This is a genomic window from Planktotalea sp. (assembly GCF_018607995.1).
Classification (GTDB): domain Bacteria; phylum Pseudomonadota; class Alphaproteobacteria; order Rhodobacterales; family Rhodobacteraceae; genus Planktotalea.
In genome coordinates this window covers 353166-395288 of the sequence record NZ_JABBAL010000015.1, presented here as the reverse complement: position 1 = coordinate 395288, position 42123 = coordinate 353166, and the positions used below count along the sequence as shown (strand labels likewise).

The following is a 42123-nucleotide window of genomic DNA, read 5'->3' as shown; positions in this document are numbered from 1 at the left end:
ATCTAGCTCTAGGCACAACCTGCAAGGATACTACACCTCCTGTTGTGGACATTGGGACAGTTCGCGGCATCTGCTAATTTGGGCTCTTTGCCGACCTCGGGTACGTTGCAGCATCCTGTAATATGATTGCTTGGTCAACGTCGGATTGTCGATGTGGTAGGGATTAAAGGATTGTAGAGCCAGTCATGAAAACACCAAACTTACCCGCCATTCGCGCGCTTCACCCAGCCTGGAACAAGGGGCGTATCGTCGGTCAGAAGCGCCCACAGAAACCCAAGCACGTGTGGGCAATCAGGGTCAGACTTGAGCTTGCCGAGAACCATCGCGATCTGACGCTATTCAACCTTGCCATAGACGGCAAGCTGTGAAGCTGCGATTTAATCAAACATCGAAACGACACATCCAGCAGATGATCAATCTCGCGTTCCTTGCGCCGGACATCGTTCGCGATGTCCTCGAAGGCACGCAGCCGTTTGGGTTTACATCTGATTGGTGCAAGCATCACAGCCTGCCAGTAAGCTGGACAGAGCAACCCACGCTTATCGCGGCTCTGTAAATCGCAATCAACACAACCTCTTACCGCAAAAACAGCCACCTCAGACTGATGGTATATCTGTGCTCCATTCCGAACCACGTACCAGTCTACAATACAAATCCAACGGCGTAACCCACGGATAAGTCGACACGATCTCGCGTAACACTCGCATCGGGCAATTAGAGGGAAGGTACTGGCTGGGGTGGTAGGATTCGAACCTACGGTACACGCTACCAAAAAGCGTTGCCTTACCGCTTGGCTACACCCCATCAGTGCTGCGCTATTTACGCGGGAGGGAAGCGGCGATCAAGGGCATATTTGCAAAAAATGCACTTATTCCTCGGGGGCTTCTCGACGCAGCAAATCACCGTCTTCTGTCGCTTTACGTTCGGCATCGACAATTTGCTCAAGCGCCGCATCAGCGGCGGCGTCAACATCCATAGCCACTTGGCTTTCTTCGCGAATATCTGCGTCTCGCGCGAGCTCTTTATACATGCCATTCGTCGCGCTTTCTTCGGCAGACGCAAGTTTGGACAATGAGGGCGAAAACACGCGATAAGTCGGCTCTGGCATCTGCACATCGGCCTATTCCAACGCAAGTTTTACCAGACGAATCGATTCCCCCCGCGCCGCAGCAAGAGATGATTTGTGCTGTTCGATCCATCCCGTCAGAGTGATCGAGATCGTGCTATCTCCGATTTCATCGATCCAAACAGCGGGGGAGGAAATGCCCAAAACAAATGGCAACTCTTGCAATTTTTCCAGAGCGATGCGCTGCGTGTCTACGAAATTAGTCTCTGGTGCGAGACCAAGAAAAAACTTGAAGTGTCGCTCGTCATTATGCGAACAATTCACGATCCGGCTTTTGAAAACCGTCGCATTGGGGATGCGAATATGATTGCCATCAAAACTGAGCAGGATCGTTGCACGGGACGTCAGGCGGATCACTTTGCCTGTGTCGCCCCCAATCTCGATCGTGTAATTGGGCCTAAATGGCTGACGGATAGAGAGCATGAAAGACGCAATAAAGGTCTCAACCGTGTCCTTCACTGCGAAACCAATCGCGAGACCGATGATACCAGCAGCAACAAGGATTGTAGACAAAAGCGCCGTCGCCCCCATGATATCAAGCGCTACAACCAAGCCACCGACCATGAAGCCAAGTCGCAGGATTTGGCGATAAATGTCAGAAATAAAAGCGTTCGGTGCGAGCCTGTTCCAAGGTTGACGCATCTTGACGATGAAAAACCCGACAAACCCACTGATGATAAACGCCAGAAGCGCAACCGAAGCTAAGGGAAAAAATGCAATTACCTGCGCCATAAGAGCGCGAAAACGCTCGACCGCTGGATTAAGCTGTTTCACGACATCCGTCGTTTCGGTCACGCTATTCTCAATCGCAACAACGCCCTCAAAGCAGCTGGTGAGTTCCTCGAGACGCGCGATTTTTCACCATCAAGGGTCGTTCCGCACAGCGTCACAATGCCCGACGTGACCGTTACCGTGACATCAACATAGCCATCGAGTTCCGCAAGAATATCGCGAATGCGCGCGGCCATAGCCGCATCTTGCATCGCGCTGTCTTCCACGACGAAAGCGCCTTCGAGTTGGCTTTCAGATTGGGTGGAAAGCTGAAACGGGATGACAAGTACAAGGACAAAAGGAAATTGCGCATTATCAAAATCTCATTCAAAATAAACGTAGATCCAGAGTAATCTGCAAAGCCGCGGTTGGAAAATCCTCTATCGCGCCGACGCCCACCACGCTAAGAGAACGAAAACAAACTATCATCCAGGAAAGCTGCCCCATGTCCTTTGATCGCTCTGTTAAAATTGCACCCTCCATCCTTTCTGCAGACTTCGCAAATTTCGGCGCTGAGATCGAAGCTGTCGAGGCGCAAGGCGCGGATTGGATCCATGTTGATGTGATGGACGGCCATTTCGTACCCAACCTCAGCTTTGGCGCGACCACCTGCGCAGCAATCCGCCCACATATCAAAACGGTGATGGACGTGCATTTGATGATCTCACCCGTGGATGCCTACATCGACGATTTTGCGGAAGCGGGCGCGGATTTCATTACTGCGCATGTTGAGTCGGGACCACACATTCACCGCACCTTGCAAGCGATCCGTAGCGCAGGCGCAATGGCAGGCGTTGCCTTGAACCCCGGCACCCCTGCAAGCGCGGTGGAGCATTTGCTCGATATTTGCGATTTAGTCTGTGTGATGACTGTGAACCCTGGATTTGGCGGACAAAAATTCATCCCGCTTGCGCCAAAGATTGCAGAATTGCGGGCGATGATCGGGAATCGCCCTGTGCATATCGAGATTGATGGCGGCGTGACTCCAGACACTGCAAAAAGCTGTGTCGATGCGGGTGCGGACGTGCTTGTTGCAGGTTCTGCCGTATTCAAAGGCGGCTCTGTGAGCAATCCCACATCTTATGGTGAAAACATCCGCGCGATCCGCGCGAGCGTGGCGTGATACGCCTCATCGCAGCTTTTGCGCTGCTTTTCGGGACGGCCTGCGTCGGGGATGAGAGCCTTGCCAAACATGGTGCTTCGGGAAAGGTGTGGGCGCTGAGCGAGATCGACGGCGCCGCATTCGGCGCGCCCGCGACTATGGAGTTCGACAAAGCCGGTTGGATCAAAGGACAAGCGCCCTGCAACCGCTTTTCGATCCAGCAGAAAGCTCCCTATCCTTGGTTTGAGGTAGGGCCCGCGATGGCGACGAAAATGGCTTGCCCTGATTTGGCCGCTGAGATTGCATTCTTCTCAGCGCTCTCTACGATGACACTTTCTGAGGTCGGGAACACTACCCTTATCCTGTCAAATAACGCAGGCCGCACCATGGTGTTTAAAGCCCAGTGATCCGACGCGAAAAGAGGTCTACGTAACGTCCGCGCGGTTCTGGCAAGCTGCGGTTCCCCAAACTCGGCGCGAGTTTTTCGTTCAAAAAGTATCCGGTAGTTCTAAGGGCTTGCTCTATTTCAACGTCACTCCCCATCCCCTGCCCAATGAGGATTGGTGGCAAAGGGAGCAGCTTGTTCACCCAAGGTCCTGCCACTTGCTCGCTCACCGCGCGACCCGTACGCGGCGAAATGTAGATGAGGTTTTCGTTGGTCCCGGTAACCGCACAGGCAGTCAAATCTAACCCCATGCCGCACGCCTCAAGCAGCGCCATCTCAAAGCGCAGATAGGCCAGCGGCCAAACCTCATGCTGACCCAGCAGGTCCAAAAGCTGCTCACTTTGTTTATAAAGCCGAGCATTCGCTTCGCGTTCGGGTAAGGCAAAGGCGAGCAAAGCCGTCACCGCATTCAACCCCGCCAGAGATAGACGGTCGCCAAGTGCGGCAGCCGCGCGAGAGCGCAAAGGCTCCACCGTGTAAGTCCCCAGATGATCCTCAAGACGCGCGCGCCAACTAACATCCAGCTGCGCACCGGGTTGCAAAATTGGGGCGATCTTACGCGATGTACCCCCGCGCACGATGCCCGCGTGACGCCCGTGCTCAACTGTCAACACATCAATGATCGCACTGGTTTCGCCGTGGCGGCGCACAGAGAGCAGAATTCCCTTATCGCGCCATTCCATCTATTGCAGCCCCGGCTCACCCAGCAATGTGCGCCCTTCGCAGTCTTCCACTTCGAGCACCCAAATATCACCGTCAAACTGACGCTGCTTCGCGATGGAGGCATCGACGTCTCGTTCATCACCTTCGCTCAAGATCGCCCAGACGCGAGTGTCTTCAAGGAGATCATAACTGCGTTGATAGAGCTTGGCCTGACCATCCAACGTCGCTGATTTCACCAGAACCGCGCCCGCCGTGTCATCCCCATGCGCCACAACGAAGGCGGCGATATCATTGACTCGCAAACGCATGAGGTAGGCGTCGACCCAGAACCGAGTGGTCAGCCGGATCATGAGTTCCCGTCTTTGAAGTTCAGGCCCATCTCGTCGTAGCGTTCGCTTTCTTCCAGCCAATTTGGGCGTACTTTGACCTGCAAAAAAAGATGCACTTTGCGACCCAAAAACTCGACCAAATCTTCGCGCGCGGCCTTGCCAACGGCTTTGATCGTCTCGCCCTTGTTGCCTAAAACGATACCTTTGTGGCCATCGCGCATGACGTAGATCAGTTGGTCAATCTTGCACGATCCATCCTTGCGCTCTTCCCACGCCTCTGTCTCAACCGTCAGTTGGTAGGGCAGTTCCTGATGCAAACGCAAAGTCAGTTTCTCACGCGTCATCTCAGCGGCGATCATGCGCAAGGGCAAATCAGCAATCTGATCTTCGGGATAGAGCCATGGCCCCTCGGGCACTTCACCCGCCAGCCATTCTTTCAAGGCATCGACACCGTGGCCACGTTCCGCAGAAATCATGAAGGTCGCAACAAAAGGATAGGCTTCGTTTATTTTTTCGGACAAGGCGAGCAAGGCTTCGGATTTGATCCGGTCAATCTTGTTTATCGCCAAAGCAATTTTTCGATGTTCGCCAAAGTCTTGCAGACCTTCCAAAATACGCTCGACACCCTCGGTTACACCCCGGTTCGCTTCGATCATTAGAACGACGACATCCGCATCCGCAGCACCCCCCCAAGCGGCCGCAACCATCGCGCGATCAAGGCGGCGCGTGGGTCTAAAAAGACCAGGCGTGTCGACGAAGACCAGTTGTGATGCGCCTTCTAGCGCGACGCCGCGAATGCGCGCGCGCGTGGTTTGCACCTTATGTGTTACGATGGAGACTTTCGCGCCAACCATTCTGTTAGTGAGCGTCGATTTACCCGCGTTCGGTTCGCCAATCAGGGCAACAAAGCCCGCGCGTGTTTGCATGTCAGTCATCTGCCATCATCCTTGTCAGCAAAGCCTTTGCCGCGGCTTGTTCCGCGAGCCGCTTTGAACCGGCTTCAGCGCTTGCGGTCTCGCCCGTGTCGAGACGCGCTTCGATTGTGAAATGGGGTGCGTGATCCGGTCCAGAGCGGGCCGTTTCGACATAGGCAGGCGGTGTCAATCCACGCGATTGCGCCCATTCTTGCAAGCTGGTTTTCGGATCGCGCGCATCCGCCTCTACGGAGGTAATCCGCGATCCCCAAAGCCTCAGGATCAGCACTTGCGCAGCGTCAAAGCCACCATCCACATAGACCGCCGCAATCAGCGCTTCCATGCCATCGCCAAGCAGTGCCAGTTTGCGCCGACCACCGCTTTTCATCTCGGAACGTCCAAGACGCAAAACATCACCAAGGCCAATGTCGCGAGCGACGTCTGCACAGGTTTCCTTGCGCACCAACGCATTATAACGCGGCGCGAGTTGACCCTCAGACGCTTTCACATCTGCACCCAACAACGCTTCGGCCATCACCAAGCCCAACACGCGATCCCCAAGAAACTCAAGGCGTTGATTGTCCCCACGCGAGGGCGAAGACATGGAGGAATGAGTCACCGCTTCTGTCAACAACTCACCTTGCTCAAAGCGATAATCGATCCGCTTTTGCAAGGCTTGAAGATCTGCTGACAGTTTCATCGGCTCAATCCACCGCCTTAAAAAAACGATCCGAGCGCCATGTCCAGAAGAACAGCATAGAGCGACCAGCGGACGAGAACATCACGCGATCCGCACGGCCAATCAGGTTTTCGTATGGCACAAAGCCAACGCCACCAGCAGCATTTGGCAGGCGGCTGTCAGAAGAATTATCGCGATTGTCGCCCATGAAGAAATAATTCCCCTCAGGTACAGTATATACTGGCGTGTCGTCAGAGCGCTGCCTGCCAATATTCAGGACCGCATGTTGCACACCATTGGGAAGCGTTTCCGTGAAAAGTTCTTTGTTGCACCTACCACCCTCACCCACAGGGCCATTGGCGCAGCGTGGCCGCAAACGATGCGGGCCTTGCGCGGCGGCGACTTCCTCAAAAATACCCGCAGGCTCTTGCGGTGCGGCTTCACCATTGATGAACACAACGCCACCTTTAACTTGAATCTTATCGCCCGGCATTCCAATCAAACGCTTTACAAAATCGCGACCAGACACAGGATGACGGAAGACAACGACATCTCCGCGCTCAGGCTCACCGCCCCACAGGCGCGTGTTATCGCCATCTGCAAATCCGCAGAATTTTTTCGCATCCAGATTGATCCCAAAACGAGGGATAATCACAGACGGGCAAGAGGCATAGGAGTACCCATACGCCATCTTGTTCACGAAAAGAAAATCGCCAATCAAAAGCGTGTTTTTCATAGAGCCCGAAGGGATCCAGAAAGGCTGGAAAAAGATCGTGCGAAAAATTCCAGCGATTAGGAGCGCGTAAACAACGGTTTTGATCGTTTCAATGACTGGATTGCCTTTTTTTTCGGCTTCGGCCATGTGCTCTTCTCCATTTCGCAAGTGCACGCTACATGAGGGTCGCTTGCCTCTATGTCAACCGCGCGGATGCGTGCTATTTGCCGCTGCGGGGCAGGGCTTCAATGACGACAAAGGCCTGCGCCCAAGGGTGATCATCCGTGAGTGTCACATGGATCACGGCGTCGTGCCCGTCGGGTGTCATCTCCAAAAGCCGTTTTGCGGCCCAGCCCGTCACCTGCATTACGGGTTGGCCGCTGCGCAAATTGCTCACCGACATATCCTTCCACGCGATGCCCATCGCGAGCCCTGTGCCCAAAGCTTTAGAGCACGCTTCCTTCGCGGCCCAGCGTTTGGCGTAAGTGCCTGCCACGTCCTTGCGGCGCTCTGCTTTGGCTTGCTCGATCTCTGTGAATACGCGGTTCTTAAAGCGATCGCCAAACCGCTCTAGCGTGCCTGCGATGCGCTCGATATTTGCAAGGTCGGTGCCGATGCCAAGGATCATGTCAAATAGCCTTGGTGGTGAGGATCTTCAGACTTGCTGCGCCAAACAGAACGCCAAACCCGATCTCAAAGCCACGTCGTGCGCGGCGAAACCGCTCGACAATCCACGGGTTAGAGAACAAAATGCCGTAACCAATGAACACAACGCTTGAAACGCAGATAAGCTGGGCGAACATGAGCAGCAACGCCGACGTCGAAGCTTCTTGTGGCAAGGCAATCGCGTAGATCACACCCCACCCAAAGATCGCTTTCGGATTGGTCAGGTGGATCGTCAGACTTTTAGCGAAGACGCGTTTCAAACTGCCATTCAGGGCCGCATGCTCTTTCGCGGCGTTGCCCTGCCATGCAGATCGAAATGACTTCAGCGCTAAGTAGCCCAGGTAAAGCGCACCAATATATTTCAACGCGATAGACAGCCATGCGTTCGTAAGCATCACAGCCGCCATCCCAAACGCAGATGCGCCATCCCAGAACGCAGAACCGCAGACAATGCCAAACCCAGGGACAACACCCGCTATACGCCCACGCGCCATGGCCGTGCCGCTAATCGTTAATGTTGCAGGCCCAGGTGAGCCGCCCCCGAGACCCCAAGCCAGCAAAAGCGCTGCAAGTTCCCAGCCGTTCATAGCCTTGCGAGCTCTAGTATGCGCCGCATCTCTTCTATCGCTGGACCAAGCCCGCGAAACACCGCTTCGCCGATGATGAAGTGACCGATATTTACCTCTTGCACCTGCGGGAGCTGAGCGACGAGTGTGACATCTTCATAGGTCAGACCATGCCCCGCATGAACCTCAAGACCAAGATCATGGGCATAAGCAGCCATTTCCGTCATCGCGGACAGTTCGCGGTCACGGGTTTCAAAATCACCCTCTGCAAACGCATCGCAATAAGCGCCTGTGTGCAACTCGATCACCTCAGCGCCAATGCGGTGCGCGCTATCGATTTGCTTTTTGTCTGCCGCAATAAAGATCGACACCCGCGATCCGGCCTCACGCAAGGGCGCAATGAAATGGGCCAGTTTCTTTTCGTCTTGCGCAACGTTCAGCCCGCCCTCGGTTGTGCGTTCTTCGCGTTTTTCGGGAACCAGACAAACGGCATGGGGCTTGTGACACAAAGCAATAGTTTGCATTTCGTCCGTAGCGGCCATCTCGAAGTTCAGCGGGATGCTAAGAGCGTCCATCAATGCGTCAATATCGGCGTCTCGAATGTGACGACGATCTTCGCGCAGATGCGCCGTGATCCCATCAGCACCCGCCTCTTGCGCGACAAGGGCGGCGCGCATGGGATCGGGCAAAGCGCCACCCCGTGCATTACGCAAAGTTGCCACATGATCGATGTTGACGCCTAGGCGCAAAGGAAGCGATTGAGCCATATCCAGACCCTCCAAATTAAGCGTTGTAATCAGGGTAAACCGATGCGCGGCAATGACCAGAGCGATCTAGCCTTTTTCCGGCGATTTCTTAGAGGTCTTTTCTGCCGCTCTCTCTTTCAAACGCGCAAGACGGGCCTTGAGCACGCCTTTGTTGCGGCGTTTTTGATAGGCGCGGATCACGGGAACAGACAGATAATAACAAATCAAACCAGCGATGATTCCAGGAATGAGGGAGCCTATCATATAAGGATAGAAAACATCGTTATAGAACTCTGCTAAGCCAGTCCACTCAGGCGTTTTATTGCTAAATAGCGCCATGAAGTTAAACCATAAATCATGGCTCGCACTAAGAAACATCTCACCCAAACCGTGACGCACACGATCTGCGTCGACGTTCATTCCTGTTAACCAATAACCAGTCTTCAGAGAGGCATATGCGATAGGCACGAATGTCAAAGGGTTTCCAAAAAACGTCGCAAGGATCGACGCAAATATGTTGCCGTTAATGATCCGCGCAAGAAGTGCTGCAACAACAAAGTGCAATCCGAAAAAGGGTGTGAAAGATGTGAAGACACCGACAAATATCCCACGCGCGATGCGTTCGGGCGAATCTGGCAAGCGGCGCACGCGGTGTTTTACATAATGGAACGCGCGCGTCCATCCACCCTTGGGGTAGATGGCTTCCCAGGTTGCTCTGAGCCAGTTTCGTTTATCGCGGCGCTTGAAGACCAAGTCGCGTTCCTATCTCGGAGACACTGATATTAGCGTCGTTTGGGTTCTGATGACGCGACACCTCTGCGACATCATCCTCTGCAGAGAGCACGGAAATGATGGAATGCAAATGCTCCACATCGCGCAAATCGACAATAATATGCAAACGGTAAAAATCCGGCTTTCGGTCGGTGAATGCTAGATCCGAGATATTGGCTCCTTGCTCGCCAATTAATGTGCAAATCCGGCCCATCACACCAGCGTCATTGCCTATCGTGACGTCAAGGTGCGCCGAATGGATCGGGGGATGGGTGCCCGCCTGCCAGTGCAGGTCTACCCAGCGGTGGGTTTGGTCCTCAAACTGGCTGAGCGCGGCGCAATCAATCGCGTGCACAACCACACCGCGTCCGCGCTGCGTGATTCCGATGATCCGTTCACCGGGAAGCGGCTGGCAGCACTGCGCGCGCTCGTGGGCTTGGTCTTGATCGAGACCGATAACCGCGCGATTGCTATCGATGTTATCGTCGGTTTTTTCAACAAGTTCAGGATAGACAGCGCGCACAACCTCATTGGCGGTGATCAGGCTGGCACCTAGCTCGGCGAGCACCGTGTCACGGTCATCCAAGCGCAGGGTCTTTGCAGCGGCCTGCAAGGCTTTGTCAGTCGCTTTACGCCCCACATTTTCGAAAGCTGAACGCGCAAGTTCACTACCAAGTTTGATAAAGCGTTCGCGATCCTGTTCTCGCAAGGATCGCCGGATCGCGCTTTTCGCTTTACCTGTGGCGGCGATATCAAGCCAGGTAAACTGCGGTTGTTGTCCTTGCGCAGTGACGATCTCAACCGATTGTCCATTCTTGAGGCGCGTCCAAAGAGGGACACGCAAACCATCGACCTTAGCGCCAACGCACGCGCTACCGATCCGAGTGTGAATGGCATAAGCAAAATCAAGCGGGGTCGCACCGCGCGGCAATTTCACCACTTCGCCCTTAGGCGTAAAACAGAAGACCTGATCTGAATACATCTCAAGCTTGACCGCTTCGAGGAAATCCTCATGGTCATCCTCGGGACCGAATTGTTCATTCAAGCTTGCGACCCATTTCACAGGGTCAACCGCAAAGGGGTTTTGCGAGCGAATTCCGTCGCGATAAGACCAATGCGCCGCAACACCCGCTTCGGCCACGTCATGCATTTGTCGGGTTCTGATCTGCACTTCGACACGCTTGCCATCGCGCCCAGACACGGTCGTGTGGATCGAGCGATATCCATTGGTTTTCGGCTGGCTGATGTAGTCTTTGAAACGACCAGGGACCGCAAACCAACGTCGGTGAATAACGCCCAGCACGCGGTAGCAATCTTCATCGCTCGCCGTGATTACCCGAAACCCGTAGATGTCCGAGAGTCGCGAGAACCCCTGCTCTTTCTCTTCCATCTTACGCCAAATCGAATAAGGCTTTTTCGCGCGGCCCACGATTGTTGCGTCGATATCATGCGCGGCCAGCTCTTTTTCCATGTCACCGGTAATTTTTTCGATAACATCGCCGGTTTCTCTTTGCAGACGGATAAAGCGGCGAATGATCGAAGCGCGACCATCAGGGTTGATGACGCGAAACGCCAGATCCTCAAGTTCTTCACGCATCCATTGCATTCCCATACGACCCGCAAGAGGTGCGTAGATATCCATGGTTTCGCGCGCTTTGATCAACTGTTTTTCAGGCCGCATCGCTTTTATCGTGCGCATGTTGTGCAGCCGATCCGCGAGTTTGACCAAGATGACTCGCACATCCTTCGCCATCGCCACGAAGAGCTTGCGAAAGTTCTCTGCCTGTTTGGTTTCGCTAGAACTGAGCTGTAGATTGGTCAGCTTGGTGACTCCATCCACGAGCTTGGCGATGTCTTCGCCAAACATCTGCGCAACTTCACCGTAGGTAGATTTCGTGTCCTCAATCGTGTCATGCAGCAGCGCTGTGATCAGCGTGGCATCGTCCAGTTTTTGTTCGGCAAGGATGCCTGCGACAGCGATCGGGTGGGTGAAATAGGGTTCGCCCGAATGGCGTTTTTGGCCCTCGTGCATACATTCACCGTATTCGAACGCAGTTCGAATAAGCGCTTCATTCGTCTTCGGGTTGTAAGTGCGGACTATGGCGAGCAGCGCATCGGGGGACATCAGATCGGCAAAAGCGTCATCCATCTAGGACTCAATCGACTTGAGCAGGGTTAGCCCTGCCCTTGCGCTTCCATCAATGCGCGAAGCAGTTTCTCTTCGGACATATCATCCTCAGCGGGCTTGTCTGCTTCCGCACCCATGAGAAGCGCCATTGCGTCTTCTTCAGGCTCGTCCACTTCGATCTGCGTTTGATTGCTTTCGATTAAGCGCTCGCGAAGGTCGTCTGCCAATTGCGTCTCGTCTGCAATTTCGCGCAAGGACACAACCGGGTTCTTGTCGTTGTCGCGGTCAACCGTGATCGCGCCACCTACTGCAATCTCGCGTGCGCGGTGCGCTGCGAGCATAACCAGATCAAAACGGTTGGGAACCTTGTCGACGCAATCTTCAACTGTAACGCGGGCCATGGTGTTCTCCGATTTGGGTGCGGTAGCGTAGAAGCCTGCCTTCTAGTCCCCAAAACTACCGTTGACAAGCAGATTTTCAAGGGTGGTGCAGCTCTAAATCGGCGTTGCGCTTGCTATATCATATGGTGGCAATCGTGACAGCATGGCAGAGACGCTTTGCCCCAAGACCGGGTGACGCCAATCAGGCGCAATATCCGCAAGCGGCGCAAGAACAAACGCGCGATCTTGAAGGCGTGGATGCGGCAAGATCAAACAATCAGGAGCAGCTTTCGCTTGCAAAGCAGGGTCCAACGCGTACCACGCGTCGAATACTGTGGCATCCGGCAGGATCATGTCTCCGACTGCAATCAGATCCAAATCAAGTGTACGTTGACCCCAGCGCTGTACGCGCTCACGGCCAAAATTTGCCTCAATCGCATGGAGATGCGCAAGGCTTTGGGCGGGATCCCATGGGCTACGCACCGCCAAAGCCGCGTTTACATAGTCAGGACCAGCACCGACAGGAAAGCACGGCGTTTGGAAAAAGCGGCTTACCGCACGAATCGAAAAACCAGTTCGCGCAATCGCTTGAACCGCCTCAACCAGCGTATGTTGCAATGTGGCACCGTTTGATGGCAAGTTAGCGCCGAGCGCAATCAATTGCAAACCTTCGTGAATTGGCCGTTTCAGCTTGTGTTCCAAAGTCTCGGCCCTTGATTCATATCTGCCTTTCCTACTACCTTAGATGCGGGAGAGGTCGCAAATTATTTTACCACTCACACAATCACACCGCGATTGATCCAACCTGAAAGGACATTTGATGTTTTACAAAGACGAACGGCTTGCGCTGTTCATCGATGGATCGAACTTGTATGCGGCAGCTAAAGCGCTCGGGTTCGACATCGATTACAAACTTTTGCGGACAGAATTTATGCGTCGTGGCAAGATGCTAAGGGCGTTTTATTACACAGCACTTTTGGAAAACGACGAATATTCACCCATTCGACCACTCGTCGATTGGTTGAACTACAATGGCTTCACGATGGTCACCAAACAGGCTAAGGAATATACCGACAGCCAAGGCAGGCGCAAAGTCAAAGGCAACATGGATATCGAACTTACGGTCGACGCTATGGAACTGGCCCCGCGCGTTGATCATATCGTGCTGTTCTCAGGCGACGGCGATTTCCGCCCTTTGGTGGAAAGCTTGCAGCGCCAAGGTGTGCGGGTCTCTGTGGTGTCTACGATCCGCAGCCAGCCGCCGATGATTTCTGATGAGCTTCGCCGCCAGGCCGATAATTTTATCGAACTAGACGAACTCAAGGATGTTTTGGGACGCCCACCACGCGAAGCGATGGAGCCCCGCGAACCCATCGCGGCCGCAGCAAACTAAACGAAAGCCGAAGCATCATGCTTCGGCTTTTGACTTTCTAGCGGCGTCTTCCTCTGGACCACAAGGGCACAGCGCGCTACGTCTGAGCGTGAAAAGTCCCTTCGATCCAGATGATGGAGCCGCAGATGTCAGTCCAACCTCTCACACTCTACCTTGCCGCGCCGCGCGGGTTTTGCGCAGGCGTCGACCGCGCCATCAAAATCGTCGAAATGGCGCTTGAGAAATGGGGTGCGCCGGTTTTCGTCAGACATGAAATTGTGCACAATAAGTTTGTCGTGGATGCCTTGCGCGAAAAAGGTGCCGTCTTCGTCGAAGAACTCGATGAATGCCCTGATGATCGCCCAGTGATCTTCTCCGCCCATGGCGTACCGAAATCCGTACCTGCCCACGCGGCGAAACGCGAGATGACTTATGTGGACGCCACCTGCCCCCTCGTGAGCAAGGTTCATATTGAGGCGGAACGTCATTCTTCCAACGGCTTGCAATTAGTTATGATCGGCCATGAAGGTCACCCCGAAACCGTCGGCACAATGGGTCAATTGCCAGAGGGCGAGGTGCTCTTAGTGGAAGAAGCCAAAGATGTCGCAGGGCTGCAAGTCCGCGATGCCGAAAAGCTGGCGTTCGTGACGCAAACTACGCTGTCCGTAGATGATACCGCGGATGTCGTCGAAGCCTTGCAAGCCCGCTTCCCTGCGATCCAAGGCCCTCACAAGGAAGACATTTGCTATGCAACGACAAATCGCCAAGAGTCGGTCAAAGCGATGGCGGCGAAAACCAACGCAATGCTCGTTGTCGGCGCGCCTAATTCGTCAAATTCCAAACGCTTGGTCGAAGTTGGCGCAAAAGCGGGATGCAGCTATTCTCAACTTGTGCAACGCGCGACCGATATCGATTGGCGCGCGCTTGAAGGTATCGAGAGCATCGGCATCACCGCTGGAGCCTCTGCGCCTGACGTGTTGATCACCGAGGTCATTGATGCGTTCAAGGCAAAGTACGATGTCACGGTTGAAGTGGTCGAGACCGCGAAAGAAAATGTGGAATTCAAAGTGCCGCGCGTGCTGCGCGAGGCGTCATGATCCCACGCGCACCACTTCTTTTAGGTCTGGCAGGCACGCTTCCTTTCATCTGGGGCGCGATCACTACCGCCCTGCCTGATTTTGCGCTGAGTGTGGCACAAATGATCGGCCCACGCTTTGTAGGGCCCTATATCCAGCTATTTTACGGTGCCGTCATCCTCTCGTTCATGTCAGGCGCCCTTTGGGGCTTCGCAACCAAAGCCGAAGGCAAACAAGCCGCAACGGGCTACGCATTATCCGTGCTCCCAGCGCTTTGGGCGTTCTTCATGACAGGCGGCGGACCAACAAGCGCGGGGATCTATCTGATCGCAGGCTTCGCGGGGCTGTTAGCGCTCGATTGGATGTTCTCGCGCTGGGGGCTAACACCGCCGTGGTGGATGGCCCTGCGCGTTCTTTTAACGGCAATCGTCGTGGCTTGCCTGTGCATTGGAGTGATCTTGGGATGAGCGACAAAGAAACCCTAAACGTCTATGATGCCAAGGCAGAAGAATACGCCAAGCTAACAAGCAACGACGCACATAGCGTTGATTTGACCGCCTTCATCCAAAGCGTAAAATCGGGTGGTCATGTCTTGGATTTTGGCTGCGGGCCGGGTCACTATGCGGCTCAAATGGCTCTTGCAGGCCTGATTACAGAAGCCACGGACGCATCATCCAAGATGGTCAAACTTGCCAATCAACTTGAAGGCGTCAGCGCCCGCTGCGAGGTATTTGACGACTTGGACGCGGTTGATCACTACGATGGCATCTTTGCGAACTTTAGCCTGCTGCACGCGCCGCGCGATGCCGTTGCCAGGCATATTACTCAGATGACCCGCGCCCTGAAGGCAGGCGGTATCTTTCACATTGCGATGAAATTAGGCAGCGGTGAAACCCGTGACCGCATTGGCCGACGCTATTGCTACTTCACAGAATCTGAGTTGGAAAAAATGATGAATGACAATGGCTTAAGCGTGATTTATCGCAACAGTGGTTGCGACAAAGGCCTCGACGGTGCCATGGCTAACTGGGTGTCACTGCAAGGTAGGAAATAAGAACGATGGCCAAACTTCTCGCATACACAGACGGCGCGTGCAGCGGCAATCCTGGGCCCGGTGGTTGGGGCGTCTTGATGCGCGCAATGGACGGCGATGAGATCGTCAAGCAACGCGAACTCAGCGGTGGTGCGGAACTTACCACCAACAACCAGATGGAACTTATGGCAGCCATCTCTGCGCTTGAAGTCTTGGAACGTGCCTCAGAACTGACCATCATCACCGACAGTACATACGTCAAAAATGGCGTCACAGGCTGGGTCCATGGCTGGAAAAAGAACGGCTGGAGAACCTCTGCCAAGAAGCCCGTCAAGAATGTGGAACTCTGGCAGCGTCTTGATGCGGCGCAAGCGCAGCATCAGGTGACATGGGAATGGGTCAAAGGACACGCAGGCCACCCCGAGAATGAGCGCGCGGATGAACTTGCGCGCGCAGGCATGGCACCCTTCAAGAAAACCGCATGAGCTTGCTTGCACTTCTCGACTACACCTCTGTTTTTATCTTTGCCTTGACGGGTGCGCTTGTTGCGTCGCGTGCACAGCTTGATCTGGTTGGCTTCGCCTTTCTGGCTGCCCTTACAGGCATAGGCGGCGGAACCCTGCGCGATATTTTTCTGGATCGAAATCCTATATTCTGGATCGAGCACCCGACCTATCTTGCCATCACATCACTTGCCGCAGCGCTGATTTTCTTGACCGCACATCTGGTGGAAAGCCGCTATCGCCTGCTGATCTGGCTCGACGCTTTGGCCCTTGGGGTGGCCGTCGCAGCAGGACTCGGCGTCGCAATAGCTCTTGAACACCCCCCCATAATCTCAATGTTGATGGGCATCGTAACGGGCTGCATGGGCGGTTTGATGCGCGATGTGGTCTGCAACGAGGTGCCCTTGGTGTTAAAACAAGGCGAGCTCTACGTCAGCGCCGCTTTCGCCGGTGCCGCTTCGGGCGTTATCGCGGCCTTGCTTGGGGTGCAATCCATGGGCGTTTTGAGCGCTGCGATGGGCGTTACATTGATCTTGCGAGCAGGGTCACTTGCCTTTGGTTGGCGCCTACCGATCTACAAACACAAACCGCCGAAAAACTAGTTTTGCCAATGGGTTGGTACGATGATCAACGCACCGATTGAGGCGATGATCGCATCCACGCCGGGTGATCCAAAACCTATACGGAACATAATCGATACGAAGTAAAACAAGAACGCACCACCGACGCAAAATATGATTGAAGGCAGACATCCGTTATGGGTGAAGCCGCTCTTCTCGGAGATATATCCGACAATCCCGGCGATCACGACCGTGCCAAAAAGTGCTAAGAACATGTGCTAAACTTCCCCGAATTGGGTGCCTTTGGGCACAGGCGTGCCATTCAAAAACTCTTGCGCATCTTGTACCCCTTTACCAGCTTTCTGCGCGCGCGTGATCTGCACAGCGCCGCTGCCGCATCCAATGGTTAGCAAGTCATCAAGCGTTTGGCCGCTGGGGCCTTCACCTTCACCCAAACGAGATGTCAAAAGCTTCACACGCGCACCATCGAGCATCGTCCAAGCGCCCGGGAACGGTGATAACCCTCTGATCTGGCGATCTATTTCAATGGCAGAGCAAGACCAATCAATCTTCGCTTCAGCTTTGTCGATCTTGCTGGCATAGGTCACATTTTGCTCTGGTTGAACCGTCGGCGAGAGATCTTCCAGGCGGTCCAAAGCTTCGCAAATCGCACGCGCACCCAACGCGCTAAGGCGATCATGCAAAGCGCCTGTGGTTTCCTCAGCGCCAATCGCCAAAACGTCACGAAGCAAGACCGGACCCGTATCAAGGCCCGCTTCCATTTGCATAATGCACACACCGGTTTCAGCGTCACCCGCCATGATTGCACGATGGATTGGGGCAGCCCCCCGCCAGCGCGGCAAAAGCGAGGCGTGAATGTTGAGGCATCCTTTCGCAGGCGCGTCCAAAATCACCTGTGGAAGAATCAAACCATAGGCTACGACCAACGCGATATCTGCGTTCAGCTCGACAAATGCTGCTTGCTCGTCGACGCCTTTCAGAGAGACTGGATGACGTACATCCAAGCCCAGCTCTAACGCGCGCGCATTAACAGGCGTCGGACGTTCCTTCTTACCGCGCCCCGCGGGACGTGGGGGTTGGCAATAGACCGCAGCAACCTCGTGACCCGCCTCAAATAAGGCATCCAGCACAGGAACCGAAAAATCAGGCGTGCCCATGAAGATCACTCTCATAGCTTTTGCGCCTTTTTGATCAGCATAGTGCGTTTCACCCGACTCAGATGATCAAAGTATAACTTGCCATTCAGATGATCAATCTGGTGCTGCACAGACGTCGCCCAAAGCCCAACAAAGTCGCGGCGATCAATGATGCCTTTATCATTCATGAACTTCACAGTCACCGCACGCGGACGCTTAATGACCGCGGACACGCCGGGAAGGTTTGGGCTGGCCTCGTCATGTTCGCGCAGTTCCGCCGAGGCATGTAGAATTTCAGGGTTCGCCATGCGGATGACTTTACCGCGTTCGTTTGAGGCGTCCACAACCGCGAGCCGCAGCATCACACCAATCTGGTTCGCGCCCATCCCGACACCGGGCATCGCCTCCATGGTGTCAATCAAATCCGCCCACACAGCGCGGACCTCATCGGTGATCTCGCTGACATCGGCCGCCTTGCTGCGCAGACGTTTGTCAGGCCAAGGAATGCATTTTCGAACGCTCATCAGATCATTTCCTTGTACTTGGCTTCAAGCGCCGCGCGCTCGGGCGCGTCCAGCTGGTCAAAGATCACGATCCCGTTCAAATGATCCATTTCATGCTGCGCACAGACCGCAGCAAAGCCTTCAAGAACTTCAGTTTCACGCGTGCCGTTGAGACCAGTGTAGCTCAGTTCAATCTTGTTCGGGCGCGACACATCTGCGGACACGCCAACAATCGACAGACAAGCTTCTTCATTCGTGTTTTGCGCATCGCTAAGCGGTACTATCGACGGATTAATACAAACCAAAGGGTTCATATCGCCGTCTTTCCACGTCGTATCCATTACAAAGAGCCGTCTCATCACACCAACCTGCGGCGCAGCTAACCCACGCCCGGGTGCCGTGTACATCGTTTCAAACATGTCGCCGACCAGCTGCTCGATCTCAGGACCAATCGCTTCGACCGCTGCGCACTCTGTTTGCAGACGCACATCGGGCCACATGACGATCGGCAGCACGCTCATCCGCGCGCCATCTCACGCTTTAGTTTTTGCATTTTGCGGGTGATCATCTGGCGCTTCAGCGGCTTCAGGTAGTCGATGAACAGCTTACCCTCAAGGTGGTCGATTTCGTGCTGCACACAAGTCGCCCAAAGCCCGTCCATATCGCGCTCTTGCAAATTGCCATCAAGATCAAGCCACTCAACGCGCACCTCTTTCGGGCGCGTCACATCAGCGTATTGATCGGGGATCGACAGACAACCTTCGTCGTAAACATTGGTCTCATCGGAAGCAGCAATCACTCGCGGATTCACCATAACCAAAGGCTCAGGTTTGGCCCCGTCCTCTTTCACGCAATCGAGCACAATTATCCGCTCCAACACGCCAACTTGTGGGGCCGCAAGTCCGATACCGGGGGCCGTATACATCGTCTCAAGCATGTCATCAGCAAAACTGCGGATCTTATCTGAAATATCAGGCACAGCAGCACAGACTTTTTTCAAGCGGGGGTCGGGGTGGATCAGTATCTTAAGTTTCATAAAGCAGCATTTAATCCAGCCAAGCGCGCGCAGCAACAGCCCTTGCAGATTTGGCTCAATTCGCTAGCGTCGCGCTAAGATATTGCAGGAGAGTCCCAATGAGTTTTGACGAAATCGTCGACCGCCGAGGCACGCATTCGGTCAAATGGGACGCGATGGAAGCGCTTTATGGCGTCCCTGCGGACGATGGTATCTCCATGTGGGTTGCGGATATGGATTTCCGCCCACCCCAATGCATTTCTAATGCGGTCGCCAAAATGCACGAGCACGGTGTTTACGGCTACTACGGCGATGATGCGCCCTACCGCGAGGCGATCTGCTGGTGGATGAAAACGCGCCACGGCTGGGAAGTCGATCCGGCTGGCATTTTCACGACACATGGCTTGGTCAATGGCACCGCAATGTGCGTTGATGCATTTACTAATCCGGGCGAAGGTGTGGTTCTGTTTACCCCCGTCTATCATGCTTTTGCGAAGGTGATTTCCGCAGCTGGCCGAGACGTTGTCGAGTGTGAAATGAGCAACGTCAATGGCCGCTACGAGCTAGATTTTGATGCCTATGATGCACAAATGACCGGCAATGAAACGATGCTAGTGTTATGTTCACCGCACAATCCTTCTGGTCGTGTGTGGAGCAAAGGTGAATTGCAAGCCGTCGCCGCCTTCGCCAAACGGCATGAACTGATCCTTGTCTCTGATGAAATCCACCATGATTTGGTTTTTGACGGGCATACGCATATCCCAATGGCCAAAATTGCAGGCATCGAAGATAGCCTCGTGATAATGACCGCAACAACGAAAACCTTCAATATCGCAGGCTCTCATTCAGGCAATGTGATCATCGCAGACCCTGATCTGCGCGCACGTTTTGGCGCGCGCATGATGGCGATGGGGCTTAGCCCAAATTCCTTTGGGCTCTTCATGGCAGAGGCCGCGTATTCACCTGATGGCGCAAGTTGGGTCGACGATCTGGTCCAATATCTAGATGGAAATCGCAAAGTGTTCGATGCGGGCGTTAATGCAATCCCCAGCCTGAAATCGATGGACATGGCCTCGACCTATCTCGCTTGGGTCGATTTTGCCAACACAGGCATGAGCCGCGAAGAATTCACCAGCCGCGTGCAACAAAACGCGCGCATCGCCGCGAACCACGGCCCCACATTTGGCAAAGGCGGAGAGAGTTTTTTGCGCTTCAACTTCGCAACTCCACGCGCGCGGGTTATTGAAGCGGTGGAACGTTTGCAGATGGCATTTGGCGATTTACAGTAAAGATCTATAGCCCTACGGACCCAAAAATGCGTCACGTATTTGCTACCTTCATCCTTGCAATATTTGCAAGCAAGTCGAATGCTATGGAGTGCCCCGAACGTAATCGTTTTGTCGACTTTGGCCAAAAAGACCTGCAAGGAAAGCTGCACAAAGGCGGCCCAATTTTTCGCGCCTTCGACGCAGATGGAACGCCATTGCTTCTGTCAGAGCAGACCGACTGCTTGGAGGTGGACCTTTTAGCAAAAGATGGTCGGGCTTTAGATATACCTGTCGTGTCACAGGTCGAAGTGGATATGACGGTTGCCAAATTAGACCTGCTTCACCTACGCTTAAACGCCAGTGACGACACGCAAATTGATGCGCTTGAAAACGTCCGTGTGCATCAGGAACGACTTGTCCTACCGAAAGCGATCAAAGCCCAAGGCGCAGACTTTGTTTGCATGCACGCTAAAGGGTCGGTTGAGATCAGTTGCCAGTTCGCACCGCCTTATAAGCCGAACGCTCCTTTGGTGATCTATTGTGATAACGAGACCTGCAACATGCCAGTGCTTGCCCGAAGCGAGACGCTAAATGTAAGCACCGCTTGGGCGCAGGAGCAGACTGACATGGAGGCGTTGGGCGCTAATATCTCCAGCAAGCTGCAAACAATTGTCCGCTTTCTTGCCCCACACACCTAACACTTGATCACCAGATCAGCGCTACAACTATGATCTATGACCGTTTGTGCATTTGGTATGTCATTGTTTGACGCTCGCAAACGTGCAGCAGCAAGGTCATGACCGTTCTCAAGCCAGCGCGCGATCAACCGCTCACGCAAAATCGGCATAGCAACATCAAGCAACAAAGTGAGATCCCAGAGCCGTGCAAGGTCGCTCCATGGTTTGTCGTCAAGAAGCAGATAGTTCCCTTCCACGATCACCGTTTGTGTCTGCGCAGACAAACGCCCTCCTTGTTTGACAACGCAATCTTTGGTGCGATCAAAGGTGGGAAACTCAATCGTACCACCACTTCGAATTGCTTTGATAAGAGCTATGAATGCGTCGACATCGAAGGTATTTGGCGCGCCTTTTCTGCTTAGTAGTCCGCGCGTTTTCAAAATCTCATTGCTAAAATGAAATCCGTCCATGGGCACCACGCAAGCCATTGGCGCATGTTGCGCTAGAGCCTGCGCAAACGTCGACTTACCGCTCGCAGGTGCGCCAGCAACAGCGATGATACGGCGGCCATTGCAAAGCCGCTTAGCTTCAATATTTCGAATGATGTCATCGAAAGTCAATCAATCGGCTCTTCCAGCACAGCACCTTCAACAGGGCGCAAAACATGCGGCATCGCAGGATCATAGAGCGCTGAATCTTTGAAATTTCGGATATTCCCCAGCACAGGCCCCACCAAGGTCAAAGCCGTGCGCGTGATCTTCTCTGCGCGCACTTTCTTGTGGATGTCCTTCAACGTTCCGCGAATGAACATCTCATCGGGCCAACCCACGCGGTAGGCTACAACAACAGGGCAATCTTCCCCATAATGCGGCCCCAAGACACGCACGATCTCTCGTAAATTGCGCACGCCTAGATGGATAGCCAACGTCGCGCCAGTTGCTGCGAAATTCTCAAGCGTCTCTTTGGGTGGCATCGATGTGCTTTTCATCGACACACGCGTCAACACAATGGATTGCGCCACTTCTGGCACCGTCAACTCCTGACCCAGTGCCGCAGCCGCAGCCGCATAAGCAGGCACGCCGGGAATAATCTGGTAGTCAATCCCATCCGCGCGCAAACGGCGAATTTGCTCAGCTATCGCGCCATACAACGACGGATCACCCGAATGCACACGCGCCACGTTCTCGCCGCGCCCATGCGCAGCAACAATCTCCCCATGCGTGTCATCCAGCGTCATCGCCGCCGTGTCCATTACAATCGCACCCTTCGGCGCGCCTGCAACAACCTCTTCAGGCACCAAAGATCCCGCATACAAACACACAGGGCACTCCGCAATCAAACGCTGCGCTTTGAGCGTAAGCAACTCAGGATCACCCGGACCTGCGCCAATAAAGAAAACCGTCATCGCTTCACCTTGCCAATAAACTCATTCATGACGCTTGCTCTGACAAGTCGCCGTCAATTTTGCGCGCATATCCGCGCGGCGTGTACATGCGCGGACCTTCTCCAAGCTGCGCGAGTTTCGAGTTGGACGAGCCGACCAAAACCACCGTCAGCATGTCCACTTCATCCACTTCAAGTTCGTCCAAACGACGATAACGCACATTTTCTTCTGGCCGTCCAAGCGAAGACGCCAACATCACAGGCGTATCAGCAGGGCGATGCTTCAGCAGAATATCACGCGCCTCAGCCAACAACGTGCGGCGTGTTTTCGAAACCGGATTATAGAAAGCAATCACAAAATCACCCTCAGCCGCTGCCTTCAAACGCCGCAAAATATCATCGCGTGGTGTAAGCAAATCTGACAGTGAAATCGCGCAGAAGTCATGCCCCAAAGGCGCTCCCGCGCGCGCCGCGGCACCTTGCAAGGCCGATACACCGGGCGAGCAGATAACCTCAACGCGGTGCGCTGCATCACTGACACCCATTTCGTCCTCACCACGATCCATGAGTTCGAACACCAACGCACCCATCGCATAAATCCCTGCATCACCAGAACAAACGAGCGCGACGTTCTTGCCCAGCGCTGCTTGCTCTAACGCATAGCGACACCGCGCCTCTTCGCCACCAAGTGGAAAATCAGAGCGTTCTTTGCCAATCGCCGAAGGCCCAAGCAAGTCGATATAGAGACCGTAGCCCACCAGCTCTTCCGCATCCGCCACCAAACGCGATACTTCCGGCGTACGCCAAGTCGCTTGCCCTGGACCAATGCCCACAATCGACAAACGCCCGCGCGAGCGACCTTGCAGTTCAAGAAGCGGCGCAGGCGCTTCGCCCAAAGCGACCGTCACATTCGCGGTCTTACGTTTTGATACACGCAAGAACCCGTCCGCGCCGACCATCGCCAAAGCTGCGCCTTCGCTCACGCCGTGACAACCAACTTCTGCAAACACCACTTCAGAGGGATTTTCCAAACGCGACGCATCCGCTTCCAGCTCCTCCGCTAGGAAAAGCCGCAAAGGCTTGCCAAGGCGTTTGGCGACTTCGATCATCGCTGGCTCGTCACCCTTAAGATCAATCGACGCAACAGCCGCCACAGCGCCAGCAGCGACTCCCGCTTCGTCCAAAACTGCCTCAACCTGATCCCACATCTCCGCAGGATCCGCATTGCGCGCGCACCCAAGTCCCAGCACATAGCGCTGCGGGTGATAAACCAGCGCGCCCTTAGGTGCCGCAAATGGCGCATCACTGACAATCAAATCAACGCCGCCCTCGACGCTATCCAGATCAAAAATGTTCTCGCCTTGAACACAAACGCCAGCTCCGCCCAGCATCGTCGCCATCGCCCCTTTGGCATCCTCTGGATTGGCCAGCGCGTATCCAACGGGCGGCTCATCGAGTGCGACACCCATAGCAACATCGCCAGCGGTCGTTACCGCTGCAACACCACCCAAAGCCTGCGAAATCTCGCGCGCCATCCGGTTCGCACCACGATGCCCGCCAAGCAAAGGTACGACCACCGCGCCATCATCGCTTACGGAAATCACTGGCGGTTCATTACGTTTATCCGCCAGCAGTGGTGCAACGCCACGGATCAAAATGCCGCTCGCGCAAACGCCCACAATCGGTACACCCGCTGCGAACAAGCTCTGCGCGTGATCAAGCGCATTCGCGAAAAACGCATCCGCTGCATTAACCCGCCCTTCACGCCCATGGACCTGAGCATCTATCGCGCGCGCCACACGGTGCGCCGTCTCTTCACCAGAGCGCGAGAGCGCCATAACAACCGGTTTCACAGCCATGAATCGGCCCCTTTGGTCAGTAAGATCATTGAAAAATACGGCGCTTTTTCAGGCGCGTTCGCGAGCGGCAGAACCACTTCTTCAGGCAAGCTCGCGCGTTCCACATAAACCGCACGCTCGGTAAGATCGAGTGCGTCAATCACGCCTTTAATTTTGGCCAGGTGCCGCCCGACCTTCATAATCGCCACGCTTTCCGCACCTTCAATGCGTGCACTCAATTCGGCTTCTGGCAGCGGCCCCGGCAAGACTGTCAAACGCTCGTTTCGCGCTGCTAACGGCATGCCAGCACGTGCGGCACATGTCGTGATCGAGGTCACACCGGGCACGACTTCAACATCATATTTGTCCGACAAACGCGCGAATAGATACATGAAAGAGCCATAGAAAAACGGATCCCCCTCACACAGGCAGATCACATCATCCCCAGCTTCAAGCGCACTTGCAATCTCTGCGGCACCCTTGTCATAGGCCGCTTGCGCTGGTGCGCGCTCCACGCTCATCGGCACGTCCATCACGATTTCAAACGCACCGCTTGGGATCACATCTGCAGCGATGGAGCGTGCGAAACTCGCAGCGCCGGCGAGCGTCGGATAGGCCACAACCTTCGCGTTCGAGATGAGCCGATGCGCGCGTAAAGTCATCAACTCAGGATCCCCAGGCCCAAGGCCAATTCCGTACAGTTTACCGCTCATCGCTTGATCAAACTCCACTGCGTCACTGGCATCAACGGGCGCCAACCCGTCAACGGTCCAACAGGCTCTGCGCGATTGATCTGGAGTTTCACCAACTGCCCACCATGTTTTTTATGCAAGTCGATTAACACAGCTTCACTCTCCAAAGTCACCGCATTCGCCACCAAACGCCCTAAAGGGCGCAACGCTGCCCAAGCTGCATCAAATACCGTCTCGGATAGACCGCCTCCGATAAAAACAGCATCCGGTGCCGCCAACCCGCTCAACGCCTCAGGCACCTTGCCGTCAACCAGCTCTAGCTTCGGCGCCCCCAGCGCCAGCGCATTCGCCGCCGCCATCGCACGCCGATCCGCGCGCGGTTCAATCCCAATCGCGCGGGCATAGCGCGCAGCGCGCATCCACTCCACAGCGACCGAACCACAGCCCGTCCCAATATCCCACAGCAGCGCGCCACGCATTGGCATGAGCTTGGCCAAAGTCGCCGCGCGGACTTCTTGCTTTGTCATCGTGCCGTCGCTTTGAAACAACTCATCCGCCAGACCCGGCACACGCGGCAAAAGCGCGGCATCGGGTGCAGCGATACATTCGACCGCCATAGTGTTGAACGCTGGCACAACGTGAGACCAGTTAGACGCGATACCATCGAAACGCTGCTCGTCTTCGCCGCCCATTGCCGCGAGCACGGTCAATTTGCTCTGCCCAAACCCGCGCTCATCAAGGAACGTCGCAATCTGAGCAGGCGTCTCAGCCCCTGTTGTCAAAATCAGCAAGCGGACGTCGGGCTGAATATAGGCGATCATCTGCTCCACCGGACGCCCATGCACGGTCAACGTTTCCACATCCGGCATCGACCACCCCATGCGCGCGCCAGCCAGTTGAAAGGCACTAAGCTGAGGGTGGTAAACTATCTCGCTCGGATCAATCGCGCGTCCAATGCGCGCACCAACAGAAAACCACAAAGGATCACCCGTAGCCAAAACCACTACGCGCTTGCCACGATACCCCTCGAGCACCCCAATCAGCGCATCAAAGGGCGATGGCCAAGCCACACGCTCAGCCTGAACACTTTCACTCAATCGGTGATGACGATCCCCACCAATGATGATCTCAGCCGCTTCAACAACAGCACGCGTAGCGGGCACAAGCCCATCCATCCCATCTTCGCCGATACCAACAATATGCAACCAAGGCTCAGACATGACTCTTTCCTTTTCCACAAATATTCGAGACAGAGGCATGATTTTTCAAAGAAGAATCGCTCATCGCTCTTCAGGCAATCCAGCCGCCAATGCATTCACTGCCGCAGAGGCAATCGCGGATCCTCCACGACGTCCGCGCAAAGCGATAAAATCACAACCCCGAGGACGCGCAGCTAATTCTGCCTTACTCTCGGCCGCCCCGACAAATCCAACAGGAAAGCCCAAGATTACCGCAGGTTTCGGCGCGCCAGCATCAATCATCTCAAGCAAATGAAACAGTGCTGTGGGCGCGTTCCCGACAGCCACGACCGCACCCTCCAAATGAGGCTCCCACAGTTCAACCGCGGCAGCAGAGCGCGTGTTACCAATCGATTGCGCATGCTCAGGTGTGCGTGGGTCATTGAGCGTGACAATCACCTCGTTATCGCATGGCAAATAGCGGCGAATGATCCCAGCCCCAACCATTTCGCAATCGCACAACACAGGCGCGCCTGCTTTCAAAGCACGATGTCCCGCAAGATACCCACCTTGCGAATAGGCAATGCGATCTGCGATTTCTACCATCCCGCAGGCATGAATAAGCCGGATCGCGAGTGCTTGCATGCCCGTATCAAAGCGATCCAAATTCGCCTCCGCACGGACAGTCGCAAAGCTTTGTTTGTATATTTCAGCTGGGGCGCGCTCGTAAGGTCTCACGATTTTGTCCGAGCACTTTCAGGCCCGTGCGGGTGCTTGGCGTGAGGATATTCTGCGTGGTGATGGTGGTCATGATCGTGGTTATGCCCCTCGTCATCATGATGGTGATGATGGTGGTGATGATCATCCTGCATCTTCAAACGGCACATGCCGGTGCAGAAGGTGTCACACAAAGTACAATCCGCCACGTTAGATCCCGGCGCAGAAGCACCTTGCCCTTCCACATGATGGTGATGGCTTTCTTGAACAGCGCCAACTTCGGCCTCAAAGCCCAAAACCTGTACGCGGTACTTGCACATCACACACGTGGGTGGTGGCACAGAGGCAAACGCCGGATGCTGGCGATCCTCTGGCTTGATGTGATGGTGATCGCCATTATCAAACGCCAAGACCTGCTCGCGGAATGCGCATATTCCGCAGTTGGGTGGCGGCACCGCACCAATCTGTTCCTGTACACGCTCAGCAAAGGTTTCTAGCACTTTCGGATGATCACCCAGATAACCTGCCTTGACGAATGTAATCTCGGGATGCTCTGCCGCGACTTGATCTGTGAAGCCGTAAATCCGGTCAATCAAGATACCGCTGAATAGGAAGTATGGGAAAACGATAATGCGTTTATAGCCAAGCTTGCTCGCGTGTTGCAGGCATGGCTCTACCAACGGGAAGGTCACGCCAGAATAGCCGACTTCAAGCCAGCCAAAGCCCATGCCCTCTTGCAGCAAACGCGCGATTTTGGCGACGTTGCCATTCGCATCAGGGTCCGATGCACCGCGACCGATCACCACAAGGCACGTATCTTCCAAAGCAACTTCACCGTGCTCGGCGTTGGCACCTTCGACGGCATCTTTGATGCGCGCACCCGCAGCGGCTACCATTTTAGGATCAACGCCAAGTTCGCGGCCATAAGACACCTCAATACCGTGCTTGGCCGCATATGTATTAAGCACTGTCGGGATGTCATTCTTGGAATGCATCGCAGCAAACAACATACCTGGAACAGCCAAAATCTTATCACACCCCGCATCGCGCAGCTTATCAAGACCATCGCGGATCACAGGGTTGGCGAACTCTAGATAGCCGTATTCCATTTGCCAATCGCTTGGTAAAAACGGTGGCAGTTTTTCTGCTAGCGTCGAAAATTCATCTACTGCGGATTGGCTGCGTGAGCCATGGCCACAAATCATCACACCGATCTTGCTCATCGCCTTATGCCTCCTGCAATTCTTCGTCAGGCTCGACGTCGTCTTCATCGCTGGCCTCATCCTTTTTGCCTTTGGACGCGGCCCAGGCGCCCAGCGCGATTGCTGCGCCCAAAGCAGCAGCACCAATCCAATGACCATGGCCTGCCACATCGGCCAAATGACCCACATGCGCCATGGCAGTATTTGCCCAAAGCACCGCAGCCATACATGTCAAAGTGAGTTTCATCTGAGCCGTCTCCTTCATCGATACAGCGTCGCAGGAGAAGTGCTCGCGAGCCTCAGCTCACATCAACCACTGACGGTTTCTTCCCTATTTGGGTCAACGATAACGTCACACCTGTTCGGCCCATTGGGTGTTGTTGAACGCGCTTATAGGCGTGCGCGCAGAGCCTTTCAAACGGATTCGCGCCACTCTGCGGCTTAGCAGCGACGCCGCTCGAACCAGCGCTCTGGCGTCAGGGTGCCATCGATCTCATCAATGGTGTCATGTGTGTGCTGGAAAGGCGTCCGTTCAAGCAAAGCAAGCGCGCGTTTGTTATCTGCATGGGTGATTGCCACAATCCGCGCGATCTTGGTTTGCACGAACAGCCATGCGCAGACCATTTCAACCACATCAAATCCGATGCTTTGCCCCTGCGCACCGGCGGCTAACGTGATACCCAGTTCTGCCTCGCTTTCATTATCCGCTATGTGCACACCGACATCGCCAATCAGCGCATTACCTTCTCGCACCGCAATGCCAAGCTGCGTCCATGCCCCAGCTTCAAGAAGCGATGTGGCTTCCATATCGGTTAAGAACCCAATGGCCTCTTCCTCATCCATCGACTTCCAGCCTTGGAACTTCGCAACCTCAGGATCACCGCGATAGGCGCGAAACGGCGTCAGACCCTCGCCCGATAAACGGCGCAAAACCAGGCGCTTGGTTTGTGACAGTGTGATCTCGCCCACCTGTTCTGTGCAATGCTGCACGATCCCTGCGCGCCGACTAGCCTATGTGCGCAAGCCCAACTGGTCTAAATCCACCGTAACGAAATTGCGAAGGACAAAAAAACATGGGCTTGCTGGTAGGCGGAGTATGGCACGATCAATGGTACGACACAAAAGCATCCGGTGGTGCGTTCGTGCGATCAACCGCAAAGTTCCGCAATTGGATCACCGCTGACGGCAGCGCTGGCCTCACTGGTGAGGGCGGTTTTCCCGCAGAGCTTGGCCGCTATCATCTCTACGTCAGCCATGCTTGCCCTTGGGCGCATCGCGCATTGATCTTTCGCGCGCTCAAGGGACTGAACGATCATATCACTGTCTCTGTCGTGCATCCAGATATGCTGTCCGATGGCTGGACTTTTGAGACAGATGAGCATGGCGCGACGGGTGACACGCTTTATGGCCTGCCCTTCGCGCGCGACATTTACATCAAGGCGGATTCCACAATCTCTGGCCGTGTCACAGTTCCGATCCTTTGGGATAAACAGCGCGACACGATTGTATCGAACGAATCCTCCGAGATTATTCGCATGTTCAATTCAGCCTTTGATGCATTAACGGGCAACACTGATGATTACTGGCTCGAGGAGATGCGCGAGAGAATCGAAAAGGTTAACGCACGCATCTATGACACCATCAACAACGGCGTTTACAAATCCGGTTTCGCCACGACACAAGCGGCTTATGATGCGGCAGTTGGCCCGCTGTTTGATAGCCTTGAATGGGTCGAACAGCGCCTAAGTAAGAACCGCTACCTGATGGGCGACACGCTGACAGAGGCCGATTGGCGATTGTTCACAACCCTTGTGCGGTTTGATCCAGTCTATCATTTGCACTTCAAATGTAATCGCAAGCGGATCGTGGATTACCCGAACCTCTGGGCCTACACGCGTGAGCTATATCAGGTGCCAGGCGTCGCCGAGACAGTGAATTTCGAGCACATCGTGCGGCACTATCACTATTCTCACGAGACGATAAACCCGAACAGAATTATCCCGACGAATCCTGTGCTCGACTTCATGAAGCCACACGGGCGCAATTAACGGACGCGATTAATCCACAGTCGCGTAATGCTGCACCATCGTCGCCAGATCCTCTGGCGGCGTTGCACTTTGTACGAACGCGCATGCGTTAGAACTAAGCTGGAAAATCGACCCATCGGAGAAAAACGAGGTGTTGGTCACAAATATGATGCGCGCGTCAGGTCTGCGGTAACTTGCGTAATCCGCGATCGCCAAGGCTTGGCCGTCCGCCAAAATCAGATCAAGAATAATCATCTCAAACGGATGCGCACTTAGCGCCGCGAAAGCCTGTGATTGGCTTGTTGCAAGGGTAACCTTCATATCACGACGTTCAAGGCACGCTTTCCACAAGTTTCCCAGGTCCGCCTGCCTTTCAACGATCAATACGTCCATGTTGTTTACCGCTTATTTTTGTATTCGGTTTAATTCGGTGTCGCTCTCAAGCATTAACATTGCGTTAACGATCGTACGGTCTAACTAATTTTTCGTTAACTTAGCGACAAATACTTGCGGTTTGAGCGTGTTTCCGCTTGAAGCGTCACACAACAGGGGCTGTCAAAGGGGCACCATCAAATGACCACGTGGATCACAGTTTGCGACACTTGCAAGCGCGACGACTGGAATGCTGAAACGGATGCTCAGACAGATGGCGAACGCCTTGCGATCGCGGTTGAGAAGGCTGCTGAAGACACAGATGTCAAAACCCGCCGCGTGTCTTGCCTGATGGGCTGTTCGCACAGCTGCAACATCGCCATCCAAGCGCCTGGCAAACTCTCCTACACTCTTGGCAAATTCGACGCCTCAACCGAGGCTGCCGAAGGCATCGTGGAATACGCGGAGAAGCACGCTGCAGCGGCGACGGGTCAAGTTCCGTTTCGCGAATGGCCCCAAACCATCAAAGGCCACTTCATCACCCGCCATCCCCCATTGCCCGACGCGGAATGAGCGCACAGGAACGCGATCATGGCGGTGGCCTTGATAAAGCCGTCGCCCAGTACGGTGGAATGCGCGCGCAGTGGATTGACCTCTCGACAGGTATCAATCCTGCCCCATATCCAATCGGCGATTTCACCTCAGATGATTGGACCGCCCTTCCAGATGCTACGGCATTTAACGTCCTGAACACGGCGGCGCGGCAATTCTGGAACGTCCCTGCAGGTGCCGCAATGCTGCCCGCGCCGGGTGCTTCGTCCTTGATTGCGCGTATTCCAGCGCTCGCCCCGCCCTCGCGTGTTGATATCCCAACGCCAACCTACAATGAACATGCTGCCGCCTTTTCACAGCAGGGCTGGGCACTGGCCGAAGACAACACTTTCACGGCGCAGGTCCTTGTTCATCCCAACAACCCCGATGGTCGCCTTTGGCAGAGTAGCGACGTTACAGCCCAGCTCACCATTATCGACGAAAGCTTTTGCGATATCGCGCCCGATGCCAGCCTGATGCATTTAGCAGAGCGCGAAGGCGTCATCATTCTCAAGAGCTTTGGCAAATTTTGGGGCCTCGCAGGCCTGCGTTTGGGATTTGCTATTGGCGATCCAGACCTAATTGCACAGCTCAAGAATTTCATCGGACCATGGGCCGTAAGCGGGCCCGCGCTTCGCACTGGTGCAACGGCTTTGAGCGATCTGCACTGGGCTAATCAGACGCGTGCGCGCCTTGGCACAGATGCCGCGCGGCTTGATCAGTTGATGGCAAATCACAGCGCGACTCTGGTCGGCGGCACGTCCTTGTTTCGTCTCTATGACGTTAGCGAGGCGGCGGCTTGGCAAGATAAACTTGCCCAAGCCCATATCTGGAGCCGGATTTTTCCCTATTCCAAACGCTGGCTCCGGTTGGGTCTGCCAGCTCCTGATCAATGGGCAAGGCTCAGCGCGGCGCTTTCGGCACAGGCATGACAACTGCTGCGATCCTCATATGCGCGTTGCTTTTGGACGCGCTTCTTGGCGAGCCGCGCTGGCTTTGGTCGCGCATCCCACATCCTGCGGTTCTGATGGGTAACCTTATTGGCTGGGCGGATGAACGCTTCAACAGGGGAACAAATCGCAAACTCAACGGCGCACTCACAATGTTCGCCTTGGGTATCGTCTCACTGCTGTTTGGCACAGCTTTGGCGCAGCTCGGCTGGATTGTTGAGCTGATGGTGACGGCCATTCTAATCGCTCAAAAATCGCTCGTCGAACACGTCGCCGCAGTCGCAACAGGTCTACGCCACTCGACCCAAAATGGGCGCGACGCAGTCGCGATGATTGTCGGGCGCGACACCGCTGAAATGGACGATCCCGCCATTGCGCGCAGCGCTATTGAAAGCGCGGCAGAGAACCTCTCGGACGGCATCATCGCACCGGCCTTTTGGTTCTTGATCGGCGGCCTGCCGTTGCTATTGCTCTATAAAATCACCAACACGGCCGACAGCATGATAGGGTATCGCACGCCCAAACATGAGGACTTCGGCTGGGCCGCAGCGCGCTTTGACGATCTAATAAACCTGATCCCTGCGCGCCTCACTGCACTCTTGATCGCCCTGCCCTATGGCCTGTTGTCACAAACACCAACAATCAGATCCGAAGCGCGTAAACATCGCTCCCCCAATGCGGGTTGGCCCGAAGCGGCGATGTCGCGCGCGCTTGGTATCGCGTTATCAGGCCCGCGCAGCTATGATGGAGCGCTACGTAGCTTTCCATTTGTGAACCCGCAAGGACGTCGCCCTCTCGGCGCGCAAGACATTGAGGCGGCCTGCCGTGCGCTCTGGGTCACATGGGGGGTTTTTACCGCTTTGGTGTTTGCGCTCTGGCTGTTCAATTTCTAAACTACAAAAAACCCATTTAAAGGATTTATCGCTATGCTCTCTCGCCTGTCCGCCCTAGCTCTTATTGCGGCATTTGGCGTGTCGCCTGCGCTTGCCCAATCCTGTGGCGGCTCCTTCAGCAACTTCGTCGATGGCCTGAAAAAAGAAGCGGTGCAGCGAGGTCATGAGGCAGCGACGGTCGATCGTTTCTTCGCCAATGCGCGCAAAGAAGCAGCAGTTCTGAAAGCAGACCGTGCGCAAGGCGTGTTTCAGCTTCCCTTCGTTGATTTTTCACGTCGCCTGATCAGCCAAAACCGCATAAACAAGGGCCGCGCGATGGGGCAAAAATACGCACCCATCTTTGCGAAGATCGAGAAGGATTACGGCGTATCGCGCGGTGTTCTTCTGGCGTTTTGGGCATTCGAAACGGACTACGGCACGTTTCAGGGTGATTTCAACACGGCAAACGCCTTGATGACCTTAGCGCATGATTGCCGTCGGCCTAAGCTGTTCCGCCCGCAGATCTTCGCAGCACTTGAGCTGTTTGAAAAAGGTGATTTCGACCCCACTCGCACCACAGGGGCATGGGCAGGCGAAATCGGCATGGTGCAAATGCTGCCTGCTGACATCTTGGAAAATGGCATCGACGGCGATGGCGACGGGCGCGTCTCACTTAAGACATCCGCGCCAGATGCGCTTCTTTCGGGTGGCAAAATGCTCAGCGCTTTGGGCTGGCGTAAGGGAGAGCCCTGGTTACAAGAGGTGACTATGCCCAAAGATTTCAATTGGTCCAAGACAGGTCTGAACCATTCCGCGAGCGCGCGTGATTGGCAAAACATGGGCGTGCAAGCACGCGACGCGCAATTGGTTGACGGCCTACCCAGCTCGATCATTCTGCCACAAGGGCGCAAAGGTCCCGCTTTTCTCGCCTATCCAAATTTCCGCGTCTATTTTGAGTGGAACCAAAGTTTTACTTACGTTCTGACTGCCGCATATTTTGCAAACCGCTTGGAGGGCGCGCAGGTTTATAATTCGGGGACGCCCGATACAGGCTTAAGCGGCGCAAAAATGAAAAGCCTTCAAAAAAAGCTGGCAGCGCGTGGATATGATGTAGGCAAAGTCGATGGTATCTTGGGGGCGAAGACGCGTTCGGCGGTACAAGACATACAAACAAAAATGGGGCTACCCGCTGATGCGTGGCCGACCTCATCTTTGCTCGGAAAATTGTAAGCGAGCAATCGTAATTCCAGCTTTCGGTCCCCTCTCAAAGAGGCCGAGAGCCTTAGAACGTCTCTGGCTGAACCGCTTTCGCTGCGCCAAACGCGGTCGCTTTATCGCCTGCGTCTTCCTCAAACAGCTTGCTTGTGCGCACACCGGGCAATTTCGCAAAGTTTTCCATCAGCTTTTTCGGGAACAGATAGCTGCCGATGCTGTTAAAGCCCGGAAGCTGTGACAGCAAACGTGACGTGGACGCCGTACATTGCGCCTGACTTTGTGCCCCCAAGCCACGCGCAATGGCAAAGGCTTGCTCAGCAACCTCTGGCGACACAGTAATTTCCTGCATCACGACATGGTAGGTTTCACGTGAGTGTGCGCTTTTATAGATGCCGAAAACTTCAGGGTTCACGCCGTAAATCACATCGTTACGCTCTGGAATGCGCGGATGTTTGAACGTACCCGCAGGATCCCAGATCACACGTTGAGACGCATTGATCATCAAAGACGTATGCGCACCGCCACCAGAGCGGTTGGAAATCATCGTCATCAGCGTCAATGTTGACGGACCTGCTTCACGATACGCCATGCGCGCGACAATCTCGTCAGTGGCCCATTCAGATTTCGCAGAACAGCCCATCAGGGCAAGTGGTAAAAGCAGGCATAAAATAAACTTGCGCATAGTAGCCGCCCCCCAGCGGAATAAAGCGCACCAAAATAAGGTGCGCTTTCGAAGTATCAGCCGTTAACGAGAGCTGCAAAAATGAGGATGCCAATAGAGACAACAGCGCCCCAGGTGACGTATTTCATGAAACCTTCAAAGGTTTTCTCTTGCACAGATGTGTCCATGCTACCGTGTTTGTGATCAGACATCATAAATCTCCTGAAAATTGATTTAGCGCTCGTTAGCCGATTCCGCCGCGAGTGTCACCTAGAACCAAGGCGCGCACCCCTAAATTCTGTGTAAAATTACGCACTATCTGTGGCGAGCTTAAATCAAATGCGGTTGAGTTCTTCCGTTTCGACTTCTTTTGGCAACGCGCGCAGCATAACGTTCAGCTGACTAACATACTGAACAAGCTGGGTTTTGCCACCGCCGGGTCAGAGCCGTAGAATGTCACAATATCAGGATCAAAAAAACCATGCCTTCGATCTTCAAGACACCCGCGTCGCGGCCCATAAAGCCCATGGCGACTTCATGTTCGTTATCAAGTTGCTCTTCAAAGTTCTGGATATAAAGGATCAGGCGCTCGTAGGCCCATTCCGCAGGGTTTTTCACCTTGGCAGGCTTGTCACCCAAACCATCCGTGCGCTCGCCGCGCAGTTTGCCATCGCCAGTGTGCTTTTCAAAGCTGCTTGGCAAAGCGGCTTGGCAAAGCGGCGGCTTCCGCAGCTTCGGCTAAAGTCTTGATCTGATCGTCCATTACTGTTCCTCACATCGTCGCACGCTTAACTTTTGCGACTGTAAACCCACGCGCCATCTTCGCGTTTTTCTCGCGTGACGCGACCTTCCAGCCAAAGGTGCTGCACATGTGCGATGGATTCAACCAGTGCCAGGCCATATTCTGCAGGACCGATCTTGCGCTTGAACAGAACCCCAAAACAATCGCCAGCGGTGCATGGCGTTTCCAAATGGGCTTCAAGGCGGTCCAAGGCGCTGTGATGGTTGTCGATCAATTGGCGCATCCGAGTCGGAAGACCTGTGAATGGCAGCTTGTGCCCACCTAAAACAAGGTGATCCGCGCGTGCGAGTGTGTTCAAACGCTCACAGGCCTCCAGCCAATCCGCAACGGGATCCGCGTCCGGTTCTGTTGCGTAAACCCCAATATTTGAGCTGATCGAGGACAGGATTTGGTCTCCCGCAATCACCAAATTATCATCACGCGACCACAGCGTTGCGTGCTCGGGCGCATGACCGTTGCCCATGTGAACATCCCAATCGCGCCCACCCGCACGAATAGTATCACCTTGCTTGAGACGCCGATAGCCAAGCGGAAGCGGCGCAACCACATCCGAAAAATTGAAGGGCCGCTCCTGTGCACGCTCTTCGATAATAGCCGCGTCCATGCCCGCACTGCGCCAAAAGGCAAGTGTTTCGGGTGTGGCCACCTCTTGCGTATCAAGCTGGAGCATCCGCCCCATCAACCAAGCCGTTCGCGTCGTCCAAAGCTCTGCGCCGTGTTCAGACTGAAACCAACCGGCAAGACCGATGTGATCAGGATGATGATGCGTCACGATCACCCGCGACACAGGTTTCCCGCCAAACGGACCTGCGAGCAGATCTTGCCAGATCCCACGCGATTTGCGGCTGTCAAAACCCGTATCAACAATCGTCCAACTGTCGCCCTCGTCTAGCGCATAAACGTTAACGTGATCCAGCTTCATCGGCAAAGGCAAGCGTACCCACAGTACACCTTGGGCGACTTCTATCGCCTCGCACCCGCTTGGCGGGTTGTCCCACGGGTAGTGCATACTTACCGTGTGTTCACTCACACCGCGGCCAATTCATCAGCGCTAAGCGCATAGAGATCGCTATCACCAACACGCGCTTCGCTAAGCAAACTGACGTGCTCTGACAGCAATCGCGCTATATACACCGTCGCAAGTTTGGTGCGCGAACCTTTGCCCTGCTCGGCCATTGCGGCTTTCAAATGCACATAGCCCCCAAGGACCCGTGCGAAAGCTTTCAGGTAAGGCACGGCCCCCGCAAAGCGCGCATTCAGCGCATCTTGCGCCAGCATCCACTCCGTGGTCTGGCGTAGGTTTTCGGTGGCATCCCAAAGCGGTTCCGCCAAGGCTGGGCAAGCCTCGCGCGAGGCCTCGGTGAATTGTTCGACCTCGTCCAGCAAAGCGAACGCCGCATCCCCGCCATCCATCAATTTGCGAGCGACCAAATCCATCGCTTGGATGCCGTTTGTGCCCTCGTAAATCGCCGTGACGCGCACATCGCGGTAGAACTGCGCCGCGCCCGTTTCTTCGATGAAACCCATGCCGCCATGCACTTGCACACCCATTTCGGACACGCGCATTCCTGTTTCTGTACCGAACGCTTTGGCAATTGGCGTAAGAAATGCAGCCCGTGCGCCCCACCCAGTTGAGCCTGTCGCGCTCTGCATATCAATCGCTGCTGCACACATTAACGCAATCGCGCGCGCTGCGAAAACATCAGCCTTCATCACAGCCAACATGCGGCGCACGTCCGCGTGGTCGATAATTGTGCCCGTGCCGTTTTCAATCGGGCGGCGCCCTTGTTTTCGCTCGCCCGCGTAGACCATAGCCTTTTGCAAAGCACCCTCAGCCGCACCAATACCCTGACCACCAACACCCAAACGCGCATTGTTCATCATCGTGAACATCGCCCGCATGCCGCCCCCTTCGGGTCCAACAAGCCAGCCTTTCGCGCCATCAAATTGCATTACAGCGGTCGGGCTGCCATGCAGGCCCATTTTATGCTCCAAACTGACAACTTTGAGCGTATTCGTTTCACTGGGATTGCCCGCATCGTCGGGTAGGTATTTCGGCACCAAGAACAGGCTGATACCCTTCGTTCCCGCTACCCCGTCAGGCAAACGCGCGAGGACCAGATGGCAGACGTTCTCGGCCACATCATGATCGCCCCAGCTGATGTAGATCTTCTGACCTGTCACGCTGAAACTGCCGTCGCCATTGGGTTCAGCCTTTGAGCTTAGCGCGCCCACATCGCTGCCCGCTTGAGGCTCCGTAAGATTCATTGTGCCTGTCCACTCACCCGAGATCAGTTTCGGTAGATAAAGCGCTTTCAGTTCATCAGAGGCGTGATGCTCCAACGCTTCGATCTGGCCTTGCGACATCAGCGGCGCGAGTTGCAGCGACAAACAGGCCCCCGCCATCATTTCGTTCACAGCCGTTGTCACCGTCATTGGCAGACCCATGCCGCCAAATTCAGGCTGCGCGGACATGCCAATCCAGCCGCCCTCAGCAATCGCCTTAAATCCATCCGCGAACCCCGGCGAGGTGCGCACAACGCCATTTTCCAAATACGCAGGTGTCAGATCGCCATTGCGGTTCAACGGTGCAATCTTGCCTGCACTTAGATGTCCCGCTTCGTTTAAAACTGCGGCTACAACGTCGTTTGTCGCATACTCAAAGCAGTCTTGCGCGGCGATCTCGCTATAGTTCACAACGTGATCAAAGAGGAACTGATACTCGGAAAGCGGAGCGCGATAGGACATGTCTGTTGTCTCTCTTCAATGTAATTTACAAGCGCGATAATGATACGTATTCCATCACGAGCCTGCGTATACCTACAAATCCAAGGACGGGCCTCGCAATCGAAACGCAACGTCAAAGCAAGGATCCTCCTTTGTGACTGAACTGCTAAGCTCCAATTTCAGCGATATCGCGCGCGCGGCGGGGTTACTGTCGGACGGCAAGCTCGTCGCCTTCCCCACTGAGACTGTGTACGGTCTCGGTGCAGATGCGCGCGATGGTGAAGCCGTTGCCAAAATCTACGCAGCCAAGGGTCGGCCCAGTTTCAATCCATTGATCGTTCATGTAGCGGATGCGGATGCTGCGCGAACTTTTGGGGTTTGGTCCGACACAGCACAGCGCCTTGCGGATGCATTTTGGCCCGGCCCTGTGTCACTTGTTTTGCCCCTGCGCAAACATGCAGGCTTGAGTGACTTGGTGACTGCGGGCTTGGAGAGCGTCGCCCTTCGCGTGCCGGCGGGACATCTTGCACAAGACCTACTGCATGCGTTTGGCGGTCCAATTGCAGCGCCTTCGGCCAATCCATCCGGGCGCATTAGTCCCACAACACCAGAGCACGTGTTTTCTGGTCTAGATGGCAAGATTGCGGCTGTTTTAGATGGAGGTGCCTGTGCGGTTGGGGTGGAGTCGACAATTGTTGGTCTAATTGATCATCCCACGCTTTTGCGCGCAGGAGGTGCTTCACGCGAGACCATTGAGGAACGCCTTGGCGTTGAACTTGCTACCCCTGTGAGCGGGGAAATTTCTGCGCCTGGTCAGCTCGCCTCTCACTACGCGCCTAGCGCGAGTGTACTATTGAATGTGGAAGACTGGCAGAACGGTGAGAAAACTTTGGGCTTCGGCAAGATGGCCTGTGACTTAAACCTGTCTGAAAGCGGTAATCTGATCGAAGCCGCCGCCAATCTGTTTGGCCATTTGCATCTGCTTGATGCGATGGAAGGCACGCGCATTGCGGTTGCGCCGATCCCTGAAACTGGCCTTGGTGCAGCGATCAATGATCGCCTGCGTCGCGCCGCTGCTCCGCGTTAATCCGCGAGAAGGCGTGCTGCAAACTCGCCTTGCAAATATGTGAAGTGCCCCCCTGACATCGTCGCTGCAATGCGCGCTGTTGCGATCTCTTCCACGACAATATCCGCGCGCAAACCTGTCGAAATGCTGCCGCGATCTGCAAGCCCTAAAACCCGTGCAGGTCCTGTGGACAACAGGCCCCACGCGGTTGGAAAGTCACACGCATCCTGCTTTACCAGCTTGCAGACAGATTGGCGCAAAGCCGGATAATGATAGTCGGACGCCAAAGCATCACAGAGTCCATCACGGATCAAATCCAGCGCGGACACATTGCCCGCATGGCTACCCCCGCGCATCACATTGGGTGCGCCTAGAATGATCTGCCCACCCGTGTCACGCGCCGCTTGCGCTGCTTCGCGCGTTTCTGGAAACTCGGAAATATGAGCGCCCATCGCTTGGAAATCCGCACGGCCTTCAGCGCTGCGATCATCGTGACTGCCAAGTAAACATCCTTTGGAATGCAGGCTCTTGGAAAATTCTGACAACGCAGCAGGAACTTCGGTGCGCCGCTCATGCAGCGCTTTCATCAAAGCCAAATGCGCCTCGGGGCTACGCCCGCTTTTCAACGCGGTCCCCGTCAAACGCGGTGGCTTGCGCCCCTCTTCCAGTCGTTTGTGTGGGATGTGATCGTTGAACACAGCATAACCGATGTCATGCGCTGTTATCATCTCCAGAATCTTTGGGTAGTCATCAATCATGTGTGTCTCAATGCGCAATTGGGCACGCATATCGGTCAGCTGCTCCCCTCGCGTGTGCTCCAAAGCATCAAGAAACTTGCTGGCAAATTCGGGCGATCGCAGCCCACCTTCCCAGCTATAAAACTGCGCCATAATGGCGGTCGAGATCCCGTTACTTGCAAGATCCGCCTCTGCAGAAGCTAATCCCGCATGCATATCCGTCATCGCACCGCGTCGCGGGGCTAAATGCCGCTCGAAACCATCACCGTGAATATCAACGATACCCGGAAGAATGCGAAACCCGAGCGCATTAACACGCCGTTTGCTCGCATGTTCAACGATAAGGCCACCGCCTAGTGATAGCGGCTCTTGTGTCAGCTCTGATCCCAAAAGAATTTCGCCGCGCTCCAGCGTCAGTTCAACGGGTTTCATCGCGATCTGCCAATTCTTGGATCGCCGTGGACACTACATCACGCCAATCGAGATCAGGGTCAAAAGCGCCGTTCTCAAGGAACAAAATGGCTTCCGCCATCACCCGAAAATTATTCATCATAAACGTATGGGTCACAGGTAATGTAATATGCGCTTTCATACCCTTGAGCTTCGTTGAGGCCACTGAAACCTTACCATCATCCGGCCCTTCAAGTATCGCCGAGAAAAACGGGTTAAGCGATTGATCTCCAGCGATAATACCAAGCTCAAAATCAGCCAAAGGCAGGCGATTTGGCAGACTGTCTGCCCCTGTCCCAAGCTGCATCCCAGCGGGGCCGTTGAACCAGCCAAACGCATCGAAATCACCCAACACATCTACAATCTCGCTGCCATTGTTTGGCGGGGCCAGCATAACGACCCGACCCAAGTTTTCCGGTCGATTGTCTTGCAACCATTCGCGCAGCAAAATGCCCCCCATAGAGTGGGTCACAAAATGAACTGTTTGGTCACCACATTCCTCCACCGCTTCTGGCAGGGTGATATCGACTAAAGTTTGCACTGTGGCTTTCGTTGACGGATAGCCTGGACGCACCGCGTCAAAGCCGCGTTCGCGCAGAACTTGTTCCATCAAGGCAAAGGAAGACTCCGTACGCGCGAGGCCATGTAACAGCACAACGCAGTCCGCTGCAGCGGAAATCGGGCAAAGTGCAAAGGCGAGCGCGTATCTGAACATCTTTCTTAGTTAGGGACTTTTGCATAAGGACTAAAGAGGTTTGTCACGATTGGCATGTCACCGCTTATGCCTTGCGCGCTTGTGCATAAATCGTCAGACCCACACCGCACAGCACGAACAATGTTGCGATCAAAAAGCGCAAGGACAGTGCTTCACCCAACAACACTGCCCCGCCAAGTGCTGCGATGACTGGCACGGTGAGTTGCGCAACTGATGCGGTCGGCATGCTGATCGATGGTAAAACCTTGTACCACAGTGCGTAGCCCATGCCGGATGTGACCGCACCAGAAAGAGTCGCGAGAGCTGCGCCGCGCCAGCTGATCGCGTCGGGTAAGATCAGCCAAACCAGAATGCCCACGGGTGCTGCAAGGATAAACGCCAAGCTGGTCGCGCCAATCGGATCCGTGCTGCGCGCGCCTGCAAGTGTGTAAAACGTCCAACCAAGCGCGGAGATCAACATCAAGCCCGCCCCCGTTTTATCGAGCACTGCGCTTTGATCAGGCCAGAGCAAATAGCATAGCCCTGCGAAGGCCAACGTGGCCCCAAGCCAACTAAGCGGCCCAATCTTCTGGCCCCGCATCAAAGTCACTGCAAAGGACATCACCTGCACACCGCCGAATAATATCAACGCGCCTGCGCCGGTTGGCAAAGTGATGTAGGCATAGGAAAAAGCAAGTGCGTAGAGAGTGAGCATGCTCGCGCTCCAGACCGCGTGTCGGTTCAATTTGGGGCGCGTGTCTTGTCTTATCCATATTAGCAATCC

The 42123-nt window shown here is 54.8% G+C and carries 54 protein-coding genes, 1 tRNA gene and 2 pseudogenes (1 of these 57 cut by a window edge); 18 read left to right on the top strand and 39 right to left on the bottom strand.

The genetic code is table 11. The features are described from left to right. Window positions 1–185: 185 nt before the first annotated feature. A pseudogene (locus tag QZ280_RS06105) lies at window positions 186–365 on the top strand (integrase); the annotation flags it as partial. Window positions 366–409: 44 nt separating this feature from the next. After that, window positions 410–556, top strand: a complete 147-nt coding sequence (locus QZ280_RS06100; protein ID WP_293441678.1) for a hypothetical protein — start codon at window positions 410–412, stop codon at window positions 554–556. Between the two features lie 173 nt (window positions 557–729). Here the strand turns inward: QZ280_RS06100 and QZ280_RS06095 are convergent. From QZ280_RS06095 to QZ280_RS06080, 4 genes are all read right to left on the bottom strand, one after another. Further along, window positions 730–804, bottom strand: a tRNA-Gln gene (locus QZ280_RS06095). Window positions 805–868: 64 nt separating this feature from the next. Continuing rightward, window positions 869–1108, bottom strand: a complete 240-nt coding sequence (locus QZ280_RS06090; protein WP_293441677.1) for a hypothetical protein — start codon at window positions 1106–1108, stop codon at window positions 869–871. A 12-nt stretch (window positions 1109–1120) separates the two neighbouring features. Further along, window positions 1121–1921 carry a mechanosensitive ion channel domain-containing protein gene (locus QZ280_RS06085; RefSeq protein ID WP_293441676.1) on the bottom strand — a complete coding sequence of 267 codons (801 nt, stop codon included), beginning with the start codon at window positions 1919–1921 and terminating at the stop codon, window positions 1121–1123. Next, complete coding sequence (locus tag QZ280_RS06080; protein WP_293441675.1) at window positions 1918–2124, bottom strand: hypothetical protein; 207 nt, start codon at window positions 2122–2124, stop codon at window positions 1918–1920. Before QZ280_RS06080 ends, QZ280_RS06085 begins: the two co-directional genes overlap by 4 nt. Before the next feature lie 218 nt (window positions 2125–2342). Here QZ280_RS06080 and rpe point away from each other — a divergent pair, with 218 nt between their 5' ends. Next, the gene (gene rpe / locus QZ280_RS06075; RefSeq protein ID WP_293441674.1) at window positions 2343–3020 is read left to right on the top strand and encodes a ribulose-phosphate 3-epimerase; all 678 of its coding nucleotides are present in this window, start codon (window positions 2343–2345) and stop codon (window positions 3018–3020) included. Next, window positions 3017–3406 carry an META domain-containing protein gene (locus QZ280_RS06070; RefSeq protein WP_293441673.1) on the top strand — a complete coding sequence of 130 codons (390 nt, stop codon included), beginning with the start codon at window positions 3017–3019 and terminating at the stop codon, window positions 3404–3406. The genes rpe and QZ280_RS06070 overlap by 4 nt, the downstream gene beginning before the upstream one ends. On the opposite strand, the gene recO is transcribed toward QZ280_RS06070, so the two are convergent. The 12 genes from recO to folK form a co-directional block, all read right to left on the bottom strand. Next, the gene (gene recO / locus QZ280_RS06065) at window positions 3393–4127 is read right to left on the bottom strand and encodes a DNA repair protein RecO (protein WP_293441672.1); all 735 of its coding nucleotides are present in this window, start codon (window positions 4125–4127) and stop codon (window positions 3393–3395) included. The genes QZ280_RS06070 and recO overlap by 14 nt on opposite strands. After that, entirely contained in the window at window positions 4128–4457 is a 330-nt protein-coding gene (locus QZ280_RS06060; protein WP_293441671.1) for a DUF1491 family protein, read from the bottom strand. It lies immediately after the preceding gene. After that, window positions 4454–5362, bottom strand: coding sequence for a GTPase Era (gene era, locus QZ280_RS06055; protein ID WP_293441698.1), 909 nt, complete (start codon window positions 5360–5362; stop codon window positions 4454–4456). Before era ends, QZ280_RS06060 begins: the two co-directional genes overlap by 4 nt. Window position 5363: 1 nt before the next feature. Continuing rightward, a complete protein-coding gene (gene rnc, locus QZ280_RS06050) occupies window positions 5364–6050 on the bottom strand; it encodes a ribonuclease III (RefSeq protein ID WP_293441670.1) in 687 nt (228 codons plus the stop codon). 4 nt (window positions 6051–6054) lie between these two features. Then, complete coding sequence (gene lepB / locus QZ280_RS06045; protein WP_293441669.1) at window positions 6055–6891, bottom strand: signal peptidase I; 837 nt, start codon at window positions 6889–6891, stop codon at window positions 6055–6057. A 73-nt stretch (window positions 6892–6964) separates the two neighbouring features. Further along, window positions 6965–7372 carry a holo-ACP synthase gene (gene acpS, locus QZ280_RS06040; RefSeq protein ID WP_293441668.1) on the bottom strand — a complete coding sequence of 136 codons (408 nt, stop codon included), beginning with the start codon at window positions 7370–7372 and terminating at the stop codon, window positions 6965–6967. A gap of 1 nt (window position 7373) precedes the next feature. After that, window positions 7374–7997 carry a LysE family translocator gene (locus tag QZ280_RS06035; RefSeq protein WP_293441667.1) on the bottom strand — a complete coding sequence of 208 codons (624 nt, stop codon included), beginning with the start codon at window positions 7995–7997 and terminating at the stop codon, window positions 7374–7376. Continuing rightward, the gene (locus tag QZ280_RS06030) at window positions 7994–8743 is read right to left on the bottom strand and encodes a pyridoxine 5'-phosphate synthase (RefSeq protein WP_293441666.1); all 750 of its coding nucleotides are present in this window, start codon (window positions 8741–8743) and stop codon (window positions 7994–7996) included. The genes QZ280_RS06035 and QZ280_RS06030 overlap by 4 nt, the downstream gene beginning before the upstream one ends. 66 nt (window positions 8744–8809) lie before the next feature. Then, the gene (locus QZ280_RS06025; RefSeq protein WP_293441665.1) at window positions 8810–9475 is read right to left on the bottom strand and encodes a DUF2062 domain-containing protein; all 666 of its coding nucleotides are present in this window, start codon (window positions 9473–9475) and stop codon (window positions 8810–8812) included. Further along, a complete protein-coding gene (locus QZ280_RS06020) occupies window positions 9453–11621 on the bottom strand; it encodes a bifunctional (p)ppGpp synthetase/guanosine-3',5'-bis(diphosphate) 3'-pyrophosphohydrolase (protein WP_293441697.1) in 2169 nt (722 codons plus the stop codon). Before QZ280_RS06020 ends, QZ280_RS06025 begins: the two co-directional genes overlap by 23 nt. A 47-nt stretch (window positions 11622–11668) precedes the next feature. Continuing rightward, the gene (gene rpoZ, locus QZ280_RS06015; protein WP_293441664.1) at window positions 11669–12022 is read right to left on the bottom strand and encodes a DNA-directed RNA polymerase subunit omega; all 354 of its coding nucleotides are present in this window, start codon (window positions 12020–12022) and stop codon (window positions 11669–11671) included. A gap of 93 nt (window positions 12023–12115) precedes the next feature. After that, window positions 12116–12703, bottom strand: coding sequence for a 2-amino-4-hydroxy-6-hydroxymethyldihydropteridine diphosphokinase (gene folK, locus QZ280_RS06010; protein ID WP_293441663.1), 588 nt, complete (start codon window positions 12701–12703; stop codon window positions 12116–12118). Window positions 12704–12821: 118 nt separating this feature from the next. On the opposite strand from folK, the gene QZ280_RS06005 reads away from it, so the two are divergent. The 6 genes from QZ280_RS06005 (at window position 12822) to QZ280_RS05980 (ending at window position 16587) form a co-directional block, all read left to right on the top strand. After that, window positions 12822–13394, top strand: coding sequence for an NYN domain-containing protein (locus tag QZ280_RS06005; RefSeq protein ID WP_293441662.1), 573 nt, complete (start codon window positions 12822–12824; stop codon window positions 13392–13394). A 125-nt stretch (window positions 13395–13519) separates the two neighbouring features. Next, complete coding sequence (ispH, locus tag QZ280_RS06000; RefSeq protein ID WP_293441661.1) at window positions 13520–14470, top strand: 4-hydroxy-3-methylbut-2-enyl diphosphate reductase; 951 nt, start codon at window positions 13520–13522, stop codon at window positions 14468–14470. Continuing rightward, window positions 14467–14916, top strand: a complete 450-nt coding sequence (locus QZ280_RS05995) for a DUF3429 domain-containing protein (protein WP_293441660.1) — start codon at window positions 14467–14469, stop codon at window positions 14914–14916. Before ispH ends, QZ280_RS05995 begins: the two co-directional genes overlap by 4 nt. Then, the gene (locus QZ280_RS05990) at window positions 14913–15503 is read left to right on the top strand and encodes a class I SAM-dependent methyltransferase (protein WP_293441659.1); all 591 of its coding nucleotides are present in this window, start codon (window positions 14913–14915) and stop codon (window positions 15501–15503) included. Before QZ280_RS05995 ends, QZ280_RS05990 begins: the two co-directional genes overlap by 4 nt. 5 nt (window positions 15504–15508) lie before the next feature. Next, window positions 15509–15967, top strand: a complete 459-nt coding sequence (gene rnhA, locus QZ280_RS05985; protein WP_293441658.1) for a ribonuclease HI — start codon at window positions 15509–15511, stop codon at window positions 15965–15967. Further along, a complete protein-coding gene (locus QZ280_RS05980; protein ID WP_293441657.1) occupies window positions 15964–16587 on the top strand; it encodes a trimeric intracellular cation channel family protein in 624 nt (207 codons plus the stop codon). The genes rnhA and QZ280_RS05980 overlap by 4 nt, the downstream gene beginning before the upstream one ends. On the opposite strand, the gene QZ280_RS05975 is transcribed toward QZ280_RS05980, so the two are convergent. Genes QZ280_RS05975 through def (QZ280_RS05955) form a run of 5 tightly spaced genes read right to left on the bottom strand, consistent with a single transcriptional unit; the run spans window position 16584 to window position 19241 of the window. Beyond that, on the bottom strand, window positions 16584–16820 hold the full coding sequence (locus QZ280_RS05975; protein WP_293441656.1) for a hypothetical protein: 237 nt from the start codon (window positions 16818–16820) through the stop codon (window positions 16584–16586). The genes QZ280_RS05980 and QZ280_RS05975 overlap by 4 nt on opposite strands. A gap of 3 nt (window positions 16821–16823) precedes the next feature. Then, window positions 16824–17738, bottom strand: coding sequence for a methionyl-tRNA formyltransferase (gene fmt / locus QZ280_RS05970; protein WP_293441655.1), 915 nt, complete (start codon window positions 17736–17738; stop codon window positions 16824–16826). Further along, window positions 17735–18226: a peptide deformylase gene (gene def, locus QZ280_RS05965; protein WP_293441654.1), complete on the bottom strand. Its 492-nt coding sequence runs from the start codon at window positions 18224–18226 to the stop codon at window positions 17735–17737. Before def (QZ280_RS05965) ends, fmt begins: the two co-directional genes overlap by 4 nt. Next, the gene (gene def, locus QZ280_RS05960) at window positions 18226–18726 is read right to left on the bottom strand and encodes a peptide deformylase (RefSeq protein WP_293441653.1); all 501 of its coding nucleotides are present in this window, start codon (window positions 18724–18726) and stop codon (window positions 18226–18228) included. Before def (QZ280_RS05960) ends, def (QZ280_RS05965) begins: the two co-directional genes overlap by 1 nt. Continuing rightward, entirely contained in the window at window positions 18723–19241 is a 519-nt protein-coding gene (def, locus tag QZ280_RS05955) for a peptide deformylase (RefSeq protein ID WP_293441652.1), read from the bottom strand. Before def (QZ280_RS05955) ends, def (QZ280_RS05960) begins: the two co-directional genes overlap by 4 nt. A gap of 98 nt (window positions 19242–19339) precedes the next feature. On the opposite strand from def (QZ280_RS05955), the gene QZ280_RS05950 reads away from it, so the two are divergent. Beyond that, entirely contained in the window at window positions 19340–20509 is a 1170-nt protein-coding gene (locus QZ280_RS05950; protein ID WP_293441651.1) for a MalY/PatB family protein, read from the top strand. A 26-nt stretch (window positions 20510–20535) separates the two neighbouring features. After that, entirely contained in the window at window positions 20536–21186 is a 651-nt protein-coding gene (locus QZ280_RS05945) for a hypothetical protein (RefSeq protein ID WP_293441650.1), read from the top strand. On the opposite strand, the gene QZ280_RS05940 is transcribed toward QZ280_RS05945, so the two are convergent. The 9 genes from QZ280_RS05940 to QZ280_RS05900 form a co-directional block, all read right to left on the bottom strand. Continuing rightward, entirely contained in the window at window positions 21183–21785 is a 603-nt protein-coding gene (locus QZ280_RS05940; protein ID WP_293441649.1) for a phosphoribulokinase, read from the bottom strand. The genes QZ280_RS05945 and QZ280_RS05940 overlap by 4 nt on opposite strands. Then, entirely contained in the window at window positions 21782–22570 is a 789-nt protein-coding gene (gene cobM / locus QZ280_RS05935) for a precorrin-4 C(11)-methyltransferase (protein WP_293441648.1), read from the bottom strand. Before cobM ends, QZ280_RS05940 begins: the two co-directional genes overlap by 4 nt. 25 nt (window positions 22571–22595) lie before the next feature. After that, window positions 22596–24407: a precorrin-3B C(17)-methyltransferase gene (gene cobJ / locus QZ280_RS05930; protein ID WP_293441647.1), complete on the bottom strand. Its 1812-nt coding sequence runs from the start codon at window positions 24405–24407 to the stop codon at window positions 22596–22598. Next, window positions 24398–25099: a precorrin-2 C(20)-methyltransferase gene (gene cobI, locus QZ280_RS05925; protein ID WP_293441646.1), complete on the bottom strand. Its 702-nt coding sequence runs from the start codon at window positions 25097–25099 to the stop codon at window positions 24398–24400. Before cobI ends, cobJ begins: the two co-directional genes overlap by 10 nt. Next, complete coding sequence (gene cbiE / locus QZ280_RS05920; protein WP_293441645.1) at window positions 25096–26298, bottom strand: precorrin-6y C5,15-methyltransferase (decarboxylating) subunit CbiE; 1203 nt, start codon at window positions 26296–26298, stop codon at window positions 25096–25098. Before cbiE ends, cobI begins: the two co-directional genes overlap by 4 nt. Before the next feature lie 60 nt (window positions 26299–26358). Next, window positions 26359–26994 (bottom strand): precorrin-8X methylmutase, encoded by a 636-nt coding sequence (locus QZ280_RS05915; RefSeq protein ID WP_293441644.1) that lies wholly within the window; start codon window positions 26992–26994, stop codon window positions 26359–26361. Beyond that, entirely contained in the window at window positions 26991–28196 is a 1206-nt protein-coding gene (locus QZ280_RS05910; protein WP_293441643.1) for a sirohydrochlorin chelatase, read from the bottom strand. The genes QZ280_RS05915 and QZ280_RS05910 overlap by 4 nt, the downstream gene beginning before the upstream one ends. Before the next feature lie 4 nt (window positions 28197–28200). Next, a complete protein-coding gene (locus QZ280_RS05905; RefSeq protein ID WP_293441642.1) occupies window positions 28201–28422 on the bottom strand; it encodes a DUF6732 family protein in 222 nt (73 codons plus the stop codon). A 194-nt stretch (window positions 28423–28616) separates the two neighbouring features. Continuing rightward, window positions 28617–29144, bottom strand: a complete 528-nt coding sequence (locus QZ280_RS05900) for a GNAT family N-acetyltransferase (RefSeq protein ID WP_293441641.1) — start codon at window positions 29142–29144, stop codon at window positions 28617–28619. A gap of 104 nt (window positions 29145–29248) precedes the next feature. Here QZ280_RS05900 and QZ280_RS05895 point away from each other — a divergent pair, with 104 nt between their 5' ends. Then, a complete protein-coding gene (locus tag QZ280_RS05895) occupies window positions 29249–30223 on the top strand; it encodes a glutathione S-transferase family protein (protein ID WP_293441640.1) in 975 nt (324 codons plus the stop codon). Between the two features lie 9 nt (window positions 30224–30232). Here the strand turns inward: QZ280_RS05895 and QZ280_RS05890 are convergent, their stop codons facing one another. Then, on the bottom strand, window positions 30233–30595 hold the full coding sequence (locus QZ280_RS05890; protein WP_293441639.1) for a response regulator: 363 nt from the start codon (window positions 30593–30595) through the stop codon (window positions 30233–30235). Window positions 30596–30775: 180 nt separating this feature from the next. Between QZ280_RS05890 and QZ280_RS05885 the strand changes: the two genes are divergently transcribed. Genes QZ280_RS05885 through QZ280_RS05870 form a run of 4 tightly spaced genes read left to right on the top strand, consistent with a single transcriptional unit; the run spans window position 30776 to window position 34217 of the window. Beyond that, window positions 30776–31147 carry a DUF1636 domain-containing protein gene (locus QZ280_RS05885; RefSeq protein ID WP_293441638.1) on the top strand — a complete coding sequence of 124 codons (372 nt, stop codon included), beginning with the start codon at window positions 30776–30778 and terminating at the stop codon, window positions 31145–31147. Further along, entirely contained in the window at window positions 31144–32097 is a 954-nt protein-coding gene (locus tag QZ280_RS05880) for a threonine-phosphate decarboxylase (protein ID WP_293441637.1), read from the top strand. Before QZ280_RS05885 ends, QZ280_RS05880 begins: the two co-directional genes overlap by 4 nt. After that, window positions 32094–33008 (top strand): adenosylcobinamide-phosphate synthase CbiB, encoded by a 915-nt coding sequence (gene cbiB / locus QZ280_RS05875; protein WP_293441636.1) that lies wholly within the window; start codon window positions 32094–32096, stop codon window positions 33006–33008. The genes QZ280_RS05880 and cbiB overlap by 4 nt, the downstream gene beginning before the upstream one ends. Before the next feature lie 33 nt (window positions 33009–33041). Next, window positions 33042–34217, top strand: coding sequence for a lytic murein transglycosylase (locus QZ280_RS05870; protein ID WP_293441635.1), 1176 nt, complete (start codon window positions 33042–33044; stop codon window positions 34215–34217). A 52-nt stretch (window positions 34218–34269) separates the two neighbouring features. Here QZ280_RS05870 and QZ280_RS05865 read toward each other — a convergent pair whose 3' ends face one another. From QZ280_RS05865 to QZ280_RS05845, 5 genes and pseudogenes are all read right to left on the bottom strand, one after another. After that, complete coding sequence (locus QZ280_RS05865; RefSeq protein WP_293441634.1) at window positions 34270–34884, bottom strand: hypothetical protein; 615 nt, start codon at window positions 34882–34884, stop codon at window positions 34270–34272. 56 nt (window positions 34885–34940) lie between these two features. After that, entirely contained in the window at window positions 34941–35075 is a 135-nt protein-coding gene (locus QZ280_RS05860) for an aa3-type cytochrome c oxidase subunit IV (RefSeq protein ID WP_293441633.1), read from the bottom strand. Between the two features lie 123 nt (window positions 35076–35198). After that, window positions 35199–35626, bottom strand: a pseudogene (locus tag QZ280_RS05855) (hypothetical protein). A gap of 25 nt (window positions 35627–35651) precedes the next feature. Continuing rightward, a complete protein-coding gene (locus QZ280_RS05850; RefSeq protein ID WP_293441696.1) occupies window positions 35652–36674 on the bottom strand; it encodes an MBL fold metallo-hydrolase in 1023 nt (340 codons plus the stop codon). Between the two features lie 17 nt (window positions 36675–36691). After that, window positions 36692–38413, bottom strand: coding sequence for an acyl-CoA dehydrogenase (locus QZ280_RS05845; RefSeq protein ID WP_293441632.1), 1722 nt, complete (start codon window positions 38411–38413; stop codon window positions 36692–36694). A gap of 133 nt (window positions 38414–38546) precedes the next feature. Between QZ280_RS05845 and QZ280_RS05840 the strand changes: the two genes are divergently transcribed. Next, complete coding sequence (locus QZ280_RS05840) at window positions 38547–39479, top strand: L-threonylcarbamoyladenylate synthase (protein ID WP_293441631.1); 933 nt, start codon at window positions 38547–38549, stop codon at window positions 39477–39479. Here the strand turns inward: QZ280_RS05840 and QZ280_RS05835 are convergent. The 3 genes from QZ280_RS05835 to QZ280_RS05825 all read right to left on the bottom strand — a co-directional run. Next, a complete protein-coding gene (locus QZ280_RS05835; protein WP_293441630.1) occupies window positions 39476–40627 on the bottom strand; it encodes an alpha-D-ribose 1-methylphosphonate 5-triphosphate diphosphatase in 1152 nt (383 codons plus the stop codon). The two genes, QZ280_RS05840 and QZ280_RS05835, sit on opposite strands and share 4 nt — an antisense overlap. Continuing rightward, a complete protein-coding gene (locus QZ280_RS05830) occupies window positions 40614–41360 on the bottom strand; it encodes an alpha/beta fold hydrolase (protein ID WP_293441629.1) in 747 nt (248 codons plus the stop codon). Before QZ280_RS05830 ends, QZ280_RS05835 begins: the two co-directional genes overlap by 14 nt. 64 nt (window positions 41361–41424) lie before the next feature. Continuing rightward, window positions 41425–42123: the 3' portion of a DMT family transporter gene (locus tag QZ280_RS05825; RefSeq protein WP_293441628.1), read on the bottom strand. 141 nt of this gene lie beyond the right edge of the window; the window shows 699 of its 840 coding nt (coding positions 142–840); the start codon falls outside the window, past its right edge; it ends in the stop codon at window positions 41425–41427.

What these genes read in the sequence shown, in the direction of transcription:
- QZ280_RS06100 (WP_293441678.1), top strand. Translation starts at nt 410, where the DNA reads ATGATCAATCTCGCGTTCCTTGCGCCGGACATCGTTCGCGATGTCCTC.
- QZ280_RS06090 (WP_293441677.1), bottom strand. Translation starts at nt 1,108, where the DNA reads ATGCCAGAGCCGACTTATCGCGTGTTTTCGCCCTCATTGTCCAAACTT.
- rpe (WP_293441674.1), top strand. Translation starts at nt 2,343, where the DNA reads ATGTCCTTTGATCGCTCTGTTAAAATTGCACCCTCCATCCTTTCTGCA.
- recO (WP_293441672.1), bottom strand. Translation starts at nt 4,127, where the DNA reads ATGGAATGGCGCGATAAGGGAATTCTGCTCTCTGTGCGCCGCCACGGC.
- QZ280_RS06060 (WP_293441671.1), bottom strand. Translation starts at nt 4,457, where the DNA reads ATGATCCGGCTGACCACTCGGTTCTGGGTCGACGCCTACCTCATGCGT.
- era (WP_293441698.1), bottom strand. Translation starts at nt 5,362, where the DNA reads ATGCAAACACGCGCGGGCTTTGTTGCCCTGATTGGCGAACCGAACGCG.
- rnc (WP_293441670.1), bottom strand. Translation starts at nt 6,050, where the DNA reads ATGAAACTGTCAGCAGATCTTCAAGCCTTGCAAAAGCGGATCGATTAT.
- lepB (WP_293441669.1), bottom strand. Translation starts at nt 6,891, where the DNA reads ATGGCCGAAGCCGAAAAAAAAGGCAATCCAGTCATTGAAACGATCAAA.
- acpS (WP_293441668.1), bottom strand. Translation starts at nt 7,372, where the DNA reads ATGATCCTTGGCATCGGCACCGACCTTGCAAATATCGAGCGCATCGCA.
- QZ280_RS06035 (WP_293441667.1), bottom strand. Translation starts at nt 7,997, where the DNA reads ATGAACGGCTGGGAACTTGCAGCGCTTTTGCTGGCTTGGGGTCTCGGG.
- QZ280_RS06030 (WP_293441666.1), bottom strand. Translation starts at nt 8,743, where the DNA reads ATGGCTCAATCGCTTCCTTTGCGCCTAGGCGTCAACATCGATCATGTG.
- rpoZ (WP_293441664.1), bottom strand. Translation starts at nt 12,022, where the DNA reads ATGGCCCGCGTTACAGTTGAAGATTGCGTCGACAAGGTTCCCAACCGT.
- QZ280_RS06005 (WP_293441662.1), top strand. Translation starts at nt 12,822, where the DNA reads ATGTTTTACAAAGACGAACGGCTTGCGCTGTTCATCGATGGATCGAAC.
- ispH (WP_293441661.1), top strand. Translation starts at nt 13,520, where the DNA reads ATGTCAGTCCAACCTCTCACACTCTACCTTGCCGCGCCGCGCGGGTTT.
- QZ280_RS05995 (WP_293441660.1), top strand. Translation starts at nt 14,467, where the DNA reads ATGATCCCACGCGCACCACTTCTTTTAGGTCTGGCAGGCACGCTTCCT.
- QZ280_RS05990 (WP_293441659.1), top strand. Translation starts at nt 14,913, where the DNA reads ATGAGCGACAAAGAAACCCTAAACGTCTATGATGCCAAGGCAGAAGAA.
- rnhA (WP_293441658.1), top strand. Translation starts at nt 15,509, where the DNA reads ATGGCCAAACTTCTCGCATACACAGACGGCGCGTGCAGCGGCAATCCT.
- QZ280_RS05980 (WP_293441657.1), top strand. Translation starts at nt 15,964, where the DNA reads ATGAGCTTGCTTGCACTTCTCGACTACACCTCTGTTTTTATCTTTGCC.
- QZ280_RS05975 (WP_293441656.1), bottom strand. Translation starts at nt 16,820, where the DNA reads ATGTTCTTAGCACTTTTTGGCACGGTCGTGATCGCCGGGATTGTCGGA.
- fmt (WP_293441655.1), bottom strand. Translation starts at nt 17,738, where the DNA reads ATGAGAGTGATCTTCATGGGCACGCCTGATTTTTCGGTTCCTGTGCTG.
- def (WP_293441654.1), bottom strand. Translation starts at nt 18,226, where the DNA reads ATGAGCGTTCGAAAATGCATTCCTTGGCCTGACAAACGTCTGCGCAGC.
- def (WP_293441653.1), bottom strand. Translation starts at nt 18,726, where the DNA reads ATGAGCGTGCTGCCGATCGTCATGTGGCCCGATGTGCGTCTGCAAACA.
- def (WP_293441652.1), bottom strand. Translation starts at nt 19,241, where the DNA reads ATGAAACTTAAGATACTGATCCACCCCGACCCCCGCTTGAAAAAAGTC.
- QZ280_RS05950 (WP_293441651.1), top strand. Translation starts at nt 19,340, where the DNA reads ATGAGTTTTGACGAAATCGTCGACCGCCGAGGCACGCATTCGGTCAAA.
- QZ280_RS05945 (WP_293441650.1), top strand. Translation starts at nt 20,536, where the DNA reads ATGCGTCACGTATTTGCTACCTTCATCCTTGCAATATTTGCAAGCAAG.
- cobM (WP_293441648.1), bottom strand. Translation starts at nt 22,570, where the DNA reads ATGACGGTTTTCTTTATTGGCGCAGGTCCGGGTGATCCTGAGTTGCTT.
- cobJ (WP_293441647.1), bottom strand. Translation starts at nt 24,407, where the DNA reads ATGGCTGTGAAACCGGTTGTTATGGCGCTCTCGCGCTCTGGTGAAGAG.
- cobI (WP_293441646.1), bottom strand. Translation starts at nt 25,099, where the DNA reads ATGAGCGGTAAACTGTACGGAATTGGCCTTGGGCCTGGGGATCCTGAG.
- cbiE (WP_293441645.1), bottom strand. Translation starts at nt 26,298, where the DNA reads ATGTCTGAGCCTTGGTTGCATATTGTTGGTATCGGCGAAGATGGGATG.
- QZ280_RS05910 (WP_293441643.1), bottom strand. Translation starts at nt 28,196, where the DNA reads ATGAGCAAGATCGGTGTGATGATTTGTGGCCATGGCTCACGCAGCCAA.
- QZ280_RS05905 (WP_293441642.1), bottom strand. Translation starts at nt 28,422, where the DNA reads ATGAAACTCACTTTGACATGTATGGCTGCGGTGCTTTGGGCAAATACT.
- QZ280_RS05895 (WP_293441640.1), top strand. Translation starts at nt 29,249, where the DNA reads ATGGGCTTGCTGGTAGGCGGAGTATGGCACGATCAATGGTACGACACA.
- QZ280_RS05890 (WP_293441639.1), bottom strand. Translation starts at nt 30,595, where the DNA reads ATGGACGTATTGATCGTTGAAAGGCAGGCGGACCTGGGAAACTTGTGG.
- QZ280_RS05885 (WP_293441638.1), top strand. Translation starts at nt 30,776, where the DNA reads ATGACCACGTGGATCACAGTTTGCGACACTTGCAAGCGCGACGACTGG.
- QZ280_RS05880 (WP_293441637.1), top strand. Translation starts at nt 31,144, where the DNA reads ATGAGCGCACAGGAACGCGATCATGGCGGTGGCCTTGATAAAGCCGTC.
- cbiB (WP_293441636.1), top strand. Translation starts at nt 32,094, where the DNA reads ATGACAACTGCTGCGATCCTCATATGCGCGTTGCTTTTGGACGCGCTT.
- QZ280_RS05870 (WP_293441635.1), top strand. Translation starts at nt 33,042, where the DNA reads ATGCTCTCTCGCCTGTCCGCCCTAGCTCTTATTGCGGCATTTGGCGTG.
- QZ280_RS05865 (WP_293441634.1), bottom strand. Translation starts at nt 34,884, where the DNA reads ATGCGCAAGTTTATTTTATGCCTGCTTTTACCACTTGCCCTGATGGGC.
- QZ280_RS05860 (WP_293441633.1), bottom strand. Translation starts at nt 35,075, where the DNA reads ATGTCTGATCACAAACACGGTAGCATGGACACATCTGTGCAAGAGAAA.
- QZ280_RS05850 (WP_293441696.1), bottom strand. Translation starts at nt 36,674, where the DNA reads ATGCACTACCCGTGGGACAACCCGCCAAGCGGGTGCGAGGCGATAGAA.
- QZ280_RS05845 (WP_293441632.1), bottom strand. Translation starts at nt 38,413, where the DNA reads ATGTCCTATCGCGCTCCGCTTTCCGAGTATCAGTTCCTCTTTGATCAC.
- QZ280_RS05835 (WP_293441630.1), bottom strand. Translation starts at nt 40,627, where the DNA reads ATGAAACCCGTTGAACTGACGCTGGAGCGCGGCGAAATTCTTTTGGGA.
- QZ280_RS05830 (WP_293441629.1), bottom strand. Translation starts at nt 41,360, where the DNA reads ATGTTCAGATACGCGCTCGCCTTTGCACTTTGCCCGATTTCCGCTGCA.